This is a genomic window from Mycobacterium terramassiliense, assembly GCF_900157385.1.
In the GTDB taxonomy this organism is placed as follows: Bacteria; Actinomycetota; Actinomycetes; order Mycobacteriales; family Mycobacteriaceae; genus Mycobacterium; species Mycobacterium terramassiliense.
On record NZ_LT717701.1, the window covers coordinates 1,891,426 to 1,938,017 of the forward strand.

39 protein-coding genes (1 of these 39 running past the window's edge) are annotated in these 46,592 nt (G+C 70.7%); 20 read left to right on the forward strand and 19 right to left on the reverse strand.

Annotated elements, in window-relative coordinates:
• The 3 genes in view from MTAB308_RS23730 to MTAB308_RS23740 are tightly spaced (each overlapping or abutting the next) and all read right to left on the reverse strand, a layout consistent with a single transcriptional unit that may run on beyond the window.
• On the reverse strand, window positions 1-181 hold the 5' portion of the coding sequence (locus MTAB308_RS23730) for an FAS1-like dehydratase domain-containing protein (RefSeq protein WP_077102673.1). The gene continues 368 nt to the left of window position 1, outside the view; the window shows 181 of its 549 coding nt (coding positions 1-181); its start codon is at window positions 179-181; the stop codon falls past the left edge of the window.
• On the reverse strand, window positions 178-1,377 hold the full coding sequence (locus tag MTAB308_RS23735; protein ID WP_077102675.1) for an acyl-CoA dehydrogenase family protein: 1,200 nt from the start codon (window positions 1,375-1,377) through the stop codon (window positions 178-180). The genes MTAB308_RS23730 and MTAB308_RS23735 overlap by 4 nt, the downstream gene beginning before the upstream one ends.
• Entirely contained in the window at window positions 1,377-2,540 is a 1,164-nt protein-coding gene (locus tag MTAB308_RS23740) for a cytochrome P450 (RefSeq protein ID WP_173842268.1), read from the reverse strand. The genes MTAB308_RS23735 and MTAB308_RS23740 overlap by 1 nt, the downstream gene beginning before the upstream one ends.
• Before the next feature lie 220 nt (window positions 2,541-2,760).
• Between MTAB308_RS23740 and MTAB308_RS23745 the strand changes: the two genes are divergently transcribed.
• The 5 genes from MTAB308_RS23745 (at window position 2,761) to MTAB308_RS23765 (ending at window position 10,320) form a co-directional block, all read left to right on the forward strand.
• A complete protein-coding gene (locus tag MTAB308_RS23745) occupies window positions 2,761-4,230 on the forward strand; it encodes an aldehyde dehydrogenase family protein (RefSeq protein ID WP_077102680.1) in 1,470 nt (489 codons plus the stop codon).
• The gene (locus MTAB308_RS23750; protein WP_077102682.1) at window positions 4,227-6,434 is read left to right on the forward strand and encodes a CaiB/BaiF CoA transferase family protein; all 2,208 of its coding nucleotides are present in this window, start codon (window positions 4,227-4,229) and stop codon (window positions 6,432-6,434) included. Before MTAB308_RS23745 ends, MTAB308_RS23750 begins: the two co-directional genes overlap by 4 nt.
• 46 nt (window positions 6,435-6,480) lie before the next feature.
• Window positions 6,481-7,389, forward strand: coding sequence for an alpha/beta fold hydrolase (locus tag MTAB308_RS23755; RefSeq protein ID WP_077102685.1), 909 nt, complete (start codon window positions 6,481-6,483; stop codon window positions 7,387-7,389).
• Window positions 7,390-7,411: 22 nt separating this feature from the next.
• The gene (locus MTAB308_RS23760; protein WP_077102687.1) at window positions 7,412-8,833 is read left to right on the forward strand and encodes an acyl-CoA synthetase; all 1,422 of its coding nucleotides are present in this window, start codon (window positions 7,412-7,414) and stop codon (window positions 8,831-8,833) included.
• Window positions 8,834-9,036: 203 nt separating this feature from the next.
• Complete coding sequence (locus tag MTAB308_RS23765; protein WP_077102689.1) at window positions 9,037-10,320, forward strand: MFS transporter; 1,284 nt, start codon at window positions 9,037-9,039, stop codon at window positions 10,318-10,320.
• Window position 10,321: 1 nt separating this feature from the next.
• Here the strand turns inward: MTAB308_RS23765 and dapD are convergent, their stop codons facing one another.
• On the reverse strand, window positions 10,322-11,275 hold the full coding sequence (gene dapD / locus MTAB308_RS23770; protein ID WP_108637388.1) for a 2,3,4,5-tetrahydropyridine-2,6-dicarboxylate N-succinyltransferase: 954 nt from the start codon (window positions 11,273-11,275) through the stop codon (window positions 10,322-10,324).
• Between the two features lie 104 nt (window positions 11,276-11,379).
• On the opposite strand from dapD, the gene dapE reads away from it, so the two are divergent.
• A complete protein-coding gene (gene dapE / locus MTAB308_RS23775) occupies window positions 11,380-12,444 on the forward strand; it encodes a succinyl-diaminopimelate desuccinylase (protein ID WP_077102693.1) in 1,065 nt (354 codons plus the stop codon).
• A gap of 9 nt (window positions 12,445-12,453) precedes the next feature.
• Here dapE and MTAB308_RS23780 read toward each other — a convergent pair whose 3' ends face one another.
• On the reverse strand, window positions 12,454-13,953 hold the full coding sequence (locus MTAB308_RS23780; protein ID WP_077102695.1) for a cellulase family glycosylhydrolase: 1,500 nt from the start codon (window positions 13,951-13,953) through the stop codon (window positions 12,454-12,456).
• 114 nt (window positions 13,954-14,067) lie between these two features.
• Complete coding sequence (locus MTAB308_RS23785) at window positions 14,068-16,185, reverse strand: AAA family ATPase (RefSeq protein ID WP_077102697.1); 2,118 nt, start codon at window positions 16,183-16,185, stop codon at window positions 14,068-14,070.
• A 61-nt stretch (window positions 16,186-16,246) separates the two neighbouring features.
• Here MTAB308_RS23785 and MTAB308_RS23790 point away from each other — a divergent pair, with 61 nt between their 5' ends.
• Complete coding sequence (locus MTAB308_RS23790; RefSeq protein ID WP_077102699.1) at window positions 16,247-16,810, forward strand: TIGR00730 family Rossman fold protein; 564 nt, start codon at window positions 16,247-16,249, stop codon at window positions 16,808-16,810.
• Window positions 16,811-16,868: 58 nt separating this feature from the next.
• On the forward strand, window positions 16,869-18,653 hold the full coding sequence (fadD6, locus tag MTAB308_RS23795) for a long-chain-acyl-CoA synthetase FadD6 (RefSeq protein ID WP_077102701.1): 1,785 nt from the start codon (window positions 16,869-16,871) through the stop codon (window positions 18,651-18,653).
• On the opposite strand, the gene MTAB308_RS30370 is transcribed toward fadD6, so the two are convergent.
• Window positions 18,602-20,317 (reverse strand): PE family protein, encoded by a 1,716-nt coding sequence (locus tag MTAB308_RS30370; RefSeq protein ID WP_083746642.1) that lies wholly within the window; start codon window positions 20,315-20,317, stop codon window positions 18,602-18,604. The genes fadD6 and MTAB308_RS30370 overlap by 52 nt on opposite strands.
• A 222-nt stretch (window positions 20,318-20,539) precedes the next feature.
• On the opposite strand from MTAB308_RS30370, the gene folP reads away from it, so the two are divergent.
• The 5 genes from folP to MTAB308_RS23825 all read left to right on the forward strand — a co-directional run bounded on the left by folP (window position 20,540) and on the right by MTAB308_RS23825 (window position 23,665).
• Window positions 20,540-21,364 carry a dihydropteroate synthase gene (gene folP, locus MTAB308_RS23805; RefSeq protein WP_425436354.1) on the forward strand — a complete coding sequence of 275 codons (825 nt, stop codon included), beginning with the start codon at window positions 20,540-20,542 and terminating at the stop codon, window positions 21,362-21,364.
• The gene (locus MTAB308_RS23810) at window positions 21,361-22,317 is read left to right on the forward strand and encodes a glucosyl-3-phosphoglycerate synthase (protein WP_077102705.1); all 957 of its coding nucleotides are present in this window, start codon (window positions 21,361-21,363) and stop codon (window positions 22,315-22,317) included. The genes folP and MTAB308_RS23810 overlap by 4 nt, the downstream gene beginning before the upstream one ends.
• A gap of 47 nt (window positions 22,318-22,364) precedes the next feature.
• A complete protein-coding gene (locus MTAB308_RS23815; protein ID WP_077102707.1) occupies window positions 22,365-22,742 on the forward strand; it encodes a DivIVA domain-containing protein in 378 nt (125 codons plus the stop codon).
• Complete coding sequence (locus MTAB308_RS23820) at window positions 22,739-23,320, forward strand: DNA-3-methyladenine glycosylase I (protein ID WP_077102709.1); 582 nt, start codon at window positions 22,739-22,741, stop codon at window positions 23,318-23,320. Before MTAB308_RS23815 ends, MTAB308_RS23820 begins: the two co-directional genes overlap by 4 nt.
• A gap of 177 nt (window positions 23,321-23,497) precedes the next feature.
• On the forward strand, window positions 23,498-23,665 hold the full coding sequence (locus MTAB308_RS23825; RefSeq protein WP_003406247.1) for a DUF3117 domain-containing protein: 168 nt from the start codon (window positions 23,498-23,500) through the stop codon (window positions 23,663-23,665).
• A gap of 6 nt (window positions 23,666-23,671) precedes the next feature.
• Here the strand turns inward: MTAB308_RS23825 and glgA are convergent, their stop codons facing one another.
• Complete coding sequence (gene glgA, locus MTAB308_RS23830; RefSeq protein WP_077102711.1) at window positions 23,672-24,835, reverse strand: glycogen synthase; 1,164 nt, start codon at window positions 24,833-24,835, stop codon at window positions 23,672-23,674.
• 240 nt (window positions 24,836-25,075) lie between these two features.
• Between glgA and glgC the strand changes: the two genes are divergently transcribed.
• Window positions 25,076-26,290, forward strand: coding sequence for a glucose-1-phosphate adenylyltransferase (gene glgC / locus MTAB308_RS23835; protein WP_077102713.1), 1,215 nt, complete (start codon window positions 25,076-25,078; stop codon window positions 26,288-26,290).
• Here glgC and MTAB308_RS23840 read toward each other — a convergent pair.
• The 6 genes from MTAB308_RS23840 to MTAB308_RS23865 form a co-directional block, all read right to left on the reverse strand.
• The gene (locus MTAB308_RS23840) at window positions 26,287-27,969 is read right to left on the reverse strand and encodes a CocE/NonD family hydrolase (RefSeq protein WP_077102715.1); all 1,683 of its coding nucleotides are present in this window, start codon (window positions 27,967-27,969) and stop codon (window positions 26,287-26,289) included. The two genes, glgC and MTAB308_RS23840, sit on opposite strands and share 4 nt — an antisense overlap.
• A gap of 30 nt (window positions 27,970-27,999) precedes the next feature.
• A complete protein-coding gene (locus MTAB308_RS23845) occupies window positions 28,000-28,674 on the reverse strand; it encodes a methyltransferase family protein (protein WP_077102717.1) in 675 nt (224 codons plus the stop codon).
• 13 nt (window positions 28,675-28,687) lie between these two features.
• Window positions 28,688-30,328: an ABC transporter permease gene (locus MTAB308_RS23850; protein WP_108637390.1), complete on the reverse strand. Its 1,641-nt coding sequence runs from the start codon at window positions 30,326-30,328 to the stop codon at window positions 28,688-28,690.
• Window positions 30,325-31,236 (reverse strand): ABC transporter ATP-binding protein, encoded by a 912-nt coding sequence (locus tag MTAB308_RS23855; RefSeq protein WP_077102719.1) that lies wholly within the window; start codon window positions 31,234-31,236, stop codon window positions 30,325-30,327. Before MTAB308_RS23855 ends, MTAB308_RS23850 begins: the two co-directional genes overlap by 4 nt.
• Window positions 31,226-31,864, reverse strand: coding sequence for a TetR/AcrR family transcriptional regulator (locus MTAB308_RS23860; protein WP_077102721.1), 639 nt, complete (start codon window positions 31,862-31,864; stop codon window positions 31,226-31,228). Before MTAB308_RS23860 ends, MTAB308_RS23855 begins: the two co-directional genes overlap by 11 nt.
• Window positions 31,865-31,939: 75 nt before the next feature.
• Window positions 31,940-32,608, reverse strand: coding sequence for an O-methyltransferase (locus tag MTAB308_RS23865; protein WP_077102723.1), 669 nt, complete (start codon window positions 32,606-32,608; stop codon window positions 31,940-31,942).
• Window positions 32,609-32,798: 190 nt separating this feature from the next.
• Between MTAB308_RS23865 and sigE the strand changes: the two genes are divergently transcribed.
• Window positions 32,799-33,578, forward strand: coding sequence for an RNA polymerase sigma factor SigE (sigE, locus tag MTAB308_RS23870; RefSeq protein ID WP_077102725.1), 780 nt, complete (start codon window positions 32,799-32,801; stop codon window positions 33,576-33,578).
• Window positions 33,579-33,580: 2 nt separating this feature from the next.
• On the opposite strand, the gene MTAB308_RS23875 is transcribed toward sigE, so the two are convergent.
• The 3 genes from MTAB308_RS23875 to MTAB308_RS29470 all read right to left on the reverse strand — a co-directional run bounded on the left by MTAB308_RS23875 (window position 33,581) and on the right by MTAB308_RS29470 (window position 37,800).
• Window positions 33,581-35,026 carry a PE family protein gene (locus MTAB308_RS23875; protein ID WP_077104716.1) on the reverse strand — a complete coding sequence of 482 codons (1,446 nt, stop codon included), beginning with the start codon at window positions 35,024-35,026 and terminating at the stop codon, window positions 33,581-33,583.
• 102 nt (window positions 35,027-35,128) lie between these two features.
• Complete coding sequence (locus MTAB308_RS29985; RefSeq protein ID WP_245831480.1) at window positions 35,129-35,317, reverse strand: response regulator transcription factor; 189 nt, start codon at window positions 35,315-35,317, stop codon at window positions 35,129-35,131.
• Entirely contained in the window at window positions 35,314-37,800 is a 2,487-nt protein-coding gene (locus MTAB308_RS29470; RefSeq protein WP_245831481.1) for an ATP-binding protein, read from the reverse strand. Before MTAB308_RS29470 ends, MTAB308_RS29985 begins: the two co-directional genes overlap by 4 nt.
• 536 nt (window positions 37,801-38,336) lie before the next feature.
• On the opposite strand from MTAB308_RS29470, the gene MTAB308_RS23890 reads away from it, so the two are divergent.
• Window positions 38,337-39,341 (forward strand): MmpS family transport accessory protein, encoded by a 1,005-nt coding sequence (locus tag MTAB308_RS23890; protein ID WP_245831482.1) that lies wholly within the window; start codon window positions 38,337-38,339, stop codon window positions 39,339-39,341.
• A 25-nt stretch (window positions 39,342-39,366) separates the two neighbouring features.
• Here the strand turns inward: MTAB308_RS23890 and MTAB308_RS23895 are convergent, their stop codons facing one another.
• Window positions 39,367-42,000 (reverse strand): ATP-binding protein, encoded by a 2,634-nt coding sequence (locus tag MTAB308_RS23895; RefSeq protein WP_077102731.1) that lies wholly within the window; start codon window positions 41,998-42,000, stop codon window positions 39,367-39,369.
• Between the two features lie 208 nt (window positions 42,001-42,208).
• On the opposite strand from MTAB308_RS23895, the gene MTAB308_RS23900 reads away from it, so the two are divergent.
• The 4 genes from MTAB308_RS23900 to tatB all read left to right on the forward strand — a co-directional run bounded on the left by MTAB308_RS23900 (window position 42,209) and on the right by tatB (window position 45,321).
• Window positions 42,209-42,790: a PE family protein gene (locus MTAB308_RS23900; RefSeq protein ID WP_077102733.1), complete on the forward strand. Its 582-nt coding sequence runs from the start codon at window positions 42,209-42,211 to the stop codon at window positions 42,788-42,790.
• Window positions 42,791-42,911: 121 nt separating this feature from the next.
• Window positions 42,912-43,286, forward strand: a complete 375-nt coding sequence (rseA, locus tag MTAB308_RS23905; RefSeq protein WP_077104718.1) for an anti-sigma E factor RseA — start codon at window positions 42,912-42,914, stop codon at window positions 43,284-43,286.
• 106 nt (window positions 43,287-43,392) lie between these two features.
• Complete coding sequence (gene htrA, locus MTAB308_RS23910) at window positions 43,393-44,925, forward strand: serine protease HtrA (protein ID WP_077102735.1); 1,533 nt, start codon at window positions 43,393-43,395, stop codon at window positions 44,923-44,925.
• Window positions 44,926-45,321, forward strand: coding sequence for a Sec-independent protein translocase protein TatB (tatB, locus tag MTAB308_RS23915; protein WP_077102737.1), 396 nt, complete (start codon window positions 44,926-44,928; stop codon window positions 45,319-45,321).
• Window positions 45,322-45,327: 6 nt separating this feature from the next.
• Here tatB and MTAB308_RS23920 read toward each other — a convergent pair whose 3' ends face one another.
• On the reverse strand, window positions 45,328-46,473 hold the full coding sequence (locus MTAB308_RS23920; protein WP_077102739.1) for an Mrp/NBP35 family ATP-binding protein: 1,146 nt from the start codon (window positions 46,471-46,473) through the stop codon (window positions 45,328-45,330).
• Between the last annotated feature and the right edge of the window lie 119 nt (window positions 46,474-46,592).

A 46,592-nucleotide genomic window follows, 5' to 3' on the forward strand; every position in this document is an offset into this window, starting at 1 on the left:
ACGACGCCGCGAACTCCGGATCGAGGTAGACGGGGTTCATGTCGGCGAGCGCATGGGCCCAGTGCCGAATCATCGGCTGGTTGACGGGATCCGGTGCCACCGTGGGCAGTCCGGTGCCGCCGGTGGGTTGGCCGACGAGCGCCCGCAGCTTCGTGAGCACCTCGGAATCTTGGTCGGTCATGATCCTCCTGTTGTATGCTGGGCGCGAAGGTCGCGGGGCGCCCTCGGCATCCCCAACCCGGCCATCGCGATGATGTCACGCTGAATCTCGTTGGCGCCACCGCCGAAAGTGTTGATGACCGCGAAGCGGTATGCGGATTCGAGTGCCCCGCGCAGCGGTGCCTCGGCGCCGGAACGTGTTCCGTTGCCGTCGAGCACCTCCAGCAGCTGACGGGCGACCTGCTGGGTGAGCTCGGTGCCGAAAACCTTGGCCGCCGACGCCTCGCCCATGCTGAGCTCGCCCACAGACATGGCCGCGTTGACCCGGGCGTTGATGAGTTTGTACGCGGCGACCTGCGCCTCGACCCTGGCCAGCGCGAGCCGCACCCAGGGCTGGTCGAGGACGCGGCCACCGTCGAGCTCCGTGGCGGCGGCCCAGTCCAGGGTCTTCTCGAAGAGGGGCTCGACCGCCCCGAGGTTGCCCAGGGCGGCGCGTTCGAAGTTCAACTGAGTGGTGATCAGCTGCCAGCCCTGGTTTTCGCCGGCCACGATGGCGCCTGGCGGGACCCGGACGTCGTCGTAGAACGTGTAGAAGGTGGAGACGCCGGGCATGGTGTGCAGCGGTTGCCAGGAGAATCCCGGCGACGAGGTGGGCACGATGAAGATGGAAATGCCCTTGTGCTTTTTGGCGTTCGGGTCGGTGCGCGCGGCCAGCCAGATGTAATCGGCGTAGGCGGCGCCGCTGGTGAACATCTTCTGGCCGTGGATCACCCAGTCCGCGCCGTCGCGCACCGCGGTGGTGCGCAGCGACGCCAAATCGCTGCCCGCCCCCGGCTCGGAGTAGCCGATCGCGAACTCCACGCTGCCGTCCAGGATCGCCGGCAAAAACGTCCGCTTCTGCTCGTCGGTGCCGTACTGCATCAGGGTCGGTCCGACGGTGTTGAGCGTCACCAGCGGGATCGGAGCGCTGACCCGCTGCGCCTCCTCGGCGAAGATGAACTGCTCGATCGCCGAGAAGCCCCGCCCGCCATACTCTTTGGGCCACCCCACGCCGAGCAGGCCGGCGGCGCCCAGGGCGCGCACGCAGTCCCGCACTTCCGGACCGCCCTCGACGCGGTCGCCGATCGCCGCGACGCGTTCCGGTGTCATCACCCGTTCGAGCGCGTCGCGGATCTCGGCGCGAAGCTGCTGCTGCTCGGGCGTGTAGTCGAGCTCCATCACTCGGCCGTCCCGAGCCGCACCGGCATCCGCTTCACGCCCGGCACCATGGTGGCGCGCATCCGGTCCACCTCGCCGGCCAGCTCCAGCCTGGGGAAGCGCCGCAGCAGCTCGTCGAACATCACCGTGGCCTCCAGGCGCGCCAATTGCGCACCGACGCACGAGTGTTCGCCGCAGCCGAACGCGATGTGCGGATTCGGGTGGCGGCTCACCTTGAATTCCTCGGAGTCGGCGCCGAAGATGTCCTCGTCGCGGTTGGCCGACCCGTACAGCATCACCACCGTGTCGCCTTCGGCGATCAGCTGCCCGCGGATCTCGACGTCGGCCGTCGCGGTGCGCGCCATGTGCACCACCGGGCTGTTCCAGCGCAGCATCTCTTCGACGGCGCCCGGGATCAGCGACCTGTCCTCGACCAGCTGCCGGCACTGGTCGGGGTGGGCGATCAACGCCAGCGTGCCCAAAGCGATGAGATTGCGGGTGGTTTCGTTGCCGGCGACCAACAGCAAAAACGCGAAGTTGAGCAGGTCTTCGTCGGTGAGCCGGACCCCGTCGATCTCCGCGCCGGCCAAAACCGACAGCAGGTCGTCGCGCGCCTCGACGCGGCGCTGGGCGATCAGCTTCTGGAAGTACTCGAAAAGCTGCCCCATGGCCACCAGAGGATCGAGTTCGATCTCCGGGTCGGCGCTGCCGGTGGCGGCGTCCGACCACGCCCGGAACTGCTCCCAGTCGTCGGGCGGGGCGCCGATGAGCTCGGCGATCATCCGGGTGGGCAGCGGCGCGGCGATCTCCTCGGCGAATTCGTGGACGGAGTCGGATGCCACGTCGTCGAGGATGCCCCGCACGATCTCGCGGATCTTCGGCTCGAGGACGGCCACCCGGCGCCGGGTGAACCCGGAGTTGATCAGCTTGCGCATCTGCCGGTGCCGGGGCGGGTCTGTGAAGATCAGGCTGCCGGGCTGGACCGGGCTCGGCTGTGCGGGATCGGGGATGGTGATACCCGCGGTGGACGAGAACAGGCCCGGGTTGCTCGACACGAAGCGGATGTCCTCGTACTTCAGCAGCGCCCAGAAGTTGGTCACGTCGTTCCAGCACACCGGCGACGTCGCGCGCAGCTCCCGGTAGACCGGGTACGGATCGCCCGCGTAGAAGTCGGGGGAGTGCAGTGGAATAGCGGTCCGCACGGCGGGCCTCCTCGACGGCCGATCCGACACATCACACCGATGTGTCTTGCGACGTTGTGTCTACTCCGGTCCGGCCATGTCTGTCAATGCATCACCAACGCGCTGAAATAGAGGGGAATTCGTTGAATTGGTGATTGACGCCGGGGAGCCGTAGGTGAACACTGGCTGTCTAGATGACCGACGTTCGGGTGAGGAAGCGCGCATGACCGAGCTACAAACTCCGGGATCTCTTGTCGACACCCACCAGCTCTACATCGACGGCGGCTGGGTCGACGCGGAGGACGGTCGCTACGACGACATCAACCCGGCCACCGAACAATCGATCGGCACCGCGCCCGACGCCAGCATCGCGCAGGTCGGGGCGGCGATCGACGCCGCGCGTCGGGCCTTCGACGGCGGGCCGTGGGGTCGCACGGGGCCGGAGGAGCGGGCCGCCTGCCTCAATCAGCTCGGCACGGCGCTGCTCAAGCACGCCGACGATTTCTTCGCGCTGTCGCAGGCGGAGTGGGGCTGCGTCTCGAACGAGCGGATGATGCAGATCGACGGCGCCGGATACATGTCGATGCACGCGGCCCAGCTCGCCGCACAGCTGGGCGAGGAAGCGGTGGCCGGAATGAGCGCCGGCACCACGTTGCTGTCGCACCAGCCGCTGGGCGTCGTATCCGTCCTGACGCCGTGGAACTTCCCGCATTGCCTCAACGTCATGAAGCTCAACCACGCGCTGGCCGCGGGCAATACCGTCGTGCTCAAGCCCTCGCCGCTGACCCCGCTCGCGGGGCTCGCGCTCGCGCGCATCATCGACGAGGAGACCGACATCCCGCCCGGCGTGGTCAACGTCGTCACGCCCTCCGGCGTCGAGGCCGCCCGGCTGCTCACCACCGACCCGCGCATCGACATGGTGAGCTTCACCGGCAGTTCGGTCGTCGGGCGCCAGGTCATGTCCGCCGCGGGCGACACCATGAAGCGGATCCTGCTGGAACTGGGCGGCAAGTCGGCCAGCATCGTCCTGGACGACACCGAGGTCACCGACGAGATGTTGCGGCAGATGCTGTTCGACTCGTGCTCGCTGCACGCCGGGCAGGCCTGCATCCTGCACAGCCGGATGCTGCTTCCCGATTCGCTGCACGACGACGTGGTCGACCGGCTCGTGGCGCTGGCCCGCGACGTCAAGGTCGGCGATCCCACCGACCCCGATGTGCAGATGGGGCCGCTGATCAGCGCGGCGCAGCGCGACCGGGTCCAGGCGCACGTCGACGGGGCGGTCAACGACGGAGCCCGGCTCGCGACCGGTGGCGGCCGCCCGGCCGGCCTGGACGTCGGATTCTATTTCGAACCGACGATTCTCACCGGCGTCGATCCCGATTCCACCATCGCCCAGGAGGAAGTGTTCGGGCCGGTGTTGACGGTGCTGCGCTACCGCGATGACGACGACGCGGTCGCCATCGCGAACAACTCGCAGTACGGCCTTTCCGGAGCCGTGTGGGGCGGGGATGTGGACCGTGCCGTCGGCGTCGCGCGACGCATCCGCACCGGGCAGGTCGCGGTCAACGGGTGCGGTCCCGGCGGCGCGCCGTTCGGCGGGTTCAAGCTCAGCGGGTTGGGGCGGGAGGGTGGCGGCATAGCCGGGCTGCACCAGTACATGGAGTCGACGGCGATCGGGGTTCCCGCGTGAGCGGACCCCTCGCGGGGCTGTCCGTCGTCGAAATCACCAAGGAGATCTCCGGCCCTTATGCGGCAAAACTTTTCGTCGACCTCGGTGCCGAGGTCACCAAGCTCGAGCCGCCGGGCGGAGATCCGCTGCGCCACTGGGGTCCGTTTGCCCGCGGGGTGGTGGATCCCGAACGCAGCGGACTTTTTCAATACCTGAACGCCGGCAAGCGAATTGCGGCGTTTGCCGATGCCCGCGAGCTGATCGCGGGTGCGCACCTGCTCATCGAGAACTTCCCGCCCGGAACGCTGGAAGGCTGGGGATTCGACCGCGACGGCCTGAGCGAGCTCAACCCAAACCTGGTGCTGCTCCGCATATCTGCGTTCGGGCAGTCCGGGCCGTGGCGGGACCGTCCGGCCACGTCGCTGACCGTGCAGGCGGCGTCGGGCTGGGTCAGCGCCCGCGATCCCGACCGCCCGCCGGTGCAGGTCGGGGCGCGGATCGCCGAGTACGTCGCGGGTGCCTACGGCGCGCTGGGCGCGTTGACCGCGCTGCGTTGCGCATCCGATGAGGTTGTCCAGGTCGATGTTTCGGAATTCGAATCGTTGCTGTCGACGCTGCCCTATCCCATGCTGATGGCGGAGAAGATGCTCGGCCTCGGCCTGCCCGCCAACGCCCGGGGGGCTCCCATGCTGGGGGTGGTCCGCGCCGCCGACGGTTGGGTGGGAATCAACTGCCTGACGGGCCAGCATTGGCTGGACGTGTGCGCGATGCTGGGCCTGCCCGAGTTCGCCGAGCAGCAGATCCCGATCATGCTGGGCGGCCCCGAGCGCACCGAATTCTATGCTCGCGCAGAGCCATTGCTCGCTCAGCAAACCGTCGCCGAGATCGTCGACCTGAGCCAGGCATTGCGGATTCCGGCAACCCCGGTCAACGACGGCGCCACCGTGCTGGAATGCCCGCAATACGCCAAGCGCGAGTTCTTCATCGACGGTCGCGGATTCCAACGCCCCGGCGCGCCGTTCCGGCTGACCAAAGGCCCCGCGGCACGGCGTCATCCGGCGCCCCGTCGGGCGTCGGGGGCCGTTCCGTTCGCCGAGCTGAAGGTGCTCGACCTGACCACCTTCTGGGCGGGCGCGTATCTGACCTGCTACCTGGGCGCGTTCGGCGCCGACATCGTCAAGGTCGAGTCCATCCAGCGGCCCGACGGTTTTCGGTATTCCGGCGCGTTTCCCTTCGAGGGTGACGACTGGTACGAGCGTAGCGGCCTATGGCAGGCCACGAACCTCAACAAGAAAGACCTCACGCTGGACCTGACCTCGCGGCGCGGCCTGGAAATTGTCCGGCTGCTGGCCGCGCAGGCCGACGTGGTCGTGGAGAACTTTTCACCGCGCGTGGTGGAGCAGTTCGGGCTGGACTACGAGTCGCTGGCTGCGCTGAAGCCCGACGTGATCATGATCCGGATGCCGGGCTTCGGCTTGCAGGGGCCCTGGCGCGATTACGTCGGGTGGGCGTTGAACTTCGAGCAGACCGCGGGGATGTCGGCGGTCACCGGGTATGCGGACGGGCCGCCGTGCAACCCGCAGGGGCCGGCCGATCCCGTCGTCGGTGTGCACGCCGGGGTCGCGCTGCTGGCCGCGCTCGAGCACCGGCGCCGCACCGGGGAGGGGCAGCTGATCGAGATCGCCCAGATCGAGGTCGCCGCCGCCGTGACCGCCGAACCGGTGATCGAATACTCGATGAACGGCGTCGTGCAAGCGCGGGAAGGCAACCGCCGGCGCGGCTACCTGCAGGGCGTATACCCGACGAACGAGGACGGCGTGTGGGTGGCGCTGTCGTTGCCCGGCGAGCCGGGGGTGGACCACGACGCATTCGACGAGATGGTCGCCGCGTGGACCCGCACGCAGGCTCCGGCGAAGATCATGGAAGCCCTTGCGGCGCAACGTATCCCGGTCGAGCGGGTGATCACCGGCGAGCGGATGTATGACATAGCGCAGCTCGACGCGCGCGGATTCTACGAGGAGCTCGTGCATCCCGTCACCGGAGCGCACCGCTATCCCGGCTGGCCGATTCGCATCGCCCCCGGGCCGGCGCGCCACCACCGCAGCGCCTCGCCGACCCTGGGCCAGCACAACGACGAGATCCTGCGCGGGCTTGGCCTTTCCGACGACGAGCTGGCCGCCCTGCGCGCCGAACGGGTCATCGGCGAGCGGCCGCTCGGGTCCTAGGCCGTGAGCCTTTGGTAAACGGCCCGTCACATGCAAAGCTCGGGGCATGGTCATGGAGATCGCCCGCCCCAAGCTCGAAGGCAACATCGCGGTGGGGGAGGACCGCCAAATCGGTTTCGCCGAATTCGGCGCGCCGTGGGGCCGCGCGTTCTTCTGGTTTCACGGGACTCCCGGCGCCCGGCGCCAGATCCCGATCGAGGCCCGGGTCTACGCCGAGCAGCACAACATCCGCCTGATCGGCATCGACCGGCCCGGCATCGGATCCTCGACGCCGCACAGGTATGAAAACATCCGCGCGTTCGGCGACGACCTGCGCACGATCGCGGACACGCTGGGCATCGACCACATGGCGGTCATCGGACTGTCCGGCGGTGGGCCGTACGCGCTGGCGGCGGCCGCGGTGCTGTCCGATCGCGTGGTGGCGGCGGGCGTCCTCGGCGGTGTCGCGCCCTTCCTCGGCGACGAGGGCATCACCAGCGGCCTGATGAACCTGGGCAAGCGGGCGGCGCCGCTGCTGCGGCTGGGCGGCGACCCGTTGCGGATCGGCGCGAGCCTGGTGATCCGGATGATCCGTCCGTTCGCGAATCCCGCGCTGTATCTGTATGCCGCGATATCGCCGGAGGCCGACCGGCGCCTGCTGACCCGCCCGGAGTTCGCCGCCATGTTCCTCGATGACCTGCTCAACGGCAGCCGCAAACAACTGGCGGCCCCCTTCAACGACATCATCCTGTTCACCCGCGACTGGGGTTTCCGGCTCGACGAGGTCAAGGTCCCGGTCCGGTGGTGGCACGGCGACAGCGACCACATCGTCCCGTTCGCCCACGGCGAGCACGTCGTGTCCCTGCTGCCCGACGCCGAGCTGTTCGTGCTGCCCGGCGAAAGCCACCTGGCGGGCCTGGGCCGCGGCGAGGAGATCCTGGCCACGCTGACGAAGATCTGGGACGAGAAGGCCTGACGCCGCCGGGTAACCTGCAGGCGTGCTGCTCGCGTCGCTCAATCCCTCGGCCGTCACCACCACCGACCTCCCCGACGCAGTGCGGATCGACGGTGCCACGCTCAGCCGCAGCGACTTGGTCGGTGCCGCAACGTCGGTCGCGGAGCGGGTCGCCGGCGCGGGCCGGGTCGCGGTCCTGGCCACGCCGACCGCGTCCACCGTGCTGGCAGTCACCGGTTGCCTGATCGCCGGCGTGCCGTTCGTGCCGGTGCCCTCCGACGTCGGCGTGGCCGAGCGCCGGCACATGCTCACCGACTCCGGGGCGGAGGCCTGGCTGGGTCCCGAGCCGGAGGATCCCGACGGGCTGCCGCACATCCCCGTGCGAGTGCACGCCCGCTCCTGGCACCGCTACCCCGAGCCGTCGCCGGACGCGACCGCGATGATCATCTACACGTCGGGCACCACCGGGCTGCCCAAGGGCGTGCAGCTGAGCCGCCGCGCGGTCGCCGCCGACCTGGACGCCCTGGCCGAGGCCTGGCAGTGGACGCCCGACGACGTCCTGGTGCACGGCCTGCCGCTGTTCCACGTGCACGGGCTGGTGCTGGGCCTGCTGGGGTCGCTGCGGATCGGAAATCGCTTCGTGCACACCGGAAGACCGACACCGGCCGGGTACGCGCAAGCGTGCTCGGAATGGGGCGGATCGCTGTTTTTCGCGGTCCCCACCGTGTGGTCGCGGGTGGTGGCCGACGGCTCGGCGGCCGAGGCGCTGCGCCCGGCGCGGCTGCTGGTCTCCGGGAGCGCGCCGCTGCCGGTGCCGGTGTTCGACCGGCTGGCCGAGCTCAGCGGGCACCAGCCCATCGAGCGGTATGGCGCCTCGGAATCGCTGATCACCATCTCGACGCGCGCCGACGGCGAGCGCCGCGCGGGCTGGGTCGGCCTGCCCGTCGCCGGCGTGCAAACCCGGTTGCTCGACGACAACGACAACCCGGTGCCGCAGGATGGGGAAACCGTTGGGCGGCTTCAGGTTCGGGGGCCGATGATGTTCGACGGCTACCTGAACCGGCCCGAGGCCACCGCGGAGGCGTTCGCTCCCGACGGCTTCTACCGCACCGGCGACGTCGCGGTGATCGACGCCGCCGGCATGCACCGCATCGTCGGGCGCGAGTCGGTCGACCTGATCAAGTCCGGCGGATACCGCGTCGGCGCGGGCGAGATCGAGACGTCCCTGCTGGGGCACCCCGGCGTGCAGGAGGCGGCCGTCGTCGGGCTGCCCGACGAGGACCTGGGCCAGCGCATCGTCGCCTACGTCGTCGGCGCGCCCGACCTGCGGGCCGACGACCTGATCAACCACGTCGCCCAGGAGCTGTCGATACACAAGCGGCCGCGGGAGGTCCGCCTGGTGGCGGCGCTGCCCCGCAACGCGATGGGCAAGGTCCTCAAGAAACAATTGCTCGCCGAGGGCTGAGCGCCGCGCGTGTCGCGAGCGTGCGCCGATGTCCACGTTTTGCGGCGTGTCGCCGCGCGGACACGCACGCTCGCGGCGGGTCACAGTTGGGTGACACGCAGCGTTTTGCCAGGTTTTCCGCCGAGCGAGACGGCGAACCTTGACCTACCGTCGTAGGCGTGACGGAACTGCCGACGGTTGCGGCCGGACGCGCGTCGACACCGATGAGGCGGGTGGCGGCGGCGTGTCTCGTCGGCTCGGCGATCGAGTACTACGACTTCCTCATCTACGGCACCGCGGCGGCGTTGGTGTTCCCGACGGTGTTCTTCCCGCGACTCGGTTCGACGCTGGGCACCATCGCCGCGATGGCGACGTTCGCGACGGCGTTCCTGTCGCGGCCGCTGGGCGCCGCCGTGTTCGGGTACTTCGGCGACCGGCTGGGCCGCAAGAAGACGCTGATCGCCACGCTGCTGATCATGGCCGTGTCGACCGTCAGCGTCGGGCTGGTGCCCAGCACGGCCGCCATCGGAGCGGCGGCCCCCTTGATCCTGATCGTGTTGCGGCTCATGCAGGGGTTCGCCGTCGGCGGCGAATGGGCGGGATCGGCGCTGCTGAGCGCCGAGTACGCGCCCGCCGGCAAGCGGGGCCGCTACGGCATGTTCACCCTGCTCGGCGCCGGCACCGCGGCCGTGCTGAGCAGCCTGACGTTCTTGGGCGTCAACTTCAGCATCGGGGAAAAGAGCGCCGCGTTCATGCAATGGGGCTGGCGGCTGCCGTTCCTGTTCAGCGCGGGGCTGATCGGGATCGCGCTCTATGTGCGGCTCAACATCGACGAGACCCCGGTGTTCGCCGAGGAGAAGGCCCGCGACCTGGTCCCCAAGGCGCCGCTCGGAGAGCTGTGGCGCCTGCAACGCCGGGAGATCCTGCTGGCCGGCGGCAGCTTGCTGGGCGGGTTCGGTTTCGGCTACCTGGGTCACACCTACCTCCTCATCTACGCAAATTCGCACCTGGGGTACACCCGCGGCTTCATCTGGTCGGTGGGCGCGTTGACCGGGCTGGTCAGCATCGCGACGGTCGCGGCTTCGGCCACCCTGTCCGACCTGGTCGGGCGCCGCCGGTTGATGCTGCTGGGTTGGTCGCTGCTCCTGCCGTGGGCGTTCGTGGTGATGCCGCTGCTGAACACCCGCAACCCGGCGCTGTACGTGGTTGCCGTCGTCGGCATGGCCGTCGGTGGCGCGATCGGCTCGGGGCCCACCGCGGCCTTCATTCCGGAGCTGTTCGCCACGCGATACCGCTACAGCGGGTCGGCGCTGGCCCTCAACCTCGCCGGCGTCATCGGCGGGGCCCTGCCGCCGCTGCTCGCCGGCACGCTGGTGGCGACCTACGGCAGCTGGGCGATCGGCGTGATGCTGGCCGTGCTGGTGGTGGCCAGCCTGGTGTGCACCTACCTGCTGCCGGAGACCAACGGCACCACCCTGGGGGTCGGCCGCGACGGCTTGGCCCGGTGACTCAGTTGGCGTGCAGGTCCTCGTTGAGCGCGATGCCCTGACCGTCGCGGGCCACCACCTCGACCGCGCCGGTGACCGAATTGCGCCGGAACAGCAGGTTGTTGGCGCCGGAAAGCTCGCGGGCCTTGACCGCCGTCCCGTCGGGCGTGGTGACCTTGGTGCCCGCGGTGACGTACAGGCCGGCCTCGACGACGCAGTCGTCGCCCAGCGAGATGCCCACGCCCGCGTTGGCGCCGAGCAGGCACCGCTTACCGATCGAAATCACTTGCGTGCCACCGCCGGACAGCGTGCCCATGATGGACGCCCCGCCGCCGATGTCCGACCCGTCGCCCACCACCACCCCGGCCGAGATGCGGCCCTCGACCATCGACGCGCCCAGGGTGCCGGCGTTGTAGTTGACGAAGCCCTCGTGCATCACCGTGGTGCCGGGCGCCAGGTGGGCGCCCAGCCGCACTCGGTCGGCGTCGGCGATGCGCACCCCGGTCGGCAGGACGTAGTCGACCATCCGCGGGAACTTGTCCACGCCGTAGACGGTCACCGGACCGTGGCGGCGCAGCCGCGCCCGGACCGCCTCGAAGCCCTCGATCGCGCAAGGCCCGCGATTAGTCCACACGACGTTGGTCAATACCCCGAACAGGCCGCCGGCGTTCAGCCCGTGCGGCGCCACCAGCCGGTGCGACAGCAGATGCAGCCGCAGGTAGGCGTCGTAGGCGTCGGCGGCCACCTCGTCGAGCGAGCCGATGACCGTGCGCACGGCGATGGTCTCGGTGCCGCGCTCGTCGTCGCGGCCGACCAGCGCTACGAGTTCCGGCGGAACGTCGGACAACGCGAGGCGCGACGTGCCGCCGGTGCCGGACTCCGTCAGTTCCGGTGCGGGAAACCACGTGTCGAGGACCGACCCGTCGTTGGCCAGCGTCGCCAACCCGATGCCTGCAGCTCCAGTCACGGCGGTCAGGTTACTTGGGCCGCCGAGCAGACGCGGAATCGCATCCCAAGGTGGCCGATAGTGCGATTCTGCGTCTGCTCGCCGAATGAGGGCGACCCATTACCCTTGGGGGCGTGCTGGACCTACGCGGGGACCCGATCGCATTGACCGCGGCGCTGGTCGACATCCCCAGCGAGTCGCGCGACGAGGCGCGCCTCGCCGACGAGGTGGAGGCCGCGCTGCGCGCCCAGACGTCGGGGTTCGAGATCGTCCGCAACGGCAACGCGGTGCTGGCGCGCACGCAACGGCACCGCCCGTCGCGGGTGCTGCTGGCCGGTCACCTGGACACCGTCCCGGTGGCGGGCAACCTGCCCAGCCGCCTGGAGAACGGCGACCTGTACGGCTGCGGCACCGCGGACATGAAATCCGGCGACGCCGTGTTCCTGCACCTGGCCGCGACGGTGGCCGAACCGGTGCACGACCTGACCCTGGTGTTCTACGACTGCGAGGAAATCGACGCCGCCGCAAACGGTTTGGGCCGCATCGAGCGCGAGCTGCCGGAGTGGCTGGCCGCCGACGTCGCCATCCTGGGCGAACCCACCGGCGGCTACATCGAGGCAGGCTGCCAGGGCACGCTGCGCGTGGTGATCAGCGCGACCGGCACGCGCGCCCACTCGGCGCGAGCCTGGTTGGGCGACAACGCCATTCACAAGCTGGGGGCCGTGCTGGACCGGCTGGCCGGATACGCCGCGCGCACCGTGGACATCGATGGTTGCGAATACCGGGAGGGCCTGTCGGCGGTGCGCGTCGACGGCGGCGTGGCCGGCAACGTGATACCCGACGCCGCCTCGGTGACGGTCAACTTCCGCTTCGCCCCCGACCGCTCGGTGGCCGCGGCGCTGCAACACGTGCACGAGGTGTTCGACGGGCTGGACGTGCACATCGAGCAGACCGACGCCGCCGCGGGCGCGCTGCCCGGCCTGTCCCAGCCCGCGGCCAAGGCGCTGGTCGAGGCCGCCGGCGGGCGGGTCCGAGCGAAATACGGCTGGACGGACGTGGCGCGGTTCGCCGCGCTGGGCATCCCCGCGGTCAATTTCGGCCCGGGCGATCCCAACCTGGCGCACACCCGCGACGAACGGGTGCCGGTCGCCAACATCACCGCCGCCGTGCGGACGCTGCGGCGCTACCTGAGCGTGTAGCGGCCAGCGTTACGCCGGCGTCACGACCACGTCGACGGCACCGACGCCCGCGTTGGCCACGACGGCGAGCACTGGTGCGTTGGCCGGCGAAACCACTTGTCCGCCTGCGACGCTCACGTGATAGCCGTTCGGATACTCGACGGGCGGCACCGAGATGAGTGTCTGCGCGCCCGGCGCGAAGCTGCCCGCGCGGTCGGCCCGCTCGGTCGAGTAACACAGCCGGAAAACGCCCGACCGAAACGACCAGTCCCGCGGCGTGCCGGCGACCACCTGGGGATAGGGGGAGGCGAGCACCCCGAGCTTTCCGGCGTTGACGTTGGCGCCCGTCGGCGGCTGGGCGGGGTTGAAAACCAGCGCCTGGTCGGTCGGTGACGAGCTGGTCTTGTCGTTGCCGGTATATGCCCACTCCAGCCAGCCCATCCGCTGGTGGTCGGTGTGGCGCATCACCTCGGCGAGGTTGTTCAGGTCGTTGGTGGCGCCGAACTCGGTCAGCAGCGGCGGGACGTGGTGGAAGTCCGCATAGAGGTTGGCGTTGGTGATCGTGAGGCCGTCCTGGAAGCGGCAGGTGATGTTCTTGTGCAATGCCGATTCGATGGCGCAGTAGTCGTGAAACGAGAACCCGGTGCTCGGGTCGACCACCCCGCCGAGGTCGGTGTGGACGCCCTCGTCGGACAGCGTGTTCGGCTCGAAGAACACCAGCGTGGTGGGGTCGGCCGCGCGAATCACCGGCACCACCTTCCGGTAGAACACGGTCAGCTTGTGGTCCTGCACCGGGCAGCCCAGGACGAAGTTGAAGCAGCCCTCCCAGATGAAGCCCGGCCACGGCTCGTTGAGCACCTCGTAGCCGAACACGCCCGGGTTGCCGTGGAAGAAGCTCGCGACGTGCGCCCAGGCGCGGGCGTAGTGGTCCTGCAGCCCGATCCCGTCCGGCGCCGGGGCGTTGCGCCAGAAGGCGCTCCACGCGTACTCCTCGGCGGGGTTGAGGAAGTAGTTGCCGGGGAAGCCGAGTTGCGGGTTGGGCAGCCCCGCCTGCGCCACCGCCCACGCCGGCGCGCCCTCGCCCTGGAAGGCCTCGTTGTAGAGGTCCTGATGGAAGTCGAGCAGGCTGACGATGCCGTGCGCCGCCAGCGTCGCCACGGTCTGCGCGATCGAGGTGAGGTAGTTGTCGTCGTAGCCGAGCGGCTGCGGCTCCACGGCGGCCCAGATGACACCCAGCCGCATCGCGTTGAAGCCGTTGGCCTGCAGGAAGGCCGCGTCGTCGTCGCCGAACCCGTCGGCCGACGGCTCGTAGGGCGGCAGCTTGTAGACCTGGTTGAGCCCGTGCAGGATGACGACGCGCCCGTCGGCGTCGGTCATCCAACGCCCGGCATGGCCGAGCGGTAGCGTCGGCCCGGTCGCCGCCGCCCGGGCGGCTGGCGCGGCGACGACCGAGGACGCATCGGTCGTCAGCGCGGCAATCAGCAAACCGGCCGCGAGCAGTCTCACCGCGCGCGAAGGGCGGATCCGCATCCAGCCTCCCACCGCCGAGCGAAGTCACTTTCGGAAACAGTGAGGCGTAATAGTCACTGGGGTAACACGGCGGTGTCACGGTTCGCGCACGATGCGGCGAGCCCGTTTGCGGCCCTAACCGCCGAGGCGGTCCGCCTGCGCGGCGGCGTCGGCGGCCGCCGCCCGCATCCCCACCGCCGCGAGCTGTTCCGAGGCGGCCCGCAGCGCCGCGCCGTCGCCGGCCGCCAACGCCCGCGCGTGGCCCAGCGCGAGCCCGCCCACCGCGCAGTCGACCACGCCGCACAACCGGGCCAGGGGGTCCGCCGCGCGGGTGTCCCCGAGGCGGACGGCCTCGTGCCAGGCGCGCAGCGCCACCCCCGACTGCCCGCCGCGCTCGGCCATCCGGGCGGCGTCGCGGGCGGCGGCCACCGCGCCGTGCGCGTCGCGCATCGTGGCCAGCCGCCACGCGCGCGCCACCCCGAGCTCGGGGCCGAACAGCGCCGACTTGGTGCCGTGCCGGGATTCGGCCCTGCTCAAGGCCTTCGCCGTCGCGGCGGTGTCGCCCTGCTGGGCCAGCGCGATGGCCAGCAGCGTCAGCGACAGCGGACCCCACGAGTAGCCGGTGCGTTCCAGGGTCGCGGCCGCCGGGGCCAGCAGTGCCGCGGCCGCAGCGAATTCACCGTCGGCGATCAGCACGTGCGCCAGCAGGACCTCGCCGATCGCGCGGCCGGGCTGCTGCAGCTCGGCGAAGTCGGTGAACTGCTGGGCCACGTCGCGCGCGGCGGACAGCCGGCCCGCCATCAGCAGCGCGGTGGTCTGGCCCAGCCCGATCGTGAAGCGCAGCAGCCCGGGGTGCTCGGCGGCCAGGGCGCGCTGCGCCAGCGGTTCGACGTCTCCGAACCGGCCCTGTCGCGCCGCGCACAGCGCGGACGCGCTGGCGGCCCAGGCGACCGCCTGGTCATCGGCCGAGGGCGACTGAAGCACCTCGCCGGCGACCTTGACGGCGTAGCCGACGTTGCCAGCGTTCATCGCGAAGGTGGCGCCCAGCGCGTCGAGCGTGGTGCGCGGACCCGGTTCCGAAACCTTGCCGCGGATGGTCCGCAGGAAGGCGGTGGCCCGTTCGGGCTCGCTGAGCATCCAGAACTGGTTGGCCGCCCGCAGCAGCGCCCAGTCCATCAGCGCCGGCTCGGCCAGAGCGCCCGCGTCGACGGCGGCCAGCACGGCGTCGGCCTCGCGGCCACGGCCCTGCCACGCCAGCGCGTGGGCCAGCGCCAGCCGCGCCGCGAGGCCCCCGGACCGGTCCAACGCCGAGCGGGCCAGTCGTTCGCCGAGCGCGAGGTCGCCCAGCCGCAATGCCTGCCGGGCGGCGACGGCGACGTCGGCGGCGCGCTGGGGGGCGTCGCTGTCGAGCGCCAGCGACGCCAGCCGCAGCCGGTCGCTGAGGTACTCCGACGGGCGCCGGGACAGCACCTCGACGACCTCGGTGCGCCGCCGCCGCGCGTCGTCGGCGCCGAGCGTGGCCAGCGCGCGCTCGGCGAACAGCGGGTGCGCGGTGTACACCACCGGGTCGTCGGAACGCCCGCCGCGCGACCGGGTCTCCGCCGCGCCGAGCTCCTCCGCCGCGCTGACGGCGCCCGCACCCGCGAGGGCGGTCAGGTCGGCGAGCGACAGGGGCTCCGCCACGGCGAGGTAGTCCAGCACCGCCCGGGCCGGGCCGGGCAGCTCGGCGAGGAAGGCGTCGACCTCGGCGCGACCGGTCTGCCCGCCGGGCGCGTTGATGTCGATCCGGTCCAGCAGGCCGTCGGTCCACAGCGCGGCGATGGCCTCGGGAGCCTTGTCGGCGCGGGCGGTGACGATCGTCCGGGCCGTTCCGGCCAGCGCCAACTGGTACACCAGCGTGGCCGACAGCACGTCGAGCTCGTGGGCATCGTCGACCACCAGCAGCAGATCACCCAGCCCTTCCAGCGACGCGCGGGCCGCCCGCAACAGCGCCCCCGGCTTGCCGATCTCGGAGATCGCGACCAGGTGGCCGAACGCCCCGAAGGGGACCGCGCGCTCGGTCGGCGTGCCGGTGACCCAGCGGGTGAGCGTGCCCGGGTGCGCGGCGGCGTAGCCCTCGGCGGCCAACCGGGCCAGGGTCGATTTGCCGCAGCCGTCGGGCCCGAGCACGACGGCCCCCCGGCCGGCCGGCAGGGCGTCGTTCAGCCGCTCCAACGCCTCCTCGTGCTGGGGGACGTTCCATCGAATCGGCACCCGCCGGATTTTATTGCGCGCGGTGTGCGTGCCGCATCGGGCTTGGTCTACGTTTCGTTGTATGCCCGCCGAACGCGACCCGTCAGCCGCCTGGGCGGTGTGCGTGTATTGCGCGTCGGGCCCCGAGCACGCCGAATTGCTTGAGCTCGCTTCGGAACTCGGCGAGGCTATCGCGGAGCGCGGCTGGACCCTGGTGTGGGGTGGCGGCCGGGTGTCGGCGATGGGTGCGGTGGCGAGCGCGGCCCGCGCCCGCGGCGGACGGACCGTCGGCGTGATCCCGCAGCACCTGATGCGCCTCGAGGTCGCCGACACCGACGCCGACGAGCTGATCGTCAGCGACACCATGCACCAGCGCAAGCAGATCATGGAGGACCACGCCGACGCGTTCATCGTGCTGCCCGGCGGCGTGGGCACCCTTGACGAGCTGTTCGACGCGTGGACCACGGGTTTTCTCGGGGTGCACGACAAACCCGTGGTGATGCTGGACCCCTTCGGGCACTACGAGGGCCTATGGCTGTGGCTGTGCGGATTGAACGACCGCGGCTACATCTCGCAAGCGGCGATGGACCGGTTGGTGCTGGTCGATAAGGTGGGTGCCGCAGTGGAGGCGTGCGCACCCGCGTGAGATCCGGGCTCAGCTCAGCGGAAGGGCGCCGAGGGGACTTACAGGAATAGAGGAAAACGTGTCCGACCACGACGGGGGAGCGCGCACAGCGGTCAGGCTGACCGACATCGCATCGCGGGTGCCGGGAGTGCTGGCCGACATCCCGGTGATCATGCGGGGTGCGCTGACCGGGCTGCTGGCGCAGCCGGGCTCCAAGAAATCGATCGGCACGGTGTTCCAGGAGCGGGCCGCCCGCTACGGCGACCGGGTGTTTCTGCGGTTCGGCGATCAGCAACTGACCTACCGCGATGCCAACGCGGCCGCCAACCGTTACGCCGCGGTGCTCGCGGCGCACGGCGTCGGCAGCGGCGACGTCGTCGCGATCATGCTGCGCAACTCGCCGCAGGCGGTGCTGGCGATGCTGGCCGCGGTCAAGTGCGGCGCCGTCGCCGGGATGATCAACTACCACCAGCGCGGCGAGGTGCTGGCGCACAGCCTGGGCCTGCTGGACGCCAAGGTGCTCATCGCCGAGACCGATCTGGTGAGCGCGGTGGCCGACTGCGGCGGCGCGGGCGCCACCGAGACGATGACCGTCGAGGACCTGGAGCGATTCGCCGTCAGCGCTCCCGCCACCAACCCGGCATCGGTGTCGGCCGTGCAGGCCCGCGACACCGCGTTCTACATCTTCACCTCGGGCACCACGGGTTTCCCGAAGGCCAGCGTGATGACGCACCTGCGGTGGCTGAAGGCGCTGGCCGCGTTCGGCGGCATCGGGCTGCGGCTGAAGAGCTCCGACACGCTGTACAGCTGCCTGCCGCTGTACCACAACAACGCACTGACGGTGGCGCTGTCGTCGGTGATCAACTCCGGCGCGACGCTGGCGCTCGGCAAGTCGTTTTCGGCGTCGAAGTTCTGGGACGAGGTGATCGCCAGCGAGGCCACCGCGTTCATCTACATCGGTGAGATCTGCCGCTACCTGCTCAACCAGCCGGCCAAGCCGACCGACCGGCGGCACAAGGTGCGGGTGATCGCCGGCAACGGGCTGCGCCCGGAGATCTGGGACGAGTTCACCAACCGATTCGGGATCGCGCGCGTCTGCGAGTTCTACGCCTCCAGCGAGGGCAACACCGCGTTCATCAACGTCTTCAACGTGCCCCGCAGCACCGGCGTCTTTCCGATGCCGCTGGCCTACGTGGAATACGACCCCGACACCGGCGAGCCGCTGCGCGACGAGAGCGGGCGGGTGCGCCGCGTGCCGCCCGGACAGCCCGGCCTGCTGCTGAGCCGGGTCAACCGGCTGCAGCCCTTCGACGGCTACACCGACAAGGAGTCGAGCGAAAAGAAGCTGGTGCGCAACGCCTTTCGTGAGGGCGACTGTTGGTTCAACTCGGGCGACGTGATGAGCCCGCAGGGCATGGGCCACGCCGCATTCGTCGACCGGCTCGGCGACACGTTCCGGTGGAAGGGCGAGAACGTCGCCACCACCCAGGTCGAGGCGGCGCTGGCCTCCGACAAGTCCGTCGAGGAATGCACCGTGTTCGGCGTCGAGATTCCGCGCACCGGCGGCCGCGCCGGGATGGCCGCCGTCCAGCTGCGCGACGGCGCCGAGTTCGACGGGCAGTCCCTGGCCCGCGCCGTGTATGACGAACTCCCGCCCTACGCGCTGCCGTTGTTTGTGCGGGTGGTCAAGTCGCTGGAGCACACGACGACGTTCAAGAGCCGCAAGGTCGAGCTGCGCGAGCAGGCTTACGGCCCCGGCGTCGAGGACCCCCTGTACGTGCTGGCCGGGCGCGACGAGGGCTACGTGCCGTACTACGACGAGTATCCCGAGGAAGTGGCCGAGGGTAAGCGCCCGAAGGGCTGAGGTTTCGCGCCAAGCGTGCGGATGGTATGTGGCCAGTCGGTGCTAGCCGCCGTTGCCGCCGTTGCCGCCGAAGGCGCTGCCGGCGGCACCCAAGACCGCGGCGGCGCCGGCACCCCCACCTCCGCCAGTGGCGCCGGTGCCGACGGTACCGGACTGGCCGCCGAAGATACCGCCGATACCGCCACCGCCGCCGCCGCCCCCGCCGGCGGCGTCGAAGGTGTTGGTGCCGCCGGAGCCCCCGCCAGCAAGGCCGCCGTGGCCGCCACCGGTGCCGACCGCGCTGGAGCCGTCCTCGTGACCGACGTTGACGGTGTTGGTACCGACGGTGGCGATGGCGCCGCCGCCGCCACCACCACCGGGACCGCCAGTGGCACCGGTGACACCGGCGGGGCCGCCGCCACCACCACCGGTGCCGCCGCTGGCGATAGCATCGGCGCTGCTGTGGCCGATGCCGAAGGACTCGGCCCCACCGCCGGTGTCACCAAGCCGGTGGGGTTGCTGACGGTGGCGCTGAAGCTGCCGCTCCCGCCGATACCGCCGTGGCCGCCGTTGCCGCCGGTCCCGGTGCTGGCGCCGCCGTTGCCGCCGTTGCCGCCATGGCCGGGACCGTCGAGGCCGAAGGTGCTATTGCCGCCGGGTCCGCCGTCGCCGCCGTTGCCGCCCGTGCCGGCGGCGCCAGCGATGCCGCCGGGGCCGCCGGCGCCGCCACCCAGGCCGGCGGCGCCGCCGTTGCCGCCGTTGCCAGCGCCGTTGGCGCTGCCGTCGTCGAAGGCGCCGCCACCGCCCTGGCCGCCCTGGCCGCCGTTGCCGCCGGCGCCGCCGTTGCCGTTGGCACCCGCGTGGCCGCCGAACAATCCCGACAATCCCTCGGCTTGGCCGCCGACCCCACCGGCGCCGCCGTTGCCGCCCTGGCCACCGTCGGTGCCGCTGAAGGCGTTGACTGGGCCGCCGAACGCGCCGTCTGGGCCGTCGCCGCCGTGCCCGCCGGTCCCGCCGATACCGCCGATACCGCCGGTGCCGCCGTTGCCAAAGATCAACCCGCCGTTGCCGCCGGCCCCGCCCATCCCAGCGTTACCGCCGAGGCCGCCATTGGTGCTCTGGGTCGCGTCGCCCGCCGTGCCGGTGATGCCCATCCCGCCGGCGCCGCCCCGGCCGCCGCTGCCGAAGAACCAGGCGTTGCCGCCGCGGCCGCCGGGTTGGCCGGGCGCCCCGGACCCGCCGTCGCCGCCGGGGCCGAACAGCAGGCCGCCCGGTCCGCCGTTCTGCCCGGTGCCGGGGGCACCGTTGATGCCCTTGCCGATCAACGGGGTGCCCAGCAACAACTCCGTCGGAAGGTTGATTGCGCCCCGCACGGGCTGCCAGACGGCCTCCAGCGGGGAGGCGTTCGCTGCCTCGGTGGCCGCATAGGCGCCGCCGCCAGCGGTCATGCGCTGCACGAACTCGGCGTGAAACGCCGCCGCCTGCGCGGCGAGCTGTTGAAACGCCCGCCCATGCCCGGAAAACAGCGACGCCACCGCCGCCGACACCTCGTCTTCGGCCGCGGCCAGGACCGCGGTCGTCGGTCCCGCCGCCGCCGCGTTCGCGGCGCTGACCGCCGAGCCGAGGCGCTGCAAATTTATTGCCTCAGCGCTCATCATGTCCGGCGCCGCAATCACATACGACATCGCCGCCTCCGTCGATCAAGGGCATTTGCTTCGAAGTGTGCGCGCGCAGACGGGGACGGTTGATGGGGAATTTTCCCCATTTTGTTCGGCGGCGCCGATCGCACCGGCCGCACTCCCCGCGTCCGATCCGCGGCTGGTCGCGCAGTCGCCGGCAGGGCCAGGCACCATGTAGGCGTGCAGACCCTCTGCGGCCGGCCCGTCGCCGGCGATCGCGCGCTGATCATGGCGATCGTCAACCGCACCCCGGATTCGTTCTACGACCGGGGTGCGACGTTCAGCGACGGCGCAGCTCGCGACGCCGCGCACGCGGCCATCGCCGACGGCGCCGACGTCATCGACGTCGGCGGGGTCAAGGCGGGCCCGGGCGACAGCGTCGACGAGGCCACCGAGATCGCCCGGTTGGTGCCGTTCATCGAATGGCTGCGCGGCGCCCACCCCGACCAGCTGATCAGCGTCGACACCTGGCGTTCCGGGGTGGCCCGGGTGGCCTGCGCCGCGGGGGCCGACCTGATCAACGACACCTGGGGCGGCATCGACCCCGCCCTGCCCGAGGTGGCCGCCGAGTTCGGGGCGGGCCTGGTGTGCTCGCACACCGGTGGGGCGCTGCCGCGCACCCGGCCGTTCCGGGTGAGCTACGGGACGAGCACGCGGGGGGTGGTCGACGACGTCATCCGCCGGGTGACCGCGGCCGCGGACCGGGCGGTGGCCGCCGGGGTGTCTCGCGACCGGGTGCTGATCGACCCGGCCCATGATTTCGGCAAGAACACCTTCCATGGGCTGGTTTTGTTGCGCCACGTGGGCGATCTGGTTAAGACGGGATGGCCCGTCCTGCTCGCTTTGAGCAACAAGGACTTCGTCGGGGAGACTCTGGGTGTGGAACTGACCGAACGGCTGGAGGGAACGCTGGCGGCCACCGCGCTCGCGGCGGCGGCCGGCGTCCGGATGTTTCGGGTGCACCAGGTCGCGGCCACCCGGCGGGTGCTCGAGATGGTGTCCTCGATCCAGGGGACTCGGCCGCCGGCGCGCACGGTGAGGGGGCTCGCATGACGGAGCTGGTGGACCTAGCCAGCGAGGGGGTGCTCGCCTCGCGGCCCGGCGACGCCTGGCTGTCCGACCGCAATTGGAACCGGCCCGCCTGGACGGTCGGCGAACTGGAAGACGCGAAGGGCGGGCGGACCATCTCGGTGGTGCTGCCCGCCCTCAACGAGGAAGCCACCGTCTCCTCGGTGATCGACAGCATCTCGCCGCTGGTGGACGGCCTGGTCGACGAGCTGATCGTGCTGGACTCCGGCTCCACCGACGACACCGAGATCCGCGCGATCGCGGCGGGCGCCCGGGTCGTCAGCCGCGAGCAGGCGCTCCCCGGGGTGCCCGTCCGGCCCGGCAAGGGCGAGGTGCTGTGGCGTTCGCTCGCGGCCACCAGCGGCGACATCGTGGTGTTCGTCGACTCCGACCTGATCGATCCGCACCCGATGTTCGTGCCGTGGCTGGTGGCCCCGCTGCTCGCCGGCGACGGGATTCACCTGGTGAAGAGCTTCTATCGGCGGCCGCTGGGCGGTGCCGACGCGGGTGGCGGACGGGTCACCGAGCTGGTGGCCCGGCCGTTGCTGGCCGCGCTGCGCCCGGAGCTGGGGTGCATCCTGCAGCCGCTCGGCGGCGAGTACGCCGCCAGCCGGGAACTGCTGACATCGCTGCCGTTCGCGCCGGGCTACGGCGTGGAGATCGGCGTCCTGGTGGACACCTTCGACCGGTTGGGGCTGGACGCGATCGCCCAGGTCAACCTCGGCGTGCGGGCGCACCGCAACCGGCCGCTGCCCGAGTTGGGCGTGATGAGCCGCCAGGTCATCGCGACCCTGCTCTCGCGCTGCGGGATCCCCGACTCCGGGGTGGGCTTGACCCAGTTTTTCGCCGACGGCGCCGACGGTTACCGCTACACCGCGCATACCGCGCCGGTGTCGCTGGAGGACCGGCCGCCGATCCAGGGACTGCGGCCGCGCTAGGGCCCACGCGCGCCGGGATGTCGGCGGGATAGGGCAATATCGAACGCGTGGCGTTGGTGTTGCTGTACCTGGTGGTGCTCGTCCTGGTGGCGATCGTGCTGTTCGGCGCGGCCAGCCTGCTGTTCGGCCGCGGCGAGCAGCTGCCGCCCCTGCCGCGGGGGACGACGGCGACCGTGCTGCCCGCCTACGGCGTCACCGGAGCCGACGTCGATGCCGTCAAGTTCACCCAGGTGCTGCGCGGATACAAGACCAGCGAGGTGGACTGGGTGCTGGACCGGCTCGCCCGCGAGCTCGAGGCGCTGCGCGGCCAGCTGGCGGCGGTGCACGCCCCGCCGGCCGCCGACAACGAGACCAACAATGAGACCGAGGGCGAGCCCGATTCCGTGGAACCCGCAAGCGGCGAGGACCGTCAGGAATCAATGTGAGCGATGACGGACTGGTGCGGTGCGGCTGGGCGACCGTTCGTCCCGGGCCGGACTTCGAGATGTACCGCGACTACCACGACCGGGAATGGGGCCGGGCGTTGCACGACGGGGTGGCGCTGTTCGAGCGGATGAGCCTCGAGGCCTTCCAGAGCGGCCTGTCGTGGCTGATCATCCTGCGCAAGCGGGAGAACTTCCGGCGCGCCTTCGACGGGTTCGACATCGAGACGGTCGCCGGCTACAGCGATGCCGACGTGCAGCGGCTGATGGCCGACACGGGCATCGTCCGCAACCGGGCCAAGATCGACGCGACCATCGGCAACGCGCGCGCCGCCGCCGAGCTGGGTTCCGCCGAGGACCTGTCCAAGCTGCTGTGGTCGTTCGCGCCGGCGCCGCGGCCGCGGCCCGCCGACGGCTCCGAAATTCCCTCGGCCAGCGCCGAGTCGAAGGCGATGGCCGCCGAGCTGAAGCGTCGCGGGTTCCGCTTCGTCGGGCCGACCACCGCCTACGCGCTGATGCAGGCGACCGGCATGGTCGACGACCATATTCGCGGTTGCTGGGTGCCGGCAAACGCACGTTGAGGGCCCAATGAGGCGTCAGAAGCGGGTCTTGGTGTAACTGCCGCGCCGGATAGGGAACAATGGGGGGGTGATTTGGCAGTCCAATGTCGGGTATGGCTGGAATTCCACTGGCGGGGCATGCTCGACGCCGACCAGGTCCGCGACGCCGGGCCAGCTCGAATCTGGAGGGAGCACTCGATGGCGGCGATGAAGCCCCGTACCGGAGACGGTCCTTTGGAAGCGACCAAGGAGGGGCGCGGCATCGTTATGCGAGTACCGCTCGAGGGAGGCGGTCGACTGGTCGTCGAGCTGACGCCCGACGAAGCCGCCGCCCTCGGTGACGAGCTCAAGGGCGTTACCAGCTGAGCCGGCTTACGCCGACACCTTCCGGTAGATCTCCAGCGTCTGCTCGGCCGCGTGGGCCCAGGAGAAGTCCTCGATGCAGCGCTGGCGTCCCGCCTCGCCATAGCGCTTAGCCTTATCGGGGTCGGCGACGAGTTCGTTCACCGCTTCGGCCAGTCCCGCCCGGAAGCCGGCCGGGTCATCGGCATCGTAATGCACCAGCGACCCGGTGCTCCCGTCCCTGACCACCTCGGGTATCCCGCCGACGTCGGAGGCCACCACGGCCGTGGCGCACGCCATCGCCTCGAGGTTGACGATCCCCAGCGGCTCATACACTGATGGGCAGACGAAAACCGTTGCCGCCGAAAGTATTTCCCGCAACTCCCCGATCGGCAGCATCTCCCTGATCCAGAACACCCCACCCCGTTGGCGGGCCAGCTCGGCCACCGCGGCCCGAATCTCCTCGGCCAGCTCCGGGGTGTCGGGAGCGCCGGCGCACAGCACCACCTGCACCCCGGGGGCGAACCGGTGCGCGGCCGCGATCAGGTGGGCGACGCCCTTCTGACGGGTGATGCGCCCGACGAACGCGACCATCGGCCGGCCCGGGGCCACGCCGAGTTCGGCCAGCACGGAACCGGTTTGCACCGGGCCGGCGGGCTGCCACACGTTGGTGTCGACGCCGTTGCGGATGACGTGCACCAGGCTCGGATCCAGCGTGGGGTAGACGCGCAGGATGTCTTCGCGCATCGCCGCGCTGACCGCGATGACGGCGTCGGCGGCCAGCACCGCGGTCCGTTCCACCCACGTCGACACGCGGTAGCCGCCGCCGAGCTGCTCGGCCTTCCACGGCCGCAGCGGTTCGAGCGAATGCGCGGTCAGGACGTGCGGGATGTCGTAGAGCAACGCGGTCAGGTGCCCGGCCAGGCCCGCGTACCAGGTGTGCGAATGCACGACCGTGGCCGCCGACGCGGCGTTGGCCATCATCAGGTCCGCGGACAGGGTTGACAGCGCGGGGTTGGCGCCGTGGATGCGCGGGTCGGGTTGCTGCGCGAAGGCATCCGGACGGGGCGCGCCGATGCAGTGCACGTCGACCGCGCACAGCCGCCGCAGCTGCGCGACGAGTTCGGTGACGTGTACCCCGGCCCCGCCGTAGACCTCCGGTGGGTACTCCCGAGTCATCATCGCCACCCGCATACTCCGCACGGTAGTTCGGCGGGGACGCCGTCCGCGAGTCGGGCCGCCGAGAAATTCGGAGAATCCGGTTTTCGGTCCGTGACGATGCGGGCCGCGAGTGAGACTGCGCAATAATGGACGGTATCGGGTTGTGAAACGTGGTGAGAACTAAGCCAAATACCTTGACAGGCAGTCCGTCAGAACGGCGGCCACCGGGATTCCCCCTGGCAGCGGTTGGCGGCGGCCGATAGTTTGGGAGCCATGAGGGAAGCGCCACACGTGCTGGGCATTGTCCTGGCCGGGGGTGAGGGCAAGCGGTTGTATCCGCTGACCGCGGACCGGGCCAAGCCCGCGGTTCCCTTCGGTGGCGCCTACCGGCTGATCGACTTCGTGCTCTCCAACCTGGTCAACGCCCGCTACCTGAGGATCTGCGTTCTCACCCAATACAAGTCGCATTCACTCGACCGTCACATTTCGCAGAACTGGCGCTTGTCCGGCCTGGCCGGCGAGTACATCACGCCGGTGCCCGCGCAGCAGCGCCTCGGCCCACGCTGGTATACCGGCTCCGCCGACGCGATCTACCAGTCGCTCAACCTGATCTACGACGAAGACCCCGATTACATAGTCGTTTTCGGCGCCGACCACGTGTACCGGATGGACCCCGAGCAGATGGTCGGGTTCCACATCGACAGCGGGGCCGGCGCGACCGTGGCCGGCATCAAGGTGCCCCGCAGCGAGGCGTCCGCCTTCGGCTGCATCGACGCCGACGACTCCGGCCGCATCCGCGCCTTCGTGGAAAAGCCGCTGGATCCGCCGGGCACCCCCGGTGACCCCTCGTCGACGTACGTGTCGATGGGCAACTACATCTTCACCACCAAGGTGCTGATCGACGCGATCCGCGCCGACGCCGACGACGACCATTCCGATCACGACATGGGCGGTGACATCATCCCGCGGTTGGTGGAGGACGGGATGGCCGCGGTGTACGACTTCTCCGACAACGAGGTGCCCGGGGCCACCGACCGCGACCGGGGCTACTGGCGCGACGTCGGGACGCTGGACGCCTTCTACGACGCACACATGGATCTGGTCTCGGTGCACCCGGTGTTCAACCTCTACAACAAGCGCTGGCCGATTCGCGGGGAGTCGGAGAACCTGGCGCCGGCCAAGTTCGTCAACGGCGGCTCGGCGCAGGAGTCGGTGGTGGGCGCCGGCAGCATCATTTCGGCGGCCTCGGTGCGCAACTCCGTGCTGTCGTCGAACGTCGTGGTCGACGACGGCGCGATCGTGGAGGGCAGCGTGATCATGCCGGGCGCCCGCGTCGGCCGCGGCGCGGTGGTGCGCCACGCGATCCTGGACAAGAACGTCGTCGTCGGGCCCGGGGAGATGGTCGGGGTCGATCTGGAGAAGGACCGCGAGCGCTTCGCGATCAGCGCCGGCGGCGTGGTCGCGGTCGGCAAAGGCGTCTGGATCTAACCCGGGACCTCCGGGACCAGCAAATGCGCGTCGTGGCGTGGGCCCCAATGCAGGGTTACGCGGCCGCGGGGTGAGTCCGCGTAGGCCGCGGGCATCTGACCGACCAGCGGATTGGTCGGGCACAGCCACCGCCCGGCGACCACCAGCCGTAGCTGCTCGCCGGCGCGAAACAGCGTCGCCGACGGGCCCAGCGCGACGTCGACCGCGACCACCTCGCCGGCGGGGACGGGCAGCGGCTGCGCGCAGGCCGCGACGGGCTCCCACGGCCGCGACAGTTCGGGGTCCAGCGCCCGCAGCGCGACCCGCTGCCACCCGGTGGTGACCCGGTCGCGGCCGTAACCGTAGGACCCCTCGAAGGCGACGAACCGGCCCGCACGCCACTTCTCCACGCCGACGAACAGGTTGGCGTCGTCGCAGCCGTCCAGCGAGACCCACAACCGGGCGGCCATCGGCCCGGTCAGCTCGATGTCCGCCGGGACCGTCCAGCTGAACGCCGCTGCGCGGGAACGCGTTTGGAATGCGATGCTGCCAGCCCCGGCCGGCCGTTCCGGCGCCAGCGTCCCGGTGCCACCCAAATATAGCGGCCGCCAACGGGTTCGGGGCAACGGCCAGTCCGCCTCCTCGCGCACCGCGGCCACGGTGTCGCGGTCCTCGCGCACCTCGAGGCGGACGCTGCGGGAACGGTCCGCGCCATCCAGCACCCCCCGGAAGAAATCGAGCTGCTCTCCCAGCGCCGCTTCGGAGTAGAAGGTCGCCCATTTGCCGCCCCGGTGGGTGTAGAGGCGGGCGTGCGCGGAGCCGGCGCGGGTGAAGGCCCGGACCGAGCCGCGGCTGTGCAGGTTGTTGTCGGAGAAGCTGCCACAGACCAGCATGGGCACCGTGATCGCGGACAGGTCGGGCACCACCGAGCGCCAGAAGTCGTCGCGCAACGGGTGGGCGTCCTGCATGCCCTCCAGGTCGTAGGCCTGCCGCGTGTCGCGGCGCAGGTTGCGCGACCACATCCGGGTGAAGCCCGATTCACGCACGCCGCCGGGGAAGGTCAGGTCGCGATACGCGTCGGTGAAGCCCTCCCACGGGCAGATCGCCCGCAGCGCCGGCGGCTGCAGGGCCGCCACGGCGTACTGGCTGATCGCGAGGTAGGAGACCCCGAGCATGACGACGCGGCCGTCGCACCACGGCTGCCCGGCGATCCACTGCACCAGGTCGTAGGTGTCCTCGGCCTCCTTGCGCGACAGCAGTTTTCCGGTGCCGTCGGAGTGGCCGCAGCCGCGCGCGTCGGCGTTGACCACGGCGAAGTCCCGCGCCGTCCACCACGCCGGGTCCGGCGCCTCCCAACCGGTCAGCGCCGAGAAACTCACCGGTTGCGGCTGGCGCAACACCCGGTATTGCACCGAGAAGGTCCACCTGTTACCCCGCCGCCTCGGCAGGTTGTCCTTGCCGTAGGGGTGGATGCTCAGGATGACCGGCCGCGGGCCGTCGTCGGGTTGCCGGTGGACGTTGATGCGCAACACCGTCCCGTCGCGGGTCGAGACGGCGACGTCACGCTCGACGAGCAGGTCGGGCGGATCGGTGACCGTGATCGGGGGTTTGGCGATACCGCGAAGCCGAACCAGCGCATACCGGAGGGCTCCGGGGCGCCGCCACGGACGGTCCAGGGCCGGTGACGAATTTCGCTCCACGCCAATACCTTAGGCGCAGCCGCCCGGCCGCTACCACACGCTGGGCACCAGCCGGTAGCGCACATGCTGCGCGTATTCCCGATACCCCGGCAGGTCCTGGATGAGCAGCTTCTCCTCGTCGAGGATGCGGAAGACGAGCACCGCGATGCCCGGGACCACCAAGAGCAGACCCCAGTAAGAGCCGAGCGCCAGGGGCATGCCGACCATCATGATCACGTTTCCGACGTACATCGGATGCCGGACGAACTTGTAGACGCCACCGGAGGCCACCGTCTGGCCCGTCTCCACCGTGACGGTGGCCGCCGCATAGCTGTTCTGGATGATCACCAGCATCGCCAGGCCCAGCCCGGTCGCCACCAGGACGTCGCCGAGCACTGATAGCCACGGCGGCACCGTCGACCAACCCATGCGATGGTCGAGGGCGCTGAACGCCATCATCGCGAAGAGAATCACGAATGAGCTTGTGATGATGACCTTTTGGGCGGTCCGCGGCTCGGCCCGCGGCCCGGCGTGCATGCGGCGCTGCAGGGCCGCCGGGTTGTTCCGCGCCAAATAGATCGTGGGGCCGAGCGACGCCGCGGTGAACACGGCGAGAAAAGCCCACGCCTGCCAATAGTGCAGCGTTCCGGCCGGTCCGAACAGGATGAGGCCGACCGCGATGGTCCCGAACACCGAGGATGCCGTCAGCCGAACAGCGGTTTTCATGATCGTGCCCTCCCTAGCAACGTAGATCGCGACGCCGAAAAGCCATGGCGCCCAAGGTGATCAGTGTCGCATCGATGGCCAGCAGCCACAGCAGCGGCACGGCGGTGAAATCGGCCCCCACCCGCGGGGTGTGCGCGAACGGTTCCAGGTCGAGCAACCACTGCGGGAACCGGGCCAACTCGCCGATCAGGTACACGGCGACGAACCCGACCAGCACGCCCCACGCCACCGGCGTGAACCGCGGTGCCAGACCGAACACCGCGACCGTGACGGCGGCGAGCAGCCAGACGGCGGGCAGCTGGACGGCCGCGGTGCCGACGACGACGGCGAGCTTGCCGCCGACGTCGCCGGCCGCGATGCCGTAGACGAGGCCGCCGGCCACGCCGCTGACCAGCATCGCGGCCGCGGACCCGGCCAGTGCAGCGACCAAATGGCTTGCCAGCCAATGAGTCCGGGAGACCGCGCCGGCGAGCGCCGTCTCGGCGCGCTGGCCGGACTCCTCTTGGTGCAACCGCAGGCTGAGCGAGATGGCGAACGCCGCGGCGACCATGCCCATCATGGCGTAGGCCACGGCGATGAAGGCCTCCTCCAGCGCGGAGGTGCCGCCCATCCGCGCGACGATGTCACGCACGACCGTGCTGCCGCCCAGCTGGTCGCCGATTCCGTGCACCACGCTGCCCATCAGCAGCCCATACAGGCACAGGCCCACCGTCCACAGCAGCAGCGCTCCGCGATCGAGCCGCCACGTCAGGCCGTCGACGCCGCGCAGGCCCGTCCCGGCGGTAGCGGGGCCGGCGCGTTCGGCGATGAGTCCGGCGCCCACATCGCGGCCGGCGAGCAGCCGATAGGCCACCAGGGTGAGCGCCGCCGTCGTCACCAGGTGCAGCAGCAGAACCCACCAGCGGTCCCCGGCGTACGGCCTTACCTGCAGCGACCACCCCAGCGGCGACAGCCACGACAGCCCACCGCCGCCCGCGTCGCCGACGGCGCGCAGCGTGAACGCCGTCCCCAGCACGGCGAACGCGGCGCCGCGGGCGAACCGGGCGCTCGGCGACAGCTGGGCGGTCACCGCGGCCACCGCGGTGAAGACCAGACCGGAGCAGGCCAGCGCCGCCCCGAACGCCAGCGACCCGCCCGCCGGGACGTCGGTGCTGAGCAATCCGGCCGCCCCGATCGCGCCGGTGGCGACCGACGCCCCGAACGACAACAGCAGCGCCGCGCTCAGGCTGGCGTACCGGCCGATCGCGGTCGAGTCCACCAGCTCGGTGCGGCCGGTCTCCTCGTCGGCGCGGGTGTGCCGGATCACGGTGAGGATGACGGCCACCGCGATCAGCAGGTGAAACATGCCGGCCTTCCAAATGCCAACGGCCCCAAGGCTGTCGTTGTAGACCTGGCCGTAGAGCGCGCGCTGGGCCGGGCTGGCCATGATGGAGGCCGCGAAGCCGGCGCGGTCGGCCTGGGTGGGGTAGACCTTTTCGATGCTGCCGACGTACACGGTGGCGAGCGGCACCGACAGCAGCAGCACCCACAGCGGCAACGAAACCCGGTCGCGGCGTAGGTAGAGGCGCAGCATGCCCGGCGTGCCGGAGAAGTTCGAGGCGGCCCGCCCCGCCGGCTGTGCCGGGCGCGGCCGCTCCAACGTCGCGGTGCTCATGCCGAGACCTTGTCTGTGGTGTTGTAGTGGCGCAGGAAGAGTTCCTCCAGGGTCGGGGGCTGGCTGACCAGGCTGCGCACCCCGGCGTCCCCGAGCGCCCGGATGAGTTCGCCCAGGCTTTCGCTGTCCACCTGGGCGCGCAGCGTGTTGCCGTCGATGCTGACGTCCTCGACGCCCCGGATGCGGGTGATATCGCCCGGGTCGCCGATCATTTCGGCCTTGATCGAGGTGCGGCTGAGGTGCCGCATCGACTCCAGCGTGCCGCTTTCGACGGTCTTGCCGGCGCGGATGATGGTCACCTTTTCGCACAGGGCTTCCGTCTCGGCCAGGATGTGACTGGACAGCAGGACCGTCGTGCCGCGGTCGCGCGCCTCACCGACGCACTGCTGAAAGATGTTCTCCATCAACGGGTCCAGGCCGCTGCTCGGCTCGTCCAGCAGCAGGAGCCGTGCGTGCGAGCTGAACGCGGAAATCAGGGACACCTTTTGCCGGTTGCCCTTCGAGTAGGTGCGCGCCTTCTTGTGCGGGTCGAGGTCGAAGCGCTCGATCAGCTCGGCGCGCCGCCGTTCGTCGATGCCACCGCGCATGCGAGCCAGCAGGTCGATGGTCTCGCCGCCGGTCAGCGACGGCCACAGGGTCACATCGCCCGGCACGTAGGCGATGTGGCGGTGCAGGGCGACCGCGTCGGTCCACGGATCGCCGCCCAGCAACCGGACGGTTCCGCCGTCGGCCCTCACCAGGCCCAGCAGGACGCGGATGGTGGTCGACTTGCCGGCCCCGTTCGGCCCGAGGAACCCGTGCACCTCGCCCTCGCGCACCGTCAAATCCAGGCCGTCCAGGGCGCGCACCGCGCCGAAATTCTTGGTCAGTCCCCGGATTTCGATGGGTGCGACGTTGTCAGCTGGCATGGGATCCTCCTTGATCTTCGGCGGCCAGAAATGCGTCGTACATGGTGCGGTCGACCATCAGACCCTCGCTGTAGATCTCGAGGGCGGGCAGGATCATCTCCCTGGCATAGTCGCGCAGAACCGCACGCAAATCCGTTGGCGTTTCGTGCATTTGAATGTAGAGCAGGAGGCTGCCGCCCCCGGTGATGCCGAGATATTTGGCCCTGGCCTTCGGGTCACGGCTGGGCTTGATCGTCCCGGCCCGCACGCCCTCTTCCATATACTCTTCGGCATTGGCAATCATCCTCTGCCACAACATCTTCGCCAAGTCGCCACCGGTCTGCATGCTGCGCACCACGTAGGCCGTCAGCGGTGCAAACTCCTCGATCTCGGCGAGCTGCGCGAACCAGGTGGCGGGGTCGTTGGACCGCATCGCCTCCGATTTGGTGCTGCGGATCTCTTCGGCGACGTAGTCGTCGCAGGCCTTGCGCAGGCCTTCCTTGGAGCCGAAGTGGTGGATGACCAGCGCGGCACTCACCCCCGCCGCGTCGGCGATCGTGCGCAGCCCGACGCCGAACCCGCGCTCGCCGAACTGCTCGATGGCGGCGTCGCGGATCCGGGCGGCCGCGGTCAGGTCGGCTGAACGCATGTTCAGTACGTTAAACAAGTGTTCAGCCGACGGTCAAGGGGCCGCCCCGTCAGTAATCCGTAAATGTTTGGTGGGTCAGTCCCGCACCGCGGCCAGCAGCCCGTCGCCGAGCGGCACCAGCGCCGGGGTGAGCCGCTCGTCCTCGGCGATGAGGCGGGCCGCCTCTCGTACCGCGGTCACCTCGGCGTCACGCGCGGCGGGATCGCCCGCCCGGCCGCCCAGCGCCGCGCGGTGCACCACGATGACACCCCCGGATCGCAACAGCCGCACCCCCTCGACGACGTAGTCGGGCTGGTCGATCGGGTCGGCGTCGATGAAAACCAGGTCGTAGGACTCGTCGGCGAGGCGGGTGAGCACCTCCTGGGCGCGCCCGCTGATCAGCCGGGTGCGCGAGGGGCCGATGCCGGCGTCGGAGAAGGACTGCTTGGCGAGCCGCAGGTACTCCGGCTCGATGTCGATCGTGGTCAAGACGCCGTCGTCGCTCATGCCCGACAGCAACCAGAGCCCGCTGACCCCGGCGCCGGTGCCCACCTCGGCGACGGCCTTGCCGCCGCTGAGCTTGGCCAGCAGGCTCAACAGTGCCCCGACCGCCGGCGTCACCGCCCCGGCGCCGATCTCCACGGCGCGTTCGCGGGCCGCCGCCAGCAGCGCGTCCTCCGAGATCGACGCCTCGGCGTGCGCGCAGAGTGACTCGGCTCGACTGGTGGCCGTCTGGCCAGGGGGTGCTGCGTCGGTGCCGTCCATGCCCGCAGCGTATTCCAAATCGCCGCGCGGCCGGGCAGGCGCGCCTGATTCGGTCCGTGCCGACACGCCCGGGGCGACGCAACTCACGGGCCACGGTTCGCGCTGTTCAGCGCAGGTAACGATCTGGTTTCTCAGCCAAACCTCAGATTGCTCCTATGTCGTGCATACGCCGATGGGCGACGGTATCCCTATGGAACGGGGTGTGCGGGGGACCGGGAATAGTTCTCGCCGGAGTGGGAATACACGATTGCAGCTCCGCGTTGACGCGGGCGAAGAGCTGCTGCCAGGTTTCTGCGGCAGGGAAAATCCGGAGGATTCAATCATCACAGCGCTTTTGAGCCCGAGCACGATGTCGCATGCCCAGGACTGCCGGGACGACGGATGGGTGGAGACGACGGACGCGCTGCAGGGCACCGCGGTGTTCGACGCGACCGGGGACAAGGCGACGATGCCGTCGTGGGACGAGCTGGTGCGCCAGCACGCCGACCGGGTGTACCGGCTGGCCTACCGCCTGTCCGGCAACCAGCAGGACGCCGAGGACCTGACCCAGGAGACCTTCATCCGGGTGTTCCGCTCGGTCCAGAATTACCAGCCCGGGACCTTCGAGGGCTGGCTGCACCGCATCACCACCAACCTGTTTCTCGACATGGTGCGCCGGCGCGCCCGCATCCGCATGGAGGCGCTGCCCGAGGATTACGACCGGGTGCCCGCCGACGAACCCAACCCCGAGCAGATCTACCACGACTCGCGGCTGGGGCCCGACCTGCAGGCCGCGCTGGACTCGCTGCCGCCGGAGTTTCGCGCCGCGGTCGTCTTGTGTGACATCGAGGGCCTGTCCTACGAGGAGATCGGCGCCACGCTCGGCGTGAAGCTGGGCACCGTGCGCAGCCGCATCCATCGCGGGCGCCAGGCGCTGCGGGACTACCTGGCCGCGCACCCGCAGCACGGCGAGCCGGCCAAGTCGGCGTAGCTTTAACCGTTCTGGCCGGACGTCCCGTGGGCGCCGTTTGTCCCGTTGGCGCCGTTCAGGCCGTCGCTCGACCCGGGCCCCGACCCGATGCCGCCGGCGCCGCCGGTGCCCAGCGCACCACCGCCGCTGCCGGGGCCGCCTAGCCCACCCGGGCCAGCGGCGCCGCTGATGCCCACCTGCCCGATCAGAAGTCCGCCTGAGCCCCCGGCGCCACCGAGACCGCTGCCGCCTCCGTCGCCCCCGTTGCCGCCGGCGCCGCCGTCGGCGCCGTTGCCGGCTTCGTTGCCGATGTTAAAACTGCCGGCACCCGAGGCGGTGCCGCCTGCGCCACCGCCCCCGCCCGCACCGCCGATTCCGCCAACGCCCTGTATCGCCTGCCCGCCCTGCCCACCGGCGCCGCCGGCACCGCCGGGCGCTGCCCCGATAGTCCCGTTGCCGCCGTTACCCCCAGCGATGGAGCCCACGGGGGAGCCGATCGATCCGAAGGCGCCGCCGCCGTGGCCGCCGGCGCCCCCATTGCCACCGGCACCGCCGGTGCCACCATTGCCGCCGGCGGCGGTCCCGGAGCCGCTCAGATCCACCGTCCCGCCGGCTCCGCCGGTGCCGCCGGTCACGCCCAGTCCGCCATCCGCTCCGACGCCCCCGTTGGCGGCCGTGACATCGGCGTTGGTCGCGGACGCGGGGGATCCGGCGGTCCCGGTGCCCGCCTGACCACTGATGGTCGGGTTGACGCCGTTGGCCCCGACGAGGCCGGTGCCGCCAGGCCCGCCGGCGCCGCCGTTTCCGAGCAGGAAGGCGTTGCCACCGGTGCCGCCGTGACCGGGAAGGCCGCCGTTGATGCCCGCGAGGGCCGCCCCGCCCTGCCCGCCGACACCGCCGTTGCCATACAACAAGCCGCCGGTGCCGCCGGTGCCGCCGGGCGCGCCGGCGCCACCGAGCCCGCCGGTCCCGCCGGTACCGATCAGGCCTGCCGAACCGCCATGGCCGCCGGCCTGTCCGGCCGCGCCGGACCCACCGGCCCCGCCGTTGCCCCACAGGATCCCGCCGGCTCCGCCGTTCGCGCCGGTACCCGACGCCCCGTTCGCGCCGTCACCGATGAGCGGGCGACCGAGTGCCGCCTCGGTGGGCGCGTTGATCACGGCTTCCAGCAGCTGCAGCGGCGACGCGTTGGCGGCCTCGGCGGCGGCATAGGCCGCGGCGCTGCCGGACAACGCCTGCACAAACTGGGCGTGAAACGCCGCGGCCTGAGCGCTGAGGGCCCGGTAGGCCCGGGCATGGCCGCCGAACAGCGCCGCGACCGCCGTCGACACCTCGTCCGCGCCCGCCGCCAGCAACTGCGTCGTCGGGCCCGCCGCGGCGACATCGGCCGCGTGGAGGGTGGCGCCGAGGTTCTCCAAATCCGTTGCCGCCGAAGCTAAGTACTCCGGTGCCGCAATGACGAACGACATCGCCGCCTCCTCCACGTTGCGTTCGACCTAGCGGGTCGCCTGCCGTGAAGTGTGCGCCGGTGAGCCGGCGAGGTTGATGGGGAATTTTCCCCATTTATCGGGCTAGCCGGGCAGCTCGGACGGCCGAGCCCGGACGGCGGCCTGGGTGCGGTTTTCGGCGCCAAGCTTGTCCAGGATCGATTCCACGTGGTGGCCGACGGTCTTGGGGCTGAGGGACAATTTGGTGGCGATGTCGGCATCGCTGTGGCCGGCGGCGACCAGGGTCAGCACTTCGCGTTCGCGGCGGCTCAACCCGTCGGGGTCAGCGTGGACGTCGGTGCGGCGGGTGCGCGGGGTGGGGCCGCGCAGTTGGGTGAGGCGCTGCCGGGCGCGGCGGGCGGCGGTGGTGGCGCCGAGACCGCGGAAGGGCGGGCGGCGGTGGTGGCGCCGAGACCGCGGAAGGTGGCCAAGGCCGTTTCCACCGCGGTGCTGTCGCCGCCGAGTTGGGCGATGGCCGCCTCGTAGGGACAGCCGCGGCGCGTCCATTCGGCGGCGGCGCCCTGCCAGTCGCCGGTGACTTCCGACTGGAACGGATTGACCGGGTCGGTGATGGCCATCGGTGCCGCGGTGCTTGCGGGCAGGCGCAGCCAGCGCTGCAATTGCCCAGCGAGCCAAGGGTTTCCGTCGAAGCCCATGGTTACCAGCCCGCTCTGGGCCTCACTGCGAGCGGTGTCGTCGTCCCCGGCCAGCCAAGCGGCCTCCGCGCGCGCGGCCCACACCGGAAAGAAACGGGACTGGTGCAGTTCGGAGCTGTCGGCGATCTCATCGATCAGTCCGGCGCTCGGTTGCTCACCACGACGCGCACAGATCAGCGCGAGCACGCGCCGGGGCGCGATCCGATGAAAGCTGGACAGTCCGGGGCGGGTGAGCACGTCCTCGGCGCACGCGCTGGCGTGCGCCCACTGGCCGCGGTGCAGCGCGACCAGCGCTGCGATGCCCATGAGAAAAGCCTCGAACGTGAAAAGGTCACGCTCACGGCAATATTCAAGGGTTTCCGCAACGTAGCGATCAGCCCGATCCAGGTCGAAGTGCAGCGCCGCGGCCGCGCAGATATCGGCCCCAAGCTTGCCGGCGTTCTCGCCGCGGGTGTCGGTGGCCAGCGCCTGCCGCCACGCAGCCTCGAGCTCCTCCCACCCGGCGTCGGTGCGCACCACCCGGGCCAGCGCGGCGGATCCGCGGGCCCGGATGACGACCGCGTCGTCACCTATCTGGGTACCGACGGTGATCGCGCGGTCCGCGAAATCGGCGATCGCGGGATCCCAACCAAGGACGCGCAATTCGGCCATGTTCAGCAGGGACTGGGCCAGCTGCGGGCACGGCCCGGCGTCTTGGACCAGCCGCAGCGACGCCATCGCGGCCTCATCGGACTCGCTGACGCGGTCCGACAGGACCAGCTCGTGGGAAAGCCAGCACAGGTCCTCGGATTCGGCCAATCGATCGCCCAGAGCGCGACGCAGCTTGATCGCTTCACGCCAGGACGCCACCCCGCTGAGGCCGCCCAGGTAGCTGGCCAGCGCGTGCTGCTCAAACCAGATCACCTTCTGCTCGGTAGGCGTCGTGCCGGCGTGGCGCAGTGCCAGCGCATAGAGTTCGGCGGCTTGGCGGTGCGCTCCCAATGCGGTGGCCCGTTCGGCGGCGGCGATGCCATAACGCATCGCGGCGTCCCGGTCACCGGCCTGGTCGGCATGAAACGCCAACGCCGCCAGCGCGTTCGGATCAATGGGTGGTTTGGCCAGTTCGGCCAGCGCCCGGGCATGCAGGGCCCTGAGGTGATAGGTGTCGATGCGCTCGAGCGTGGCGCGACGGGCCAACTCGTGGCGGAACCCGATCGTTTCCCCGTCGGCGATGAGCACACCCGCGTCAAGGCATTCGAGCACTGCGGCGTCCGCGGCCTCGCACAGGTGGGCCACCAGCGCCGGCTCGGCGCGCGGTCCGCACACCGCCACCGCCAGCGCGGCGCGGCGGGCGTTGGTCGACAGGCGCGCGAGCCGCCCCCAAACCGCCTCGGAAATGCTGCGCGGCAACGCCTTACGATCGAGCGCGTCGACGCCGACGGCTACCACCTCGGTGACGAAGAACGGGTTGCCGCCGGTGAGTTCGTGCAACCAGTCGGCGTTGAGGCCGCTGCCGGCGGCCAAGACCGCCACGGCGTCGCGGCTCAGCGGTTCCAACCCGATGCGGGTCAGCGCCGCGCAGCTGGCCACGTCCCCGAGCGCAACCGCCAGCGGATGCTGGGCGTCCAGCTCGTCGTCGCGATAAGACATCACCAGCAGCAGCGGCAGCGAGCCGATGCGGCGCGCCAAGAACCGCAGCAGGTCCAGGGTGGCCCCGTCGGCCCAGTGGGCGTCCTCGATTATCCAGACCCAGCGATGCCCGTCGTGCAGGAGCGCCAGCAGGCGCCGATACAGCGCCGCCGTGTCGCCGGCATCGATCGCCGAGGCCAGCGCCCGGGCCGCTTCGGCTCCAAGCCCGGTTAGGGCGTCCAGCACCGGGCCGAGCGGGCGCGGCGCCGCCAGCGGGTCGCAGCCGCCGATCAGCACGCGCACCGGTGCATCCAGCCCGGCTGTAAAGGCGTTGATCACCGCGGTTTTGCCGACCCCGGCCTCCCCGCGCAGCAGCACCACCCGGCCCGCACCGCGGCGCACCCCCCGCACCAGTCCACGCAACTCGGCCAGCACCGTCTCGCGCTCCAGCAAGCGCTCCGCGGGCGTCGGACGTCGTGGTGTGGTCGTCATCTCGGGTGCTCCGAAAAATGGGGAAAATTCCCCATCAACCGCACCCGGCTCCCGGCGCACACTTCATAGCGAGCGCCCGGAGAGGCCGCCGGGGCGACGGTATTCGCACATCCGGACATGATGCGGAATCACTGTAACGCCGAGCCCGCCAGAATGCCTCCCCACCCGGCCCGCCGCTGAGTCACGGAGGGGACTTCTCGACACGAAAGGAACCTGCCATGAACACGAGGCGCACCCCGAAGCGGATCGCCGTCGGGGCATTGATGTCGGGTGGCATCGCGCTAGCCGCCGCTGGGCTGTCCGCAGGCACCGCCGAAGCCGTCGGCGGCCCCCTGCGATGGTGTCCGGGACAACCGCTTCCAGGAGGTGGCGTGAAATGGGATATGTCTGTCTGCCACACCTACTACTACGTGATGACGGGGCAGGGTAATTCTGGTTCCCCCTACATCTGGGACGGGCCGAATCCCCCGGGATATCAACCGCCGCCGAACATGCCACCTTTGTGGGTTCCGTGAGCCTCCCGGTGAGGACATTCGATGATGCACCAGGACGACCTCGAGAGACGCATCGCCGAGCTCGAACGTCGCTCAGCCGATGCGAAGGCGGCCGCCGGTTCGGACCCGGCATTCCCATTGGACGCCTCGCGAGAACACGGCCGCGCTCTTGCCCAAGACGAGACGGCGCGCGGTGACAGGCGCGCGTGGATCTTCTTTGGACTGCTGTTTGTCCTCCCCATTGCCGCCGTCGTCTGCCTATGCGCCACAACAGCATTGGTGACCTTGAAGCCGTCGAGCGCGTTGTGGATGAGCGGGATCGTGTGCGGCAGCGGGTATCACCTTGCCAACGACAACAAGCACTACGGCACGCCGTCGGGCGGGTCGGGGATCACCATGAGCTTCCGATGCGTCAGCGGGAACAGCTCGTATCACGCCAACGATTTTTCGGTCTTCGAGCTCCAGTTCCTGCTCGTCGGGATCGCGTCGTGCGCCGCTGTCGCGGCCGGTGTCCTGCTGTGGCGGCTCTTGCCCAAGCGTTCAACCGAGCGCCGTCCACGGCGTCCGGCGAGGGTGGCGGCGGTGGCCGCGATGGTCCCGGTGCTGGCTGCAATCGGGATCGGCGGCTACCTCGTGCACCGCGCCTCGCCGACCACTACCGAGGTGCGATCCCCGTCGCCGACCACGACCGCGCCGGTCGGATTCGAGCCGCCGCGGGTGGCGTCCACGGCGGCGCCGCCGGCGGCCATCGCGACCGCAACCCCGTCCGGTCCCGTTCAAGTCACCTATTCGGTGACCGGCACCAAGGCGCCCGGCGACAGCATTACGGTGGAGTACGTGGACGCGTCGGGCCGGCTGCGCACGGAGCCCGACATCGATGTCCCCTGGACGCTGACCCTTGCCCTCACCTCTCCGAGCGCCGTCCGGATCGTGCAGGCGTCCAGCTTGCTTGGGGTCAGCAAGTTGAACTGCGCGATCACCACGGGCGACGGCCGGGTGGTGGATTCGAGTAACCGCAACGACCCGCGGGTGCACTGCTTTGGCTGATCCATCAGGGGTGTCGGTCTATTGATCAGTTCGTGGCGCCGATCTGGCGTTCTCGGCTATGGGCGGCCGCTTGGGTGCGGTTGTCGACGCCGAGTTTGGTCAGGATCGATTCCACGTGATGGCCAACGGTTTTGCGGCTGATCGACAGTTTGGTGGCGATGTCGGCGTCGCTGTGCCCGGCGGCGATCAGGGTCAGCACCTCGCGTTCTCGGCGGCTGAGCCCGTCGGGGTCGTCGTGCATGTCGGTGCGGCGGGTGCGGGGGGTGCGCCCGCGCAGTTCGGTGAGGCGTTGCCGGGCGCGGCGCCCCGCGGCGGTGGCGCCGAGGCGGCGGAAGGTGGCCAGCGCCGCTTCCACCGCGGCGACATCGCCGCCGAGTTGGGCGATGGCCGCGTCGTAGGGGCAGCCGCGCCGCGTCCATTCGGTGGCGGCGCCCTGCCAGTCACCGCTGACCTCCAACGCGAAGGGCATGCTCAGCTTTCTGCCGTCAGCCGGCTCACCGCCCGCCAAATGCACCCAGCGACAGAGGGACCCGACCAGCCAGGGGTTGGCGTGGCCGGGGGCTGTTGCCAGCCCTGCCAGCGCCTCGGCGCGGGCAGCATGGTCGTCCCCGCTCAGCCAGGCTGCCTCCGCACGCGCCGGCCAGACCGGTCCCAGGCGAAAAAAGTCGCCGCGTTCGGCGGTGGCCAGGGCCTCGTCTAGTAGTGCGGACACCGGTCGCCGGCCGCATCGGGCGTGGATCAACCCCAGGGCGGTCAACGGCAAAAGCCGATGGAGGGCGGCCATCGCGGGTCGGGACAGCACATCTTCGGCGCAGGTGGTCGCACGGGCCCAATCCCCGCGGTGCAACGCGACCAGCGCCGCCGGCCCCACCGCGAGCGGCTCGAAAGTGCCCAGGTCATGGTCGGCGCAAAACGCCGTCGTTTCGGCGATGTATCCCTCGGCGCGATCAAGCTCGTAGTGCAGCGCCGACTGCCAGCACAAGCCCATACCCATCAGCCCGGCGAGTTCGGCGAGCTCTGAGCCGTCGATCGCCTGCCGCCACGCCGATTCGAGCTCGTCCCATCCCGCGCCTGTGCGCAGGAGCCTGAACAGGGCCGCATAGTAGTTGGCCTTGATCACCACCGGCGGCAGGTCCAGTTGGTTGCCCAAAGTGATTGCGCGGGCGGCGTACTCGTCGCATGCCGGATCGTCGGCCATCATGGAGAGCTCGGCCATGTGAGCCAGCGACGCCGCCAGCTGGGGGGTGGGCCCGCATTGCTCCAGCAGCAGCAACGAGTCTCGACCTGCCTTCCTCGCCTCGGAGACGCGGCTCAACACGTGCGAGAGCCGGCGCAGGTCATCGCCTTCGCCCAGGCGATCCCCCAGCTGCCGGCGCAGCGCTATGGCGTCGCGATACGAACGCACACAGGCCTGCACGAACCCACCCAAATAGCTTGAGGATGCGTGTTGCTCTATCCAAATGACCCGCTGTTCGGCAGGGACGGTGGCGGCGTGGCGCAGCACGAGCGTGTACAGCTCCGCCGCTTGGCGGTGTGCGCCCAATCCGGCGGCGCGCTCGGCGGCGCCGACCCCATGACGGACCGCGGCCTCGCTGTCGCCAGCCTGGTCGGCGTGAAACGCCAACGCCGCCAACGTGTTCGGGTCCACGGGCGGCTCGGCGAGCGCGCGCAGCGCGCGCGTGTGCAGTGCTTTGCGCTGGTAGTCGGCGATCCGGTCGAGCGTGGAACGTCGGGCCAGCTCGTGGCGAAAGCCGACCGCATCACCTTCGGCGACCAGCACGCCCGCATCCAGGCATTCGGCCAAACCCGCGACAGCGGCGGGACACAATTGCTGCACCAGTGCCGGATCGGCGTGCGGTCCACACACCGCCACCGCCTGCGCGGTTTCCCGCGCGCCCGCGGACAGCCGCGCCAGCCGCCCCCATACCGCCTCAGAAACACTGCGCGGCAACGCATTCCGGCCCAGCGCGGCGGGCCCGGCGGCTAACACCTCGGTCACGAAGAACGGGTTTCCGCCGGTGAGGTGGTGCAACTGGTCGACATTGACGCCGCGGCCCGCCGCCAGCACTGCCACCGCATCGCGGCTCAGTGGGCGCAACCCGATGCGGCTGACGGACACGCAACTCGCCACGTCGCCGAGCGCCGCCGACAGGGGGTGCTGGGCATCGAGCTCGTCGTCGCGATACGTCACCACCAGCAGCAGCGGCAGCGAGGCGATGCGTCGCGCCGTGAAGCGCAACAGGTCCAGGGTGGCGCCGTCGGCCCAATGCGCGTCCTCGATCACCCATACCCAGCGGTGGCCGTCGCGCAGCAGCGCCAGCAGCCGCCGATACAGCGCGGCGGTGTCACCGGCGTCGATGGCGGCGCCGAGCGCCGTGCCCGCGGCTCCCAGCCCGGCAAGCGCGTCGAGCAGCGGACCCAGCGGTCGCGGTGTGGCGAGCGGGTCGCAGCCGCCCGCCAGCACCTGTACCTGGTCATCGAGACTGGCGGTGAACCGGCCGATCACCGCGGTCTTGCCGACCCCGGCCTCGCCGCGCAGCAACACCACCCGGCCCGCGCCACCGCGCACACCGCGCGCCAGAGCAGCGAGCTCGCCCAGCACCGCCTCGCGCTCCAACAAGCGGTGCGCCCCGCTCTGACGTTGAGGTGCTGCGGTCATGTCGGGCGCCCGAGAAAATGGGGAGAATTCCCCATCAACCGCGCCCGCTCACCGGCGCACGCTGAAAAGCGAGCGCCCCGGGCGGCCCGGAAGAATTCACCGGCCGCAGCAACCCCACACCCGGACATGATGCGGATTCACTGTAGCTCCGACACCGCCCCGACGCGCCCCAGCGCAGTTGCCCCGCAGCGTTCCGTGGAGGTGCGAGATGTCATGTGTCGTTGCAGCGCCGGAGTCCCTGGCGGCCGCGTCGCAGGAATTGTCGGGGATCGGTGCGGCGCTGCGGCAGGCTTCCGCGGCGGCTTCCGGGCGGACCCCCCAGCTGGCGGTCGCGGCCGGGGATGAGGTGTCGACCGCCGTTTCGGCGCTATTCGGAAGTTATGCGCGAGAGTTTCACGCGTTGAGCGCGCAGGCGATGACGCTGCACGACGACTTCGTGCGGGCGCTGGCCGGGGCGGGAGGTGCGTATGCGGCGACGGAGGCCGCGAACGCCAATCCCCTGCAGCCCCTCGAGGACGACATTCTCGCCGTGATCAACGCGCCCACCGACGCGTTGTTCAACCGCCCCTTGATCGGCCACGGCGCCAATGGCGCGCCGGGGACCGGTCAGGCCGGCGGCCCCGGCGGATTCCTGTGGGGCAAGGGCGGCGGCGGCGGGGCGGGGGCACCCGGCCAGCCGGGCGGCGCCGGCGACAGCGGCGGCCACGGCAGCCTCGTCGGCTTCGGCGGCGGCGGCGGACTGGGCGGAAACGACACTCTCGGCAACGGGCTGCCCGGCCAGAGCTCCTAGGCCTGGGCGACGACTAGCGCGACCGGCGGGGACACTCCTGCAGTTTTGCGCGCTTTACCCGGGGTATCGAAGGCCCCGCCGCGCTACATTCGAAGAAGGGTGGCAACGAAAGGGTGTGGTGATGGCCGACCGAGGCGAGGTGTTTCGCCGCGCGTTCTCCTGGTTGCCCGCACAGTTCGCCTCCCAGAGCGACGAGCCGGTCGGCGCACCGCGCCGGTTCCGTTCCACCGAGCATCTGTCCATCGAGGCGATCGCCGCGTTCGTCGACGGTGAGCTGCGGATGAACGCGCACCTGCGGGCCGCGCACCACCTCTCGTTGTGCCCGGAATGCGCGGCCGAGGTCGAGGACCAGGGCCGGGCCCGTGCCGCGCTGCGCGACTCCCACCCGATCCGTATCCCCAGCAACCTGCTGGGGCTATTGTCCGAGATCCCGCACCACCCGTCGGACGACGACGCATCCGAGCCCGATACGCGCGACCAGCGTAAGCGCCGATAATCACCGCACCCGTGGATACTAGGGTGGACAAGCACGATGCCGCCGCGGCGCAAAGCGCCCGGTAAGCGGCCGTCTCGAACGCTCAAGAAGAGGATCCAAAGATAACGTGACCTCCGACGGCAACAACAGAGGCAACGACAGCGACAACGCCGACGACAACGGCCGAGGCCGCCTGGCGCCGCGCCCCATCTCCCGGCCACCGGTCGACCCCGCATCGACTCAGGCGTTCGGCCGTCCCACCGGTCTTCGAGGCTCCTTCCTGGCCGAGCGGGTGCGCCCACCGAAGTACCGCGAACAGTCCGAGTTCACCCCGTACGACCCGCCCGCGGACCCCGTCCTCGAGGAGGCGTTCAGCCGGCCCGCCGGGGCCGTGGACACGCTGCAGCGCCACCCGATCGATGCCGGCGCGCTGGCCGCCGAGCAGGACGGCGCCGAGCCCGAGGGGGCGGACGACCCGTGGCGCGACCCCGGCGCCGCCGCGGCCCTGGGCACCCCGGCCGTCGCGCCGGCCGGACCGCAGGCCGTGCCGGGCTACGGCGGCAAGCTCGGGGTGCGCGACGTGCTGTTCGGCGGCAAGGTGTCCTACCTCGCGCTGGCCGTCCTGCTGCTGATCGCCCTGGTGATCGGCGTGCTCGGCGGGGTCATCGGCCGCAAGACGGCCGAGGTCGTCGAGGCGTTCACCACCTCGAAGGTCACGCTGTCGACACCCGGCAATTCTGAGCTGCCGGCGGGCCGGTTCGCCAAGGTCGCAGCCGCAACCGCCAACGCCGTGGTCACCATCGAGTCCAAGAGTGACCAGGAGGGCATGCAGGGCTCCGGGGTGGTCATCGACGGCCGCGGCTACATCGTCACCAACAACCACGTCATCTCCGAGGCGGCCAACAACCCCAGCCAGTTTAAGACGACCGTCGTGTTCAACGACGGCAAGGAGGTACCGGCCAACCTGGTGGGCCGCGACCCCAAGACCGACCTGGCCGTGCTCAAGGTCGACAACGTCGACAACCTGAGCGTGGCCCAGCTGGGTGACTCCGACAAGGTCCGCGTGGGCGACGAGGTCCTGGCCGCCGGTGCGCCGCTGGGCCTGCGCAGCACGGTGACCCACGGCATCATCAGCGCACTGCACCGCCCCGTCCCGCTGTCGGGCGAGGGCTCCGACACCGACACCGTCATCGACGCCCTCCAGACCGACGCGTCGATCAACCACGGCAACTCCGGTGGCCCGCTGATCAGTATGGACTCCCAGGTGATCGGCATCGACACGGCCGGTAAGTCGTTGTCCGACAGCGCAAGTGGGCTCGGCTTCGCGATCCCGATCAACGAGGTCAAAGCGGTGGCCCAGGCCCTGATCAAGGACGGGAAGATCGTGCACCCGACGCTGGGCGTCAGCACCCGGTCGGTGAGCAACGCGATCGCCTCCGGCGCTCAGGTGGCCAACGTCAAGGCGGGCAGCCCGGCCCAAAAGGGCGGCATCCTGGAGAACGACGTGATCGTCAAGGTGGGCAACCGCAAGGTGGCCGACGCGGACGAATTCGTCGTCGCCGTGCGCCAGCTGACCATCGGCCAGGACTCCCCGGTGGAGGTGGTCCGCGACGGCCGGCACGTCACGCTGACGGTGAAACCCGACTCGGATAACGGCTAAGTGTTCGGCAACCTGAGCTGGGAGCACATCCTCGTCCTCGTCGTGGTCGGGCTGGTGATCCTCGGGCCCGAGCGGCTGCCGGGTGCGATCCGCTGGACCTCGACCGCGCTGCGGCAGGCGCGCGACTACCTCAGCGGCATGACGACCCAGCTGCGCGAGGACCTCGGGCCCGAGTTCGACGACCTGCGCGAGCCGCTGAGCGAGCTGCAGCGGCTGCGCGGCATGAGCCCGCGCGCCGCGCTGACCAAGCACCTGTTGGACGGCGACGACTCGTTCCTGACCGGAAACTTCGACCGCCCGGTCAACGGGGCCGCGCCAAAGCCGGCGGACCCCGCCCGGCCGGCACTGCCGGAGCACACCGGCGGCCCCGCGCCGTTCGACGCCGACGCGACCTGAGGTTCGCTAGCGTCGCGTCGGGTCCAAGCCCAGCGACACGCCGGCCAGCCCGCGCTTGCGCGACGAGAGGCTGTCGGCCACGCCGCGCAGTTCCTTGCCGACGGGGGAGTCCGGGGCGCTCAGCACGATCGGGACGCCGGCATCGCCGGCCGCGACCAGCGCCGGGTCCAGCGGGACCTGGCCGAGCAGCGGCACGTCGGCGCCGACCGCGCGCGACAACCGCTCGGCGACCTGCTGTCCGCCGCCCTCGCCGAACACCTGCATCGTGCTCCCGTCGGGCAGCACCAGCCCGGACATGTTCTCGACGACGCCGACGACGCGCTGCCGGGTTTGCAGCGCGATGCTGCCGGCCCTCTCGGCGACCTCGGCCGCGGCCAGTTGCGGCGTGGTCACCACCAGGATCTCCGCGTTGGGGATCAGCTGGGCCACCGAGATGGCGACGTCGCCGGTCCCCGGCGGCAGGTCGAGCAGCAGCACATCCAGGTCGCCCCAGTAGACGTCGGCCAGGAACTGCTGCAACGCGCGGTGCAGCATCGGCCCGCGCCACACCACCGGGGTGTTGCCCTGGGTGAACTGGGCGATCGAGATGACCTTCACCTCGTGGGCGATGGGCGGCAGGATCATCGACTCGACCTGGGTGGGCCGGTCGGTGGTGCCCATCATCCGGGGGATGGAATGGCCGTGAATGTCGGCGTCGAGCACGCCGACGGACAACCCGCGCGCGGCCATCGCCGCGGCCAGGTTGACCGTGACGGTCGACTTTCCGACGCCGCCCTTGCCGGAGGCGACGGCGTACACCCGGGTCAGCGAGCTGGGCTGGGCGAACGGGATGACGGGCTCGCGGGCGTCGCCGCGCAGCTGTTTGCGCAGCTCGGTGCGCTGCTCGTCGTTCATCACGTCGAGGCTGACCTTGACGGCCCCGGTGCCGGGGACGTCGGCGACCGCGCTGGTGACGCGTTCGCTGATCTCGGTCTTCTTCGGGCAGGCCGCGGTGGTCAGGTAGATCGCGACGTGCACGCCGCCGTCGGGCTCGACGTCGACGCTCTTGACCATCCCGAGTTCGGTGATGGGGCGGCGCAATTCGGGGTCGATCACCTTCCCCAGTGCGGTGCGGATCGCCGCGCTCAGGTCGGCGGTGTGGGGATTGGACATCACCGCCGAGTCTAGGCGTGCGCGGCGAGGTACCGGTTAGCCGGCCGGACCCGGCGCCCTGGGCGGCCCGGCGGCCGGACCCGGGCCGGCCGGGCCGGCGGGCGGGGCGGGGGGCATCG

What these genes read in the sequence shown, in the direction of transcription:
- MTAB308_RS23735 (WP_077102675.1), bottom strand. Translation starts at nt 1,377, where the DNA reads ATGGAGCTCGACTACACGCCCGAGCAGCAGCAGCTTCGCGCCGAGATC.
- MTAB308_RS23745 (WP_077102680.1), top strand. Translation starts at nt 2,761, where the DNA reads ATGACCGAGCTACAAACTCCGGGATCTCTTGTCGACACCCACCAGCTC.
- MTAB308_RS23755 (WP_077102685.1), top strand. Translation starts at nt 6,481, where the DNA reads ATGGTCATGGAGATCGCCCGCCCCAAGCTCGAAGGCAACATCGCGGTG.
- MTAB308_RS23765 (WP_077102689.1), top strand. Translation starts at nt 9,037, where the DNA reads ATGAGGCGGGTGGCGGCGGCGTGTCTCGTCGGCTCGGCGATCGAGTAC.
- MTAB308_RS23780 (WP_077102695.1), bottom strand. Translation starts at nt 13,953, where the DNA reads ATGCGGATCCGCCCTTCGCGCGCGGTGAGACTGCTCGCGGCCGGTTTG.
- MTAB308_RS23790 (WP_077102699.1), top strand. Translation starts at nt 16,247, where the DNA reads ATGCCCGCCGAACGCGACCCGTCAGCCGCCTGGGCGGTGTGCGTGTAT.
- MTAB308_RS30370 (WP_083746642.1), bottom strand. Translation starts at nt 20,317, where the DNA reads ATGTCGTATGTGATTGCGGCGCCGGACATGATGAGCGCTGAGGCAATA.
- folP (WP_425436354.1), top strand. Translation starts at nt 20,540, where the DNA reads ATGGCGATCGTCAACCGCACCCCGGATTCGTTCTACGACCGGGGTGCG.
- MTAB308_RS23810 (WP_077102705.1), top strand. Translation starts at nt 21,361, where the DNA reads ATGACGGAGCTGGTGGACCTAGCCAGCGAGGGGGTGCTCGCCTCGCGG.
- MTAB308_RS23825 (WP_003406247.1), top strand. Translation starts at nt 23,498, where the DNA reads ATGGCGGCGATGAAGCCCCGTACCGGAGACGGTCCTTTGGAAGCGACC.
- glgA (WP_077102711.1), bottom strand. Translation starts at nt 24,835, where the DNA reads ATGCGGGTGGCGATGATGACTCGGGAGTACCCACCGGAGGTCTACGGC.
- glgC (WP_077102713.1), top strand. Translation starts at nt 25,076, where the DNA reads ATGAGGGAAGCGCCACACGTGCTGGGCATTGTCCTGGCCGGGGGTGAG.
- MTAB308_RS23845 (WP_077102717.1), bottom strand. Translation starts at nt 28,674, where the DNA reads ATGAAAACCGCTGTTCGGCTGACGGCATCCTCGGTGTTCGGGACCATC.
- MTAB308_RS23850 (WP_108637390.1), bottom strand. Translation starts at nt 30,328, where the DNA reads ATGAGCACCGCGACGTTGGAGCGGCCGCGCCCGGCACAGCCGGCGGGG.
- MTAB308_RS23855 (WP_077102719.1), bottom strand. Translation starts at nt 31,236, where the DNA reads ATGCCAGCTGACAACGTCGCACCCATCGAAATCCGGGGACTGACCAAG.
- MTAB308_RS23860 (WP_077102721.1), bottom strand. Translation starts at nt 31,864, where the DNA reads ATGCGTTCAGCCGACCTGACCGCGGCCGCCCGGATCCGCGACGCCGCC.
- MTAB308_RS23865 (WP_077102723.1), bottom strand. Translation starts at nt 32,608, where the DNA reads ATGGACGGCACCGACGCAGCACCCCCTGGCCAGACGGCCACCAGTCGA.
- sigE (WP_077102725.1), top strand. Translation starts at nt 32,799, where the DNA reads ATGGAACGGGGTGTGCGGGGGACCGGGAATAGTTCTCGCCGGAGTGGG.
- MTAB308_RS23875 (WP_077104716.1), bottom strand. Translation starts at nt 35,026, where the DNA reads ATGTCGTTCGTCATTGCGGCACCGGAGTACTTAGCTTCGGCGGCAACG.
- MTAB308_RS29470 (WP_245831481.1), bottom strand. Translation starts at nt 37,800, where the DNA reads ATGACGACCACACCACGACGTCCGACGCCCGCGGAGCGCTTGCTGGAG.
- MTAB308_RS23890 (WP_245831482.1), top strand. Translation starts at nt 38,337, where the DNA reads ATGATGCACCAGGACGACCTCGAGAGACGCATCGCCGAGCTCGAACGT.
- MTAB308_RS23895 (WP_077102731.1), bottom strand. Translation starts at nt 42,000, where the DNA reads ATGACCGCAGCACCTCAACGTCAGAGCGGGGCGCACCGCTTGTTGGAG.
- MTAB308_RS23900 (WP_077102733.1), top strand. Translation starts at nt 42,209, where the DNA reads ATGTCATGTGTCGTTGCAGCGCCGGAGTCCCTGGCGGCCGCGTCGCAG.
- rseA (WP_077104718.1), top strand. Translation starts at nt 42,912, where the DNA reads ATGGCCGACCGAGGCGAGGTGTTTCGCCGCGCGTTCTCCTGGTTGCCC.
- MTAB308_RS23920 (WP_077102739.1), bottom strand. Translation starts at nt 46,473, where the DNA reads ATGTCCAATCCCCACACCGCCGACCTGAGCGCGGCGATCCGCACCGCA.